Below are 57,671 nucleotides of genomic sequence, written 5' to 3'. Positions count from 1 at the left end.
CTTCAATTTGGAGCCGTTGATAGGCGACCGTCGAATCGGAATAGAATCGGCGGTAATCGAGCTGCATACCCGGATTATGGTTATATGGGGTAGACATCAATCCGCCGGAACCGCCTTGGCTGAAGCCGTCGCTTGCGGCATACGTGGGAAGCATAATTTCTTCCCAGCTGCGGTAAGTATGGCTCCAGAACACGGTTCCCCACTCTTCATTTAGCTTGTCGACGGTCCCATACTTTTCGCGGAGCCAGATCCGAAAGGCATGCAGATCGCTCTGGCAGTAGCACGGACCGCCGAATTCGTTATCGATCTGCCAAGCAACAACGTGCTCATTGTCTTTGTAATGCTCGGCCATGACCCGGGCAATGGTTGCGGAATACTTCTGATACACCGGATGATTAACGCAATAATGCCTCCGTGTACCAAAGCCTTTGGTCAGTCCATGGACATCGACGGGGTACATATCCGGATATTTGTCCATCAGCCACTTGGGAGCCGCCGCCGTCGGTGTTCCCAAAATGATCTTGATCCCTTCCCTTGCGAGCACTTCAATGGCATGGTCGAGCCATGCAAAGTCGTACCGTCCTTCCTCCGGCTCCAGTTTGGCCCAGGCGAATTCCGCCAGCCGGACAATGTTGATATTCGCTTCCCGCATCATTCGGGCATCGACGGCCCAACGTTCTTCGGGCCAATGCTCTGGGTAATAATCCACGCCGAAATACATGGGTATCTCCTCCAATATGTATCATTATTTTGCTTGAATACATCATCTTGGACCCATTATATTATTAATTATATAAGGCTTAAATCGTAAGATTTTGATAATCACGTATAACAATTATGCTAAAAGGAAGCTGAGATATGAGAATCAATTATTTTATTCCGAGCCCGCGCTTTACAAACCTCATTTGTTATCCCGAATCGTTTGGGCATTATGCAGATGAGCCGTCACACAGTGAAAACCGGACGCACGGACTCTCCACCTATAACTGGCATATCGTCCGCGGCGGTAAAGGATATATTCAAGTCGGTGAAACTATGCTGGAACTTGGCCAAGGTACCGGCTTTCTATGCGGCCCCGGTGTTCCCCAGCGGTATTATGCCGATCAAGACGAGCCTTGGGATATCCGGTGGGTTCATTTTACGGGTCCTGGTCTTCGTACGTTACTTCAAGGGAGAGGTGAACGGGAGGCATGGGTATTTTCGTGGGAGGGCGCGGACCGGCTTGACCGGCTGTGGTCGGATCTCCTGGCCACCGGCATTCACCCGCTGCAAGACGGCGAAGCGCGGTTGTCCGCGATGCTGTACGAGATGCTTGCCGAGTTCATCATGTACGTAGACGGTTCGGAAGAACGTCCTCAGCCGGGGATGCGCACCAAGCTGATGGAGACGGCGCAGTGGATTCGCACTCACAGCCATCAGCCCCTTACGCTCGAGCAAATGGCGAGCCAGGCAGAGTACAGTCCCTCCCATTTCAGCAGGCAGTTTCACGGTTTGTTCGGCAAAACGCCGATCGAATTTTTGAACGAATGCCGTATTCTTCAATCCAAATCCCTGCTGATTTCAACCGGTTGGACCGTGAAAAAGGTCGCGGAGACGGTCGGATTCGCCAGCAGTACGTACTTTATTCAGCGTTTCCGCAAAAACGAAGGCATGACGCCAGAGCAGTTTCGGGAACTTCGTGGTGTTCACGTCAAGTGATGCGCGTTATTAACAGACGCCTCAATCCTCACAGACGGTTAGAACTACGTTGCCTTTCTTGTGGCCTTGCTCAACATAGGCATGTGCATCGGCGGCTTGCTCCAGCCGGTAACGACGGTCGATAACCGCCCGGAGCTGACCCGCTTCGATCCGTTCCTTCAGAAACACCAAATCTTCCGCGTTTTCCTTCATATTTCCGCCAATCACCTTCTTGCTGCTCGTCAAGCTGGCCCACAGCCCGCGAACGATGATCACCGGGTTCACATGATAAGCCCGAAGGTAGACACCGTCTGATGCCAGAAGCTTGACGCATACACTAAAGGGGCTTTTTCCCACCGTGTCGAAAATAATATCGTAAGGCGGGCCGTCATTAGGCAGCTGCTGTTTCGTATAATCCAAAACCCGATCGGCTCCGATTGACGTCACCAGCTCTGCATTCGAAGCGCTGCATACTCCGGTGACTTCCGCTCCAAAGTGCTTTGCCAGCTGCACGGCATACGTCCCGACGCTGCCTGAAGCACCATATACGAGTACGCGCATGCCGCTTTTTATTTTCCCTTCTCTGAGAAACTGGAGCGCAGTGAGGGCGCCAACCGGAACGGCAGCCGCCTCTTCAAACGTCATATTCTCCGGCTTTAGCGCCACGCTCCCCTCCTCGGGCAGGCATTTGTATTCCGCATATGCCCCAAAGCTGTTGCCACAGGCTGCGTAGACGGCATCCCCTGGCTTGAAGCGGGTAACGCTTGATCCCGTGGATTCGACCACACCGGCCAATTCAAATCCGAGAATCCGGATGCGCTTCGGTCTCCATAATCCGTTGAACAGTCTTGCCAGAAAAGGGTCCGCCCTGCGTAATCGCCAATCTCCTGCTGCAGCGGTTGTAGCGTAGACCTTGATTAATATGTCGCCGGCTTTAGGGGCCGGCTTGGTCACTTCCTTGAGCTGAAGCACATGTGGAGGTCCGTATTGTTCATTTACGATGGCTCTCATTTTTTCTCCCCCTGTGTTGGTTTCGGACCCGTCGCTGCGCTGCTTCAAGACCCCGTTCTGACCAAACCGCATAACCCATACCTGCGAGAGCGATTCCCATTGGGACAGCCAATACCCGATCCAGCGGGTGTGGAAGCAGTGATGAAGCCAGAGTCGACACAGCGGCGCAAGCCAACAGAACAGCTGTCCAGCGCGGGAGAATCCCGGCGCGGAACGTAGCGATGCCAAGCAGCAGACCGCCGAGCACATAGAGCCCACCACCTACAGGTGCTACTCCAGGCAGGAGGCCAAGGTTGGACACGGCTGATGATCCGGCAAAAATCCCTAAGTACCCCTCCACGAAACTCGGTGCATCCGCAGCGATAACCGGTAAAACAAAAGCTTCTACAAAGGTGAAAGCCGTTGTAGCCGTCCAAAAGAGACCAAACAGAAGAAAACCGGCCAATCCGGTCCATCCGGCTGCATGGATTTGCCTTGTATAAATTCCGGTTATGCCGAGCAGTCCGAGCAGAGACATCGCGAGGGTCAAGTAATGGACGATGGCCCAAGCCTTTGTGGTAACGGATGATAGAAGTTCAGGCGGATGAATTGCCTGGATGACGATAAAAAGAATGCCCGCCAAGATGGCGGATAAACCGCTCCAACGAATGACGCGAGAAGCTGTGATGTTCATATCGTTTTCTCCTTTTTGTTTTTATTCTTGTCGACGATTAGCAAGTTCTGTTCACTCCGGTATATTTACTGGCAGCCTTTCTGTGCTTTATTGATCTGATGTCGTGGTTAGTCTCCTTTCGTGCAGCTCCGTTCCTAAATTGAAGATACAGGATCATGTGGTGAGACGGCATCACCAGATGTGGTGATTTTAAAAGGTCACGGTACATTCATTCGAAGTAAGCGGCATAAAAAAGAGCCCCGATCCTGGGCTTATTCCTTCTTCCAGGTCCGGAGCTATACGGAAATCGCTATGTCACAAGTCATCAAGCTCTTCGGCGCGCCTTACGGCTGCCCGACGGTTGTTCACCTCAAGCTTGTCATAAATGTTTTTGGTATGAGTTCGCAGCGTATTCAGCGAGACATGGAGCTCTCGCGCGATTTCAGGCCCGCTCAAATCGGTTTTAAGCAGACGCAGCACGTCCCGCTCCCGTTCGCTCAGCGGCTCTCCAACTGCCTTTTTCGCAGCCGATCCGCTTCCCTCCTTGCCAAAGGATAGCAGAAGAAGCCGCACATAGTTTGGATAGATCCCTCCATTCCATGCTGCTTCCAGCAATGCGGCCATCGGTTGGCCCTCGTCTGCAAACATCCGAACGTACCTTTCCGGCTCTGCCAGTGTCAGTGCTCGTTCCAGCGATGCAAGTGCGGAAGACATGTCACCCTGGCTGTGATGAGCAAGGGCTTGAAGGATCAAAATTTCGATCTGGCTCCCCGTCCTTCCGCTGTTTGCCGCTGCTTGGGACAGGCGTTCCAGGAAATCCAACGTTTCCTGAATAGGTGCAAGGTTACTTGGATGCCGGTGCAAAAGTACCCGGGCCAGGGTTATGTGCTCAAATTCGCGCAGATAGTGCAGGTCATCCGTTGTGGAGAGACCCTGCTCATGTACCCACTCCGCAGCCTCACTCCATCTATTCAGAGCGAGCCACACGCGTGCTTTCAAGGCCCATACCGGACGCACGTTGGGAAAAAAATCACCGACATACCGCTGCTCAGCCTCTTGAAGCAGTTCAAGCGCGCCATCCAAGTCTCCTTGCGATTGCCGAATACGCGCCATAGCTACCCGCCAGCGATACGGATATTGGGGCAGTCCCATTGGCTCACCCAACTCCTGACTTCGATGCAGATGCTGCATAGCGGCGTCCAAGTCCCCCTGCTCACGGCTTAGCTCGCTCATTCCGACGTACATGTCCGCTGTGCCCCGCGTTTCAGGAGTACCCATCTCCGCAGCAAGCAGTAATCCATTCTGAAAGATATCCATGGCCTGGCGTAGCCGCCCCAACGCTATGTTTATATCGGCCAGAGCAATGGAGCCCCCGATCGCGTCTGAGATGTTCCCTGCCCGCCGGACATTCGCCATTCCCTCACTGAACATCCGGTACGCCTCCTGAAGATCTCCGCTCGTCCATGCCGCAAGACCAAGGAGCGCGGCTGCCGCGCCGCGCCTTAAATGATCATCCGCTGGAACGAGTTCAAGTACTCTCTTCGAATATGTAATGGCGGCGGGTATATCCCCCATGGCTTGGGCATAAGCGGCGCGGTATCCGGCAATGGTGCCCGGAAGACGGCGAAATTCTTCCTCGTCTACGTAACACATATCGGTTGCTGAAGTTTCCGACGTCCTATCCAATGAGGAATTCTCCAGACACCGTTCGGCATCGCGCAGCCGTTCCTCTGCCCCTTCGACCTGGCCGACGGCAAGTAACGCCCATGCATATTCAACGCTGAGAACGGGCCTATGGCGAATGATTTCCTTGGGAAGCGCCTGAATCCACCCGAGCACTGCGGATTCCTGCCTGCTCCTGCGCATGGTTGCCCAAGCCTGCTCGATCAGATCCGCCGCTCGGGGGAAGTCTTCGGCAGCCAACGCGTGCCCTATTGCTTCAGCGTAGGAGCCGTGCCGTCCATACCACTCACTCGCACGCCGATGCAGTTCAGGAATGAGGTCAGGCTGATCCGTTCTTAAATGTATGGACAGCACTTCACCAAAGAGATGGTGATAGCGATACCACTGCCGCCTGTCATCCAGGGGAACGATAAAGAAGCTGCCCTGCTCCAGCGATTGAAGCCGAGCTGCCCCTTCGTTCTGGCCGGTAACGGCATCGCACAGCGGGCCATGCAGCCGATCCAGAATCGAGGTCTGAAGCAGGAAATTGCGGACATCGGCCGGCTGACGCTGAAGAACCTCCTCGACCAGATAGTCGACGATGTACCGGTTGTCTCCGGCGAAGGAACGGATAAAAGCGGGAATATCATTACGTCCCTGCATCGAAAGAGCCGCGAGCTGCAGCCCCGCAATCCAGCCCTCGGTACGATGTTCCAGCGCGTCAATATCCTCTGCAGACAGATGCAGCCCCATCACCTGATTAAGGAACTCGGCTGCTTCGCCTGCAGTAAAGCGCAGGTCCGTGTCGTGCAATTCGGTTAAATGGCCGCCGGCGCGAAGCCGGCTGAGGGAAAGCTGCGGGTTTTCCCGAGTCGCGATCACCAGGTGCATCTGCGGTGGTAAATGCTCGACCAGGAACGCAATGGTATAATCGATCTGCCTGTCTCCTACAGCATGATAATCGTCCAGCACAAGGACGAATTCAAACGGCATTGTTGAAATTTCATTCAGCAGCATTGTGAGCATCGATTCGGCTTCCGGTGGCGGTTGGGATTGGATTGCACGCATTACGGCTTCTCCGAAATGCTGCTCTATTGTCTGCAACGCAGCGACTAGGAGCTTTAAGCAGACGCAGACTATCCTTATCCCTTTCGTCTAAAGATACCCAAGCGACAGGCCGTTCACACCCGGCAGCCCATTCGCTGATCATTGTCGTCTTGCCAAAGCCGGCGGAAGCAGAGATTAAGGTCAACTTGCGCCCCATCCCCGCCTTCAGCCGCTCAATCAGACGCGGCCTAGCGACAAGCCTCGTTCGTGGCTGCGGGATGTATAGTTTAGTAGATAATACAGGAAGTTCCGGAATATTCATGGATATAATCCCTCGTTAAACCCATTTTTGCTCATATCAATCCGCATCCGAGATGGCTCCATTCTATGATTTATATCCATCATGATATCTTTAATCGGATGTTTCCACCACTAAAAATTAAACGGATAAACGGCTGCTTTTACCATCTTCAGTGGATGGTTCTACGGTTCTACGACGATGACCGCGGCATTCTTTCCAGCATTCGTATCACTGCCCATACTGCAAGCGTTGCAATGATTGCAACGATGGCTGATCCGCCGGCGTGCAGAAGCAGCAATGGAGCCCACAGAATGCCGAGATAACGATGCACCACGCGCATCCTCTTGTTACGAATTCTTTTTATGAAGAACCCGTAACCGGCGATCATCAATAGGATCGTGAATGCGGAAAGACCGGTAAATATTTTATGATCATCTGGCTTGGTTATCAAAAAATATAAACCGTGAGCCGTGACGATCGTTAAGGTTATCCAACCCAAAAGCTTGTGCACGCCGTACAGACATTTTCCGGTTTTACGCACCAGCACCGAAGGGGATTTCATTTTCTTTTTAAACCAGACCCAAGAGAAGCTAGCCGCACCGAGGAACACGGCGAGCGTTCCCAGGAACTTAAAAATTTCCGCGCCACCTTCAGGCCGCTCTTCTCCGTGTGAATGCACGCTCAACGCACGTTCTTCCGGGGATGTTAACAGGTGATCACCATTGCTATGAAAAGAAGAAGTATAGAAATAGTAAGCTAAGAGCAGGACGGCAGCAACAGCTGCTATGATTGCAGGGATCCAGACCTTTTTTGTTTTCATGGGCTGCACCTTTCATAGAGAATTGACTTCACTATAAAAGAACAAGATTAAAAACCGATTAGAATCCGCTGTGATGCTGACGGCAGACAAAAAAAGAAGAGCGCCGCAGCATGCCAGCACTCTCCTATCACTTAACACCTATTATTGATATTAATCGTTGATTGTTCATTCAATTTAATGATCCGGGATGAAATGCTGCCTATGATCCGTGCGGAAAACGTACTTGCGATCAGGCACACCCCGATGAATACAAATATTTGCGGTACCTGCGTGCTGATCACATTCTCCAATTGAATGAAATTCAGCAGCAGCGGTACGGAAAAGGAAGCAATATTTCCGCAGAACACCGCGGTGACCAGCAGGTAGAACGACTTATTGTCCCTAAAGTGCATCCCGGTATCGGTATCCGTGTTTTTAACCAGCAGGAAGCTGGTTACACCTCCTACGGACCCGCACAGCGTCATGGTCAGAAAATAAATCTCTCCTTCCGACAGCGCCTGAAAAAAGACAAGGCGTGCCAAATACCATAAGATCAGCAGCAATGCCACAAGACAGCCGACCTTAAACGCCGCATCGACATTGATCAGCCATAGCGGCTCCTTCGTTGGCTGGGGAGCAGCCGCCTCTTGGGAAGACGGCTGCTGAACGGCCATAGGGGCTGAATCCAGCATCGGGGATGAAGCTAAGGGAGCATGTATCGGAGTGGATGGATCATCCATTGGGGGTATCCACAATTAAACCAATGATTTTCGGAATTCCGCTCGTATCGCGTACTTCGAAACCGTCCTGGAGCTGGGTCGTCATCGAGCTGTAGTCGGAACCGGAAGCGGACGCCGACTCGAAGTTGAACGGGCCGATGCCAAACGTTGCTTTGGCGGACCATTGGGATTGCGTCGTTGTGTTGGTCCAGTCTTTGGATGAGAATCTCAAGTAAGGCGCGTATCCTAGGACGACTCCCTTGACGACAACATTCATGAGTCCAGATTCGCCCCAGAGCGGTTTACCTGCAAACATACTGCCCTGCGGCCAGTTGGTGTAATCCTTATACGTGGACAGCAGTCCTTCGAAGAACCAATCCCCCGGGTTGATATTCACGGTAATCACATCTTGATACGTGATCAGAATATCGTAAGAATAATCCTCTTTAAACTGTGTGGATCCGGAATCATTGGTGCTTCCGCCAAGCCAGAACCAGTCGATGGGAATGCCCACGTTGGCACTGAATTTCCATGAGCTGTCCCTTTCGGTCTGCTGCTGATCATTTAATGCGATTTGTACGTTTGCCTGCTCTGCGAACAGCGGACCTCCGTTCTTCGTAGCGATGCCATTTTGCTTGATAAGCCATTGCCGGACGTCTTTAAGCTCGCTCGTTTTAAACCGGGGAACGCTTGCTGTCGTATCGTTCTCCTTGATCGTCATTTGGAACTGAGCCGTTTTTTGCAGCTCATCCGCTGAATGAGGCTCGAAAGGATCGGCGAGTGCGACCGCTTCGGTCGCATCGGCCAGCTCCTGGTAGCCGGGTCCGAACTTTTTCAGCAGCAGAGCGTTCAGCTGTTCAGTCATTCCGCCAAGCAGGGCGCCATATGTCGTTTGCAGCGATTCTACCTTTGCCTTATAATCTTCGGTTCCCATTTGCTGGGTACGGAAGTTAGCCCAGGTCGGATCCGGCGGGTTGGTAAAATATACGCTGCACGCTTTTCCCGTTGAGTCGAGCTCCGCACAAACTTCGTTCAGCCAGTCCGAATAGATGCCTTGGTTGATTTTGGAAACGTCGCTGCTGAGGAGCGCGATTTTCGACCGGAGATCCTCGATTTGCGTGTCCAGCGGATCGGCCGATCCCCCGCCGGAAGACGAGCCGCCGCTTCCCGAATCGCCGCTGCCGGCAGGGACGATATCCCGGACCCATTGTTGGTAAATATCAAACAGCTTATTATTGAACGCGCCGCTCCACGTTAACCCCCAGGAAGGGATCGTATTGCCTACATTATAGGCGTCCGTCAGCGCGACGACCTCTTCGTCGCTGCCGAGATGGGAGTCCACCCGCCCGGCCGCGGCTATGAAATTTTTTGGATCGCTGCCCGGCAGATGCCCGGATATCGCCTGAACGAACAATTGCCAAAAACGTGCCTGGTCCTGTGCCACCGCATTATTGCTCATCACCATTTACGCCTCCCCAAACAGCTCAGCTAAGCCCTCAAATTCGTTTTCCTCATTGCCTTTAAATTTATCGTCAACCGGATTTGGATCCTCTTGAACATTTTCCTCGTTTTGATTGATTTCTCCGTTTTCGTTCATGTTTTCAATGCCTTGCTCCATCGCCTGAACATCGCTTGCCGGCGGCAGCTGCTCGTTATTAATGAAGTCGAGTCCCTGCTCATTGTTGAAATTTTCCGGCTGCACATTGTCGATATTGTCCACAAACGAACCGTTCTCCTCGAGCGCTTTCGGATCACTGGATTCCTTGATTTCCTCTTTGGTGCTGTCGAGCTTCTTCTCGACTTCCGGTTTATTCGGTTCGTTCGGCTTTTTGATTTTTTCTACGAATTCCGATATGGCCTTAAACCGCTTAGGTACAGAGGCGATGAAATCCACGACAAACACCGCAGCCATAAAGTAACCGAGGTATTTCATCGCTTTATCAACGACGGACAGTTGTACGGATGGCGGAGTAGGGCACGATTTCCGATTTCCGTCGTGACTGCCCGAAGAACCTTCCGGCGGCTTGCCGATCCGTCCAAATATGCTTTCCTTCTTTTCGGTGCCGTCGCTGTTGGAATACGTAATCGTACCGAAAAACTCATTGCCGACGTATGCATCTTTATCGTCTTTGGCTGCCCGGGTAACCTGGCTGAATGTCAGCTGACCCGAATGATTCACCGTAAAGTCATCCTTCGTCCAGCTGAGTATGCCGTCCTTGTAAGTGACTTTATTCAAATCTTTATCCAGCATATCGCTGCCAATCGAGATCCCGTCGAGGCTGTCGTAAATAATGACTACGGGTCCCGTATCCGTTTTGCCGTCGGATGTGGTCATCACCGTATTGCCATAAATACCTGTCCAGAACTTCATGTCTACATTCCGCATCGCCTTAAAAGAAGCGTTGACCTGCTTCGCGGTACATTTATAGCCGTGCTGAGCCAGGAACTGATCCGGCGCGGACGTATCGGTATCCGTTGCCTTTTGCATCGCATCCTGCCAGCCGGCCAGAAGCGCGGTCTTCGCCAGGATGTCCTGGACGAAACGGTCGGACTCCGCATTCGGTTCGCTTTCCTTCACATGGTCTTCGTAAAAGTCGGTACGGGTTAGCTCAAGCACATACACTGAAGTGGTTTCATACCCTTTTTGCGCCAAAAAGTTGTTGATGATTTTAAGCTTTTCCTTATATACGGTCTCTTTGTCGCTGCCGGCCGGGGGATTCTCGTCGATTTTCGATTTGATATTGGCCAAGAGCGAAGTCCACTGCTGCTTCAGCACCTGGTTGACCTGCAGGTCAGATACGAACAGCATCGCGTCCGCCTGCATTTTCAGCTTATCCGGATCCGTCGTATTTGGATCAAAAATTGAACCGGCGTCCGTTCCGTTTAAATTGGTGTTCACCGTCGTCACTTTTAAATTCCTCCTTCGATTCGGTTATGCTCTCAACGCCTCCATCATAACGGGCATTCCTTACTGTCGATAAGTGACTGAAGTGTACATTTTGTCATATGACCGGGATATGACGAAAGTAACTGTACGGGATCCTGGTTCACCGATATACTTATGGAATAAAAAAACACCGCTTCCTTTGAAGAGGAAACGGTGCTGGTGAGAACTTCATTTTCATTTAGTTTACAGCCTCCAAGGCATGCTTCAGCAGCAGGATGGCCTTGGTCCGGTCATTCGTCCCGATTTTCTCATAAATTACGCTGATGTAGTTTTTCACCGTCCCTTCGGTGATGTACAGCGTATCGGCAATTTCCCGGTTGTTCTTATGTGCCGTAATCAGCTTGGCGATCTCAAGCTCCCTCGGGGTCAGCCCATAATCGATTCCGGGCTGCCTGGGGGCTGCTGCTGTGCGCATACGGGCAGCAAACTTGGCCGCCAGCTTGGAGGGCAGCATCAGTTCGCCCCGAACCGCCTCTTTCAATGAGTGAATCAGTTTGTCGGATGAAAAGTCTTTGAGCAGGTAGCCGGACGCTCCGCTGGCAAGACCCTCAATAATATAATCTTCATTGGTAAACGTCGTTAAAATCAGAACAATCGTCTCCGGGCTCGACTCCTTAATCAGCCGGGTCGCCGTAATCCCGTTCATCACCGGCATTTCGATGTCCATCAGCACGAGCTGCGGCCTCAAGCTCTTAGTAAGCTCATAGGCGGTTTGGCCGTTGTCGGTTGTTGCTACAACCTCTATGTCGGATTCCAGATTAAGTATGGTCTCAAGGCCTTCCCGCACAAGCGTCTGATCTTCTGCGATAAGTATCGTTAATTTTGACATCATTGATCCTCCCTTCTACTTGGCAGGGTGAGCACCAATAGGCAGCCTGCACCTTCATTGGTGCCGATCCGGAAGGTTCCACCCCTTCGGCGGATCGTTTGCCGCATCATGGTCAGACCGAAACCTAGCCGATCCGATGCAAATGGCAAGCCGTTGTTCTCCAGTGTGAACCGGACCAAGCCGTCCTCTTCCACCAGCTCGAACCGAAAATGCGTACACCGGCCATGCCTGATGCCGTTTGTGATTCCTTCCTGCAGCGCATGGCGGATCAGCTTTTCCGCTTCCGGCTCAAGACGGCCATCCGTGATTTCAATGATGTGCTCCAGTGTCACCTCAGCGTATTTTTCCGAATCTTCTATGATCTGCAGCAGGGAATCCGGGAACGAGGATGCGGCCGCTGCTTCCTCGCCCAGCATATGTACCGATTTCCTCATTTCATGGAGCCCTTTGCGAACCAATTCTGATGCTAGATTCAATTTGTCGACCGATTCAGGGGCGCTCATGGATAACATTTTCAGACCGGCTTGAAGCTGAACGATGCTCGCCGTAAGAATATGCCCCACATGATCGTGGATTTCACCGGCAATCCGGTTGCGCTCGGCGAGGACCGAGACTTCGGACATCGCTCTTGCCCGCTCCTCAAGCGAATGCTCCAGCTCAATCGTTCTTGCTTCAACCTCGCGCTCCAGGGTCTGGTTCCAGCGGACCAACTGCAGATGCAATTCCAGCCTGGCCAACAGCTCCTGTTTGTCGACCGGCTTCACAAGATAATCGTTGCCGCCATGCTCAAAGCCTGCAACGAGGTCGGTCATTTGACTCCTAGCGCTGAGGAAAATCATCGGCAGCTCCCCGGAATTGTAATGCCGGCGTATCTCTTGGCCCACCTGAAGCCCCGACACAAACGGCATCATCACATCCAGCAGAGCGATGTCCGGCTTGTAGCCGTTCCTGATCCATTCCACGGCTTCTTGCCCGCTTCCCGTTGACTTAAGCGCATATTTCCCTCCGAGAAATTGCAGCAGCACCTGGACGTTGATCGGGTCGTCATCGACGATAAGCACTGAAGGCAGATGCATCTGGGCTTCCGCGGGTTCCGCGGTAGTCCGGATCATGCTCCAATCCGTATGCCGATCCTGCACCCCGGTGTCCTGTGAAGTGAGCGCCGTCCTCGGCTGAATCCGCGGCGTTTGCGGCATCGCCAGCGGAAGCGTAAAGCTGAACGTTGAGCCCTCGCCCAATTTGGACACCACTTCGATCTCGCCTTCATGCAGTTCAATCAGCTTCTTCGTAATAGACAGCCCAATACCGGTTCCGCCCTGCTGAGGACCGTTCATGGGACGGACCTGCTCAAACGATTCGAAAATGCGGGACAAGTCCGACTCCGCAATGCCGATTCCCGAATCCTTGATCTGAATTTTGGCTTGACCGTGCGACTTGCGTCCCGTGATCGTGACGGTTCCGGATTCCGTATACGCAATGGCATTGCCGATCAAGTTATGCAATATTTGCTGGAGCCTGTTCTCGTCGGCTATTACATACAGATCGTCCGGCAGCTTATTTTCCATATGGAGTCCCTTGTTTACGGCCAGAGGCTTAAGGACTTGAAGAGTCAGGTCGACGGCAAGGCGCAAATCCACCGTTACTTTGTGCAAAGTAATCTCCTGGTGTTTGAGCTTGGAGAAATCCAGGATGTCGTTCACCAGATGGGCCAGCCTTTGCCCGCTGATTTTCATGAGCCGCAGCAGCTCAATCACGGGCAGAGGGAGCTTGCCGGAGCTTCCGTCGATCAGCGAATCCGCCAGTCCGATAATCCCGTGCAGCGGTGTCCGGAGTTCATGAGATGTTTTGGCCAAAAATTCATCTTTCAGCTTATCCAGCGTTAACAAGCGCTCCGATAAGCTCTCGACCTGGGAGAAAGCACGGGAAAATTTTTTGGATATAAGCAGGGATTGCATAAAAACAAAGCTAAGTACGCCAAATTGCAGCAGTGCCGGGGTATCGAGAATGCCTTTCCGGTTCAGCGTATCATTCAGTGCGGTCACAAAGATCAAACTAAACCCGAGAATGAGCAGCAGAGACCCTTCCTGGCGCTGACGGGCGATCCGGTAAGAAGCATAAATGGCGTACAGCACGAGGCCGATCGAATAAATCTCAAAGGGCAGCAGCGAATAGTCGTAAATCCGTATATCCGTGGTAAGCACAAGCAAAGTCAAGATGAGGGTAAACATTTGGGTAACGCGTCGAACGGAACGCGACAAATATTGAGGAAACAAATAATAAATAAATGAGATCAAGAAAAATTCGCCCACGTAAACCGTTAAATAGGAGGCTTTGGCGAACCATTCCCACGAAAAACCGGGAAGGATCTCCAGAATGTATCTCGAACCGACCAGCATCGTTCGAAAGGCGATGCACATGCAGAACAACCCGAAATACAGCGGGGTCACATCTTTTCGCCTGAATCCATACAAGAACAGATGGTAGATTCCCATGACAAGCAGCGCCCCGATGACCAGGCTGTCCTGAACCAGCTCTCCTGACCTCTCCTTCTGAAGCAGCTTGGCATCTCCCAGCTCGAGAGAATTATTGATTCCTCCCTTGGGATAAGTGAAATTGGACACCTGGATCAGCAGTGTCAAGCTCCCTTCCGGGCTGGGTTTAACCGGTACGACGATGGAGGCACCATACTTTGGAGATGTGTTTTCGGGCGTCGTTCCGGGTTGTCCGGATGACGCCTCCAGTTCGTCATTCACCCACAAAGCGTAAGAAGAATACATATTCCGCAGTTTAATGGCCACATCGTCCGACGGGTGAAGCCCGCGAATCACCATACGATACGTTGCATAGCCGTCCGGCGGAAGCGGTGATCCGTTCAGCCTGTGATTCGTCCAGTAGCCGGGGACTTCCACATATCCGCTGACCTCCGGTGACGTTGTGCTCTGCAAATCCTCCGGCCACAAGAGCTGCTTCCAGTAAAATTCCCAAGTCCCGTTCAATTCGATGGATCCATCGCTTCTAAAGTCCCATCCGGAGAGCTGCATTTCGCCATTCTTCACTGTCAGCGAAGACGAAGCGGAGATTACCGCCGGATTCCAGGCTGCAGTGAAGACCAGCACAGCAAAGACGGCAGCTCTGATGCGGCGACGCCAACTCATGCACGAAACGAAGAGGCGTCCAAGTAAATTTCGTCGCCGAGTCTGGCGTCTCCAAGCAATGACAAACGATGCTTCGATGTGAAATCTCTAGGTTCGTAACTGTTAGGGGCTTTGGTGGAGGACAGCAGTTTGAGCCGGATATACGTTTCAGCTAACAATTTGCTGCAAAAAAAGTCGCGGAATGAAGAAGTTATCCCGAACTTTCCCTCTATAATTTCCCAATACATTCTTTTCTTGTCGGGAAAAACTGCACCATGCACTTCTCCAATGAAGCGATCGAGCATAGCCTGCATCTCCGGTGTACGATCAGCTTGAAGCTGACGGATTGCGAAAATCGAGTCATAATGGTTCCCGACGTCCGTAGACAGGCGGTCACGAAGCTTAACGAGCTGGGGACCGGATTTCTTGACATGCAGCCAAGTATCCTCCAGATTATCCAGTGATGTGGATTCCCACAGCAGCGCTTCACCGTCCGGCGCCCTGACCACCATCGCCACGTGCGACCATGGACAATGCTCCAGCTCTTCGATCCGCTGACTGCCTTTGGCGACGCCGTGTGCCAGCAGAATATCCCCCGTTTGCAGCTTAGGTTCAATGTCTTGATAAGTAACCGTTAACAATTTCATCCAGCCCCCCTGCCGGTATATGAAATACCTAATTTTTTCCTTCCATGTTTATAGTAAACCCAGCCTGACAATTGTCAATAACTTGATAGAACCGGGCGTTACCATTACTCCAGAAAGCTTCGCAGAGGACGTGATCACGCAGCAAAAAAGCCGCCTGCTAGAGGTGGCTTCGTTGTCTGGATTAAACTCAGGACATCTCCCGGATACGCCGCTCCGCATCACGGATTACGCGTGCCATATTCGCGGTCATCATGTTATCGGCTTGATCGAAACCGATGTATTCATAACCGTCTACCTCCGGCTTCACCTGACCGCTGTATCGGTCAATAAACGTAGAGGTACAGGCCATTACCTCTATCGGGGGGAGAGATTCCGTTGTCCATAAGAATAGATGAAGGTTTTTGGCTCGGTTATACGGGAACACGCCTAAATCCTTGATTTGATCCGGTTGAATGTTAAGGCCGCTTTCTTCCCGGACTTCCCGGCATGCGGTCTGCTCCGGTGTCTCTCCCTCCTCTGGCATACCTTTTGGCAGATCGTAAAACGTATTGCCCGTGGAATGGCAGGCGAGGAATACGGTACGGTTCGTGATGATGACTCCGACGGATGTTGCAGGCATATCAACATGTTCCTTTCCTGGCGTGGATCATTTATTTTATCTATACGATGCTTCTGTATAAGTATCTATTCTTACCGTTTCTGAGTGATTATTATCGTTTTTCAAATCCCCGCAAAGTTCATTCTCATTGAGTTCATCCAATCCGCAAGTACACCCCTTGCCCGATGCAGCCTTGCCCTGACGGCGCCTTCCGAAATTTCAAGGATTTCCGCGATTTGCTTGACCGACAGGTCCTGATAATAAAACAAATGCACAACCAGTCTTAGCGTATCGTTTAACCGGTCAACCGCCTCCTGCAGGTCGCTCGTTTGATGATCTGCGCCATGAGCAGCGATTGGGTAGTTCGTTTCGGGCAGCTCCCCCATCACAATGGTTCTTTTTCGGAGCCGCAGCACTTGATTGCATTCGTTGATCAAAATCCGGATGATCCAAGTATTGAAAAATTCGGGCTTCTTCAACGTATTTAACGACTTATATGCTTTAAGCAGCGTTTCCTGGATTGCATCCGCACAATCCTCATCACGCTTCACAATAGACTTGGCCAAGCCGTACAGCCGTGATTCCAGTTGGCGTATAAGCTTGACAAAAATATCGAGATCGCCCTCTTGAGCTTTTTTGACTTCCACTACCATATCCAGCAACTTGTTTTCTCTCCTTTTCAAGCACCATCATTAAGATGGATCGGCCATATAAAGCGTGACTTGGATTTGACACAAATGTTGTAGGCCGATAAGATAATTGTAATGTGACTCATTAGTTTTTACAAGAACTTGATGGTCATTCCCGTAACCGGACATCGCGTTTGGAAACGTATCTGAGCTAGACATGAGTAGTGATTGAGCGCCAACGAAGGAGGCGGCACGAATGAGTGTGCTGAAGGAGAAAATTTTGGAGTCGGCAATCCGGCTTTTTGCGGAAAAAGCTTACCAGGCGACTTCAATACAGGATATCGCCGACGATTGCAGCATCGCCAAAGGCTCGCTGTACAAGCATTTCAGCTCGAAAGAGGAACTGTACATCAGCATATTGGAGAAGCGCCAGCAGGACATGATCGATGCGGTCGATCGAATCCGGAAAATGCAGCTGCCGACAAAAGAAACCTACCTGGAGGAGCTTGCCTATCAGTTCGATTTTTATGTGGAGCACGGATACTATATTTCGCGTGACCATAACGAGCTGCCTCCCGTTAATAACGATAAAATCGAAAGCGTTCTGAACGGAATGAGAAGGAGCATGTTCCTGTACTATCAAGATATTCTGCTCCGCCGGTACGGGCCTGGCATCGAGGAGTGGAAGTGGGATGCCACTGCAATGCTGAGCGGTCTAATTCGAGAGTATACCTTTCACCTTTTGTTCGGTTATTTGCCTATCGACAAAAAAAAATTAGCTGTGTTCATCGCTGAGCGGATGGACGATCTAATGGAGGGGTTGGCAAAAGGGCCGGCTCCCTCCCTGCTTACCGACGAGCTCATGACGGAATATTCCCAAATCGATCTCAATGGCCTGTTTGCATCCCGCGAAGGGAGAAAAGATGCGCTGATCCAAAAAATAGCGTCGATCATTCCGGATATCGCCGTACCGAACCAGAGAAAGAATGAACTGGCGGAGGTCGCCGCCATGCTTCGGGAAGAATCCGCGAAGGACCAGCCGAGACGTTTTCTTCAGCTTGCGCTCCTTCGCGATTTAGAATCGGAAAGCGAGCTTTCATTTTATGCGAAGCAGCTACTCCCCTTGATTTAAGCTATAAATTCAATAAATCTATATAAAAAAATCCATATCTTGAAACATTTTCATATTTCACGACGTCAAGTGCATGAATACCTAAACCATTTGGATACAAGACACAGGAGGGAAAACAACAAATGAAAAAATGGAGTTCTATCACCTTATCGGCCGCCGCCCTTTCGCTGCTGCTGTCTGCTGCCCCGATCTATGCGGCACCCCAATCCATGCCTGCTGAAGCGCAAATCGAAGCATCTTCCGTAAGCTTGGATCCTGCAGTTGAAGCTCAATTGACAAAAGCTCTGAACAAACTCTCAGGCAGCACCAAGATCGAATTTACGAGCGTGGATAAGGATGCAAACGGCCAGCCCCTGTTTATTTACGGAAAACTCAGCGGTCAAATCGATGCCGAGTTTAACCAGCAGTATAATCCGGCAAAGAAACGGGTGGAATCGACCAGCATCATCTATAAATCTTCGAATACCAATGCGGTTATCGGTGCAGCCCTGGCCAATAAAACGGCTGCCTTCTTGAAAACCTATGACACGGATCACAAGTTCAAAACAGAAGCCATCTGGCGAGTTTACTCCCCTTACCAGGATAATGCTCCCCGAAATTATTGGGTTCTGTGGGGGAACAACCAGAGCCTGTACATCGATCTGGATCAAGGGAACCAAATATCGGCCAGCATGACTTATTCATTAGCCTCCGTCAAAGCACAGCTTGCCAATAAAGCGAATCAGTCCCTGAAGACGTTGGGCATCAGCCTCACCAAACCGTTCGAATATGTGCTGCGCGAAAAAACCGGGGACAAGAAATTTGTCTGGAACTTCCGGGACGATGAGGATAACAATCACGTCGTTATCGGGGCAAAAACCGGTAAGGTCTGGGAGATCCAAAATTTACTCGGCCAGGATTGGACGAACGACCAGGACTTCGCCAAATCCTTTGCCAAGCCCGTTCTCAGCAAAAACCAGGCCCTTTCCGCGATCAAGCCCAAAGCCAAGGCTGTGTTCGGGATTCAAATGAAAGGGTACTCGGTGCAGATCAAGAAGAACGAATACATCTTTACAAAGAAAGGCGCAGCCACCATTACCGGAAAGATTAATAAAAAAGGAAAGTTTTATTTCCTCCAGATGACACCGGTGAACGGGATTCGAAACTGATCTCCGGCAGGAGCCTTAGGGCTCCTTTTTTGCTGCCAGAGAACGGATGAGCCAGAACGGAACATGCTCAGGTCAAAATACCCTAACAGAGTCGTCTATCCCCCTTACCTGTTCGGCGCAATCCGCCGCGCACACTGATGACCGATCCACACGACAGGCAGCACGGTAGCAGCACCAACGGGGATGCTCCAGGTGAGGTCTGAGCCATTTACCAAGCCTGCATCCAGCAGGCGGTAAAATAAGTACATTGAATATGGCAGTGTAACCAGCACCGCGGTCACCACGCCAGGCGTATATCTCCGAAGGTATATGCTCTGCCCCACATGCGTAAATACATGGATAAGCATAATCGTATTAAAGCCTGCAAACAAAAGCATCCAACGATGCTCGGCGGCCAAGTATGTAAATGGGATAAACAAGATAAACTCGAAAAATACGGCTACGGCAAACTGGGAACCGGTAATATTGGAAAAATCTTTGAGGATCCGGCCCGCGCGGTCAGGGACGATCCGGCTGACCTGATCATAATTTCGCCTCATCCAGCCTTCCACCGTAATGATTTCTTCAAAATCGTGAATCATAAATGCAGCAAGAAACAACCAAATGAGCGAATTGATGCTTACTGCTTCGTCGATAGCTTCTAACATAACAAGCTTCTCCCCCGTTTCTGCCAAAGTCTAGCTAAATATATTATCGGGCTAGGCGGGAAAATGCTCAAGCAGCGTATCGTTCTCCAAGCCTTTGATGTGAAAGGCAATGCTAGAGCTGAATTCTATTCACTTTGGCAGGGAAAATGGAATTGGATGCATGTCTATCGTTAAAACAGCCGCCCTTTCGGGCGGCTGTTCGCGCATATTCGCTCTATTCGCTTGTATTCGCTTTTTGATCGTTTTTAAGCCTACAGTTGTGCAGCGATTTTATATGCCGTTTGCTCGCCGTTAGCGATACAATCCGGAATGCCGACGCCATAATAGGAACATCCGGCCAGATAAATGTTCGGGAACCGCTCGGCCATTTTCTGTTCAAGCTCCTTGACGATGCTGTGGTGCTTGATATGATAATTCGGCATCACATTATGCCACTTCGTGACCTCGTGGGTGACCGGCCCGCCGGTAATCCCCAGGCTCTTACGGATATCTTCCAGCGCAACGTTCAGCAGCTCTCCCTCGCTTAGCTGAACCAGTTCATCGTAGCGTGGATTGCTGCTTTTGTAAAAGAGTCTGACGAGCAGCTTACGTTCACGGGAGGTATGCTCCCATTTCCGGCTTGTCCATGTGCAGGCATTGCACGTAATGTCGCTGCCATCGGCCGTAATAAAGCCCGTTCCGTCTGCAGGCAGCTCGGCATCCGGAAGATCGAAACCGACGTAAACGCTGATCATGGAGCTGTTCTTCAGCTGGTTGAACTCCTGGTCCAATACCGGATCCGCGAGCAGCTGCTGCGCCGCATAGTGCATCGTGCCGAGCACCACATAGTCAGCATCAATCACGCGGCCGTCTGCCAGCGTCACCGCATAACGGCTTCCATCCTTGGCGACGGATTCGGCCCGTACCCCCTTCACGATCTCCGTTCCGGTCAGCTGCTGCTCTAAGGCATCAATCAACGCTGAAACACCGTTTTGGAAGGACATGAACTTTTTTTGCCCGCCGCTTTGAAATTTTGCGCGATTTTCGGACAGCCCTTTGATCAGGCTTCCGTATTCGTTTTTATAATCGATCAAGTAAGGCAGCGTTGATGCGATCGTCAAATCGCTCAGTTTGCCTGAATAAACGCCTGACAAGACGGGCGCGATCTGCTTCTCCACGAACTCCTTTCCAAGAAAAGCTTCCAGAAACGCACCGACCGAATCATTTTTTGTGAAATGCTCATTGGGGGTATACAGGTCTTTCAGGGCTTCCACCTTGCCCTCCGCGGATACCAGCTCGGTTGTGGCAAGCGATTCGATGCTGGTCGGAATCCCAAAGACGGCCTCCTTCGGTATCTGCTTCAGCCTGCCGTCCGTATAGATGTAGGAAATTCCCGTCGCATTATAGACGACCTGATCCGCCAGGTTCAGTTCCTGAATCAGCGGAGCCACATTCGTTTTCCGGGTCACGATCGAATCGGCGCCGGATTCCATCGTAAAACCACCGTCGTATACGGTCCGCATTTTTCCGCCCAGCGTCTGTTCCGCTTCAACGAGAATGATGTTCGCCGGCTCCGTCTGCCCGCTGTATTGATTTAAGGTCCGGCGCAAATAATACGCGGCCGACAACCCCGTAATCCCCCCGCCGATAATGACGACTGTTTTCAAGACGCTTCACTCCTGCTTCCAAGATGACTGCATGTTCAACCTTCCTGTAAATTATAACATAGTGCTTCGTACCCGGACTTACCCATTCGTGACGTTAATCGTACAAAAAAACCGCGGAATCCCGCGGAGATTTTCGCCTGCTTCATATTATTTATGCTTTGCTTTCTTCTTAAAACGGTCACGTTCCGTATCAATATCGCCGTCCTTTTGATTGCTCTGAACGACTCCGTAAGCGACATAACTGAGCAGCCCCATAAAGGTGCCGGTGCCCACAACGATATAAATCATCGTAAAAATTTTGCCGAGTCCCGTCTTGGGCATGAAGTCCGGATGACCTACCGTACTTAGCGTCGTGATACAGAAATATAGCGCGTCTATGACGCTTAAGTTTTCTTCCGTGGTATAAAAAATCGTGCCAGAAACAAGCAGCAGAACAATTAAGACAAAGAAAACCTGGAAATTTTTCAGTTTAAACGCATGAAACAGTCCGGTCAGCAGCCGTTTCAAGGTCAAGACAAAGGATATCATGGTTGTTCCGCCTTGTCATAGATATTGGTAAATGAGTCCGCGTTCGGGTGGTGATTCTCCCTTAATATTCCCCTTTTTCCATCCAATAAACCGTGACTTGAGCACGAACTTTGGGGTAGCGTTTTTTACTTTGGCTTAACCTAACGGAGGAGATTTTCGCGACCATGGGTCCGGAAAATCATTTATAATGAAAAAGACCTAAACAGAGAAGGCTCGTAGGAAGGGAGTTATGTTATGAAACATTTAGCTGTGTATTGCGGATCAAGTTACGGTGCGTCGCCGGCGTATCGGGAAGCGGCAGTCGAGCTGGGCAAAGAAATGGTCCGCCGCGGGTTAACCCTGGTTTATGGGGGATCCAGCGTAGGGATCATGGGCGTACTGGCCGATACGGTCATTGCCGAAGGCGGACAGACCATCGGCGTCATTCCACAGGTGCTGGTAGACCGGGAAATTTCGCATCAAGGGTTGACCGAGCTTCATGTGGTCGGCACGATGCATGACCGGAAGTTTAAAATGGCGGAGCTCGCCGACGCATTCCTCGTGCTTCCGGGTGGACCGGGCACGATGGAGGAGTTTTTCGAGGCGTTCACGTGGGCCCAGATCGGCATTCACCGCAAGCCCATTGGCATGCTGAACGTGAATCGTTATTACGATCCGATGATCTCCCTGTTTGAGCATATGGTACGGGAACAGTTCATGCAGCCGCAGTACCAATCCATGGCCATCATTGAGCCAAATGTGTCTGTATTGCTGGACATGATGAGTAAATATGAAGCCCCCGCCGTTAAAAGTTACGGCAAATAAGCCTTAACATACAGACAGCCGCAGTCCGGAGACTGCGGCTGTTGTTCAAGTGGCAACCCGGGTAATGGCAACCCCAGGCTCGATCACGCAAAATGACTAGTATCGTCTTTGGTTAAGCGGGGTATCCACTTTGCTTTGGAGATGTGCCAAGCGGACCATAATGGTCGCCGCTTCAGCCTTGGTGACCGGCTTCGCCGGGTCGAATTTGCCCCCCGCGGCGTCCATTAGTCCGAGCTTCAGCATAAGCGCAACGGCGCCTTTGTCCTGGATCGCATTCGCGTCCGATAGGGACAACGCCTGTGCATCCTGCTGGAAGAACTTGGACAGGCGGTTGTAATGCAGAGCCGTGGTCAGGCTGGTGGCCACCGCTTCACGGGTCAGCTTCTGCTCCGGATGCAGCTCCGACGATTTCTCGTCTTTCAGCCAGCCTTTATCCAAGAACAGCTGTACCGCTCCAGCGATCGGACTGTCGGCTGGAACGTCGGTAAAGATCGGTTGATACTGGCCCCCATAATAGCCTTGATCTGGGTAAACCCCTTTCGCCATCATTTGGATCCAGTCCCCCAAAGTCAGCTCCGCTTCGGGATGGAGCAAGCCATCTTCACCAGGCGACAACACGCGGTATTCGAGCAGCGTCGCCAAATCCTTGCTTGCCGCGTGGTTTGCCGCATCGCTCGGAAGCGCAGCGCTCTTGTCCTTGTTCGAAACGGGCAGCAGACTTGATGCTTCGGTTTTCCCTGTAACCCCATCGATATATCCTACGTTCCGGTCTCCGTTCAGCGTTGGAACATACGCCAATCGAACTTTCGGTTCCACGTACGTGTTATCCACTGTGTAACCGCCGCTGCTGATGTACCGCAGCTCCACGCTGAGATCGTCCAGCAGGCGCTGCTGTGCGTCTTTCGCATCAACTTTTGCTGTCAGGGTATCTAACGCTTTGATATCCTTATCCGACAGGTAGGTATCCGCATTGTAGCTTAGCAGCTTGCCGCTGCCGTCAATGGAGACGCTCACCGTCATTCCGTTAACAGGCAAGTCCTTGTAGAAACGCTGGAACACAAATTGATAAACCGTCTTTGTTGCCGTATTCAACGTTTTGGCGTCTGACAGTTTCAGAGCTTCGGCGGCATTCGGATAATGGGCCAGCACCAGCTCAATGGCTTTCGCTTGTGCCTGGGCTTCCGTCACGGACGGAGCGGTGGCTTTGGCCGGTTCGGCATCCGGATACTGGAACTCATGGTAGCTCAGCAGCTGCCCTGTGTCGGCGTCCACGTACGCGTACTTGCTGTCATCGCGGTTTAATCCGGCAGTTCTTTTGTTCCAGTTCAGGCTCCAAGCTTGCTTACCGGTGCCGCCCCAATAATTGCCGAGATTGGTTTGGATCTGGTAATCCGAGCCCGGGGCAATGCCTTGAAGCCGCTGCAGCACTTCGTCCGAGGTCAGCTGCCCGCCTTTATTCGGGGTGAACAATTTACCGGAAGCCTTTAATGCGGTATAGCTAACCGCTTGGCTTGGGCCTTCCAAATCCTTGCCAAAAATGGTATCGATCCGCTTCCCGGAATTGGCATCCATCGGCTCCAATGTCCGGTCAGGAACATAGCCAATCTTCCATTCCCGGTTGGCGGACGTATCGTACAGCGAGGTGGACGGTATGTATGCAAGCGTTACGGACAAGCCCTGCTCAAGCCTCTTCTCCGCATCTTCCTTGCTGATGGTGGCTTTGGCCGCTGGATAATCCCCCTGGTAAGTAATGCGGTTAAAGCGGACGATATTTCCGTTGCCGTCCACATCCAGGCTCACAGACTCATTGTCGGCAGGAATCCCATTGACGTCAATCGTGTATGAAAATGAATACTGAACCGGTCCGAACAACGCCTTGTTGGATGAATAGAGGTTCTGGTTTGACGGTTTCATCGTACCTGCTTTAATGGAAGGAGCCGCTTTGGGTATAAACGCCTCGGCGATTTTCTGAGCTTCCTGCTCGGAAACCGCCGGCGGGTAATAGGCTGTGTTGGAATCGTCTAACGGGTACATATATGGATAACTATAACTGAGAATATCTCCTGTAATCGCATCCACTTCGGTACTGAAGCCCATCGAGTGGTTCCCCTGTTGAATCGTCCAATTCTGCTCCCATACCTTCTTCGTGTTGGATGGGTACACGTTCTGCTCACCATAGGTTACTCCGTTCAGCTTTGCATCCTTCAATTCAGGAAACAAAGACCTAATACGCGATTCCGCTTGGGCTTTCGTAATTTTGGCGTCTGCCGGATTGAGTCCCTTCGAGGCTGCGGAGCCGCTGTCCTGGGACGCTGAAACTACCGAATCCTTCGCAACGGAAGTTCCGCTGGCTGTATCCGCTGATGCCAACAAAGGCACCTGCAGTAGACTGAGTCCAAGTGTGCCTGCAAGCACCTTTTTGGCTACAGATGTGTTTCTTAAGCTCCTCTCCTTTGCCTGATTTTTTGGCATGCCCGCGGCATGTTGTTGTTCGTCCATCCTTCTTCCTCCCTATTATACCAATATAAACCATTTTGATTATAACATGGGACGTTAGAGAATTGGCTTCCAATTTGGATTTTCCAGAAAAATTTTGTGCCGCAGCATCTTGTGCTAAGCAGAAAGACAGTTTATGCTATAATCAGTTAAACGCCGGAAGCTTAGATTTACCGTGAAGTTAGACACCGGTTTCCAGGCGAACATGAAAACGATGGAGGAATCTACAGATGAAAAGAATGAAGACGATCGATTCCGGGAAGCCGCAAAAGGTTTCCAGCGATCCGGTTCTCGGGGGGCGTAAATCCTGGAGCCGCAAACCGGTGACACAGGTAGTCAGCAATAAGAAAGCAGAACAGCGCCGATCGTGGTGCCGAAAAGGCACGGACGACGGCGCTTTTTTAATGGGAAATCAGAGAATATACATTTAGCGTATGAATCGAACCATCCGGGACGAAGCGGGATTAATAAGCCGTCCAGCCGGCGTCCGCTGTAATGACCGTACCGTTTACAAAGCTGGAATCGTCCGAGGCGAGGAACAAAGCGACCTTTGCGATTTCATCCGGCTTGCCGGTTCTTGGATTCACGCCCATGCCTGCCATCGCTTGCTGCACACCAAGCGCGTTCATATCCATACTAGGCGTATCGGACATAATGTTGGTCTCCACACCGCCCGGAGCGATCGCGTTGCAGCGAATGCCGAGCTTCGCGTACTGGTAGCCGACATTTTTGGTTAAACCGATCACGGCATGCTTGGACGCCGTATAAGCTGCCCCTGCCCGGGATCCAAACAATCCGCCGACAGATGCCGTATTGACGATGACGCCTTTTCCCTGCTTGACCATAATTGGAAGCGCTTTGCGGATCGCCCGCATCGGGCCTGTCGTATTGACGGCGAAGACACGCTCCCAAAGTTCGTCGGTCACTTCGGCCGCTGCCACCATTTTATCCATAATTCCCGCATTGTTGACCAGCACGTCCAGCGATCCGTACTGATTCACTGCGGTATCGATCATGTTCTGCACGTCTTCTTCCTTGGCAACATTCGCGATGACCCCAACTGCGGTACCGCCCTGCTGCTGAATTTCCGCAACGACTTGGTCAAGAGAGGCCTGGGAGATATCAGCGAGAACCAGTTTGGCGCCTTCCTTAGCGAATAAAAGAGCCATTTCCTTTCCCATTCCTGATCCGGCACCTGTAATAACCGTTACTTTGTCTTGTAGCTTCATGACCAACCTACCTCCAACCTTTGAATTAGACAACACATTGTCTATAATCATTATAGCGCCCGTCCAATTTGGCGATCAAACGTCAATCTGGCCGAAAATGTCTATTTTACAGCGTTTTCAATATCATCTGGAGGATATTAGACATATGAACAAACGAGTCACCTACACCCAGCACTATCTATCCGAGGCTTTAATCAGCCTTATGGCGGAAAAGGACTACGCTTCGATCACCATCCGTAACATTGTGGAAAAAGCGGGCGTGAACCGTTCGACCTTCTATCTTCATTATTACGACAAGGATGACCTGCTGAACCAAACCGCATCCGGCATTCTTACGGCGCTTCGCAGCGCGATGCGCAATCCTTCCTATACCCATGAGTCGGCCAGGAAGGATTATGAGGAATCCGGTAAACCGATTTCTTCAGCCGTTGCCTTGTTTGAGCATATCCGTCAGCATGCGGCATTCTACACCATCATGATGAATGTTAAGGATTTCCCTGTCCAGCTGGACCAGGTGATCAAGAGCGAATTGCTCGCTTTCACGACAGACGCTCTCCAGGCTTCCTTCTCCTCCGGCGGGATGATGGGGCTCATTTACTATTGGCTGAACCATCAAATGCAAGAGACAGCTGAGGAGATGGCCCTATGGCTTACGCGCGCCGCGCTGTATCCGCTGAATCGGCCGGAGGCGTAACCCGCAGGACCGACCTTTATCCCCTTCTGCACCCTTCTCAATGAATGCTAGCCGAACTTGATCACGAACCTATGAATCCAGTTTCTATAATCCATTTGCAGGGCTGCCGTGGCTCTCAAGCGTCTAATGAATATGATGTCACTGGTCAACGGCAGTGAAGTGGATCGTGAGCAGCGCCCCCCCGACTTAAGTCCAGTTTGAGACTGGTCCACGGGCCGTTTTGTTTGAACGCATGAAAGCATACACTGTTACTATAGCAGGTTCATTACATAAGCTTACCTACTTATAACATAAGCAAACTTTTTTATAGAAACGAGGCTCGCTCTCTAGCGAAGCCCAAAATTAATCTAGGTAGAAGGTGAACAATCGTGCAAAAGAAGCGTGTACTCATATTATCCGAGGGATTCGGCAGCGGTCATACCCAGGCGGGTTATGCGCTGGCTGCTGGCATGAAGGAAATTCAACCCAATGTGCATACGAAGGTGATTGAGCTTGGCTCTTTTCTGAATCCTACCGTAGCTCCATGGATCTTGTCGGCTTACCGTCTCACGGTAAGCACCAATCCGGCCCTTGTCGGCATGCTTTATCGAAAACAGCATGACAAACCGCTGAAGCGTCTGACCGCTTTGGCGCTCCATAAATTGTTCTACAATCATACGGCTGATGTGATCCGTCAGCTGAGACCCGACCTCATCGTCTGCACCCATCCGATCCCCAGCGCAATCATCGGACGGCTGAAGGCTTCCGGACTGGACGTTCCGCTCTGCACGGTCATTACCGATTACGACGCACACGGCTCCTGGATGAACCGTCAGGTGGACCAGTTTCTCGTATCGACGGAATCCGTCCGCCGGATTTTGTTGAAACGCGGGGTTCATCCAAACAGCGTGAACGTAACCGGCATCCCGGTCCATCCAACGTTTTGGACGAAGGAAGATAAAGCGGTTGTAAGGCGGAAGCTGAAGCTGAAAAACATGCCGACGGTCTTCATTATGGGCGGCGGCTGGGGATTGGTCGCAAACAAGGAGCTGTTCTACCAGCTCGCCCAGTGGAAGGACCGCGTACAGCTCGTGTTCTGTGTCGGGAATAACCAGAAGCTGCTAACCAAATTAAAGAGCTCGCCTGCATTCTCGCATCCGAATATCGTAGTGATCGGGCAGACGAAGGAAGTCAGCAAATGGATGGATGCCTCCGACCTGCTCATTACAAAGCCGGGTGGGATGACCTGCACCGAAGCGATGGCCAAAGGGCTGCCCATGCTGTTCTGTGAGTCCATTCCGGGCCAAGAGGAGAAAAACTGCGAATATTTTGTCAGCGGCGGCTACGGGGAAGTCCTGAGCCCGCTTGTCCTGGACCGGTGGCTGCATGCCATCAGCTCCGGCGGTACCGCTGCCGCACCTCACGGCTTCCGCATGAGCCCGTACCATTCCGCTCCACGCGAGGTTTACCGGCCGGAACGGTGCGCGGAGGAGCTCGTAGAACTGCTGAACGCACGCACGGCCGGCGCAAGACCGGCGGAGCTGCGACGCAGTCTCTGGGCCAGCATGTAACGCTGATCCGTGCTTACGATCATAAGAAAAACATCTATCGACGTAACTTCAAAGAAGTCAGACCGCGTTCAGCTGAAGTTTTTCTTGCGAGATCAGGAAGCAGAAGCTCCGAAACTTATACTTTTCTGATCTCTTAAGAAAAACGTCTATCGACGTACCTTCAAAGAAGACAGACCGCGTTTAGCTGAAGTTTTTCTTGCGAGATCAGGAAGCGGAAGCTCCGAAACTTATACTTTTCTGATCTCTTAAACAAAGAAGGAATGCGCTCATCAGCGCATTCCTTCTTTTTGCATTACACGTGGTGAACCAGTCCCCTGGCCCTTCCCATTCCTAACATTTTATACGGATTGATGCTTTTTCTCTTGTACATCTTCTGCCGCTGCCTGGACATGCTCCTGGTCTCTCTGAATCCGTTCCTCGACCAGCTGTACCGCCTGTTCAACCGACCCGATGGCAAGTACCGGTTCCTGGTGGAAAGTTTCGCCGTAAGCCTCGGTAGTATGCGCATATCTCGGATCGTAATAGTATTCCAGCAGCAGTCTCACGGCTGCCCCATAATTTCCTTGCTGCATGCTGAATTCGATTTCCTGGGCGATCGGCGTATGAATCCGCGACTTGATCTTTGAGAAAGCAAGCAGGCTTTCCGCAGGATACTCCCACGGACTGTAATCGTCCAAAATGTGCTTCACCCGCAGCTCAACCGGCGCTTCGAGCACGATATGCCGCCCCAGCTCTTTCTTCTGGACCAGAAATTCAGGCAGGACCACCTTTCCGATCCGCTTGCTCTCCGCCTCAAGCAGAATGTAAGGAGAATCCTGATATCGGATCAGGGACTCCACCAGCAGGGCATCGAAGGTCTTCTGGTTGCTGCTCTTCAGGCCAATCTCGCCGAAAATGGATCCGCGGTGCCCCGCCATCCCTTCAAGATCAACGACCGGGTAGCCCTTCTCCTGCAGTTCCCGGAGAATCAAGGTTTTCCCCGTACCGGTGTTGCCATGGATCACGTACACGTCCGGAGCAAAATCCATGCTCTGAAGCGTGTCGACCACCCATTTCCGGTAAGTCCGGTAGCCTCCCTCAAGCCGGTGCACATGAATGCCCATCAGGGACAGCACCGTTGCCGTCGTACGGCTCCGCATGCCGCCGCGCCAGCAGAATACCGCCTTATTCCCTTGAATTTCAGCAAATTGCTTTACGAAGGAAGGCAGCTTCGCGGACACAATCTCGAGGCCCCGCTCCTTCGCAGCCTGGGTGCTCACCTGCTTGTACAGCGTGCCGATCTCCGCCCGCTCTTCATCATTGAAGAAAGGGATGTTGATGCTTCCCGGAATCGTTGATTCCGCATACTCGGACGGGGACCGGACATCGATGACGGTGATTTCATTTTTCGCTCTCAGTTCATTAAGCTTCTCGATCTGTATATCCTGAAACATGATACAGCTCCTTACTCAATCACAATTTGCCCGCTATGTTTTGCGGTAACCTCACCTATAAGTTTCGCTTCCACGCCGGCATCCACCAGCTCCTGAAGCAGTCGCTCCGCTTCATCCGGGCCTACGGAAATGAGCAAGCCGCCGGAGGTAACCGCGTCGCATAAAATGTACCGGTCCGTCTCGTCCATCTCTTCCGGGAAAATTACATGGTCCTGCACATGCGCATAGTTATTTTTGGATCCGCCTGGAACCAGTCCCTGCTCCGCAAGCTCACGAACCCGCGGCAGGACGGGAACATCCTGCTTGCGAATCCGGATTTCCACCCCGCTGCCTTTGGCCATCTCAAGCGAGTGGCCCATTAAGCCGAACCCGGTGACATCGGTGCAGGCATGGACTTCATAGCCGTCCATAATTTCTGCCGCTTTCTTGTTCAGCGTCGACATGACTTCCGTCACCCGCCGGATTTCTTCCGGGGTGAGCTGATCTTTCTTGATCGAAGTAGTCATGATGCCCACGCCGATCGGCTTGGTCAGGATGAGCTTGTCTCCGGGCCGAGCTCCCGCGTTGCTTCTTACTTTATCAGGATGCACCAGTCCGGTGACCGATAAACCGAATTTCGGCTCTTTGTCGTCAATTGAATGTCCGCCAACGAGCGTGGCGCCCGCTTCCTTGACTTTGTCCCCCGCTCCGCGGAGAATTTCGGTCAGCACGCGTTTATCCAGCGTGGAGATTGGGAAGGCGACGATATTGAGCACCGTCAGCGGTTTTCCGCCCATCGCATAAATATCGCTTAACGCATTCGCCGCGGCGATTTGACCAAAAGAATACGGATCGTCCACGATCGGCGTGAAAAAATCAAGCGTCTGTACAAGCGCCAAATCGTCATTCAGCTTGTATACGCCGGCGTCATCGCTCGTATCGAGCCCGACCAGCAGATTCGGATCATGCGCTGCCGGCGGCAGGCCGCGAAGCACCTGGCTCAGATCGGCAGGGCCGATTTTGCAGCCGCATCCACCCTTGCTGGAATAAGATGTTAACTTAATATTCAAATCGGAATCCATAATCATGACACAACCCTTCTATATTCAACATTGGCATCAGCCTGATATTTTGTTAAACCCGCAAATTCCATCGTACACATCGCTGAAAAAAAACGCAAATGAGCCTTGCCCTGGTGCGATACAGCTTCCATTTGGACAAACCCAACAAAGAACAGCAGAATGTCATGATCAGAAGCATAAACGGGGCTTCCTTCATAACTTTCTGCTGTTTATTGCAGCCTGCTTTATCTGGATACCGGAACCGCGCTTCCAAAGTACTGCTCGAGCGTGATATCCTTCTTCGTCACGTCTTCGGCAATGTCTTTGCCGACGTAGCGGATATGCCACGGCTCGTATTTGTAGCCGGTAATCGATTCTTTTCCTTCCGGATAACGGATTATAAAGCCATATTCGTAAGCATGGTCAGCCAGCCATTTCGCTTCCTTCGTGCCGGCAAAGCAGCTCTCTGCGGCGCATTTGCCATCGGTTCCCGACACGTCAATGGTCAGACCGGTTTGATGCTCGCTGTGGCCCGGACGAGCGCTGTAGGTATCCGCCGCTTTGACGCCGTCCCGATCCACATAGTTATTATACAGCGTCGTCTGACGGGATTCGGAACGGTAGCCCGATACACCGGCCAAGTATACGCCGTCCTGCTTGGCAGCGTCAAACAGCTCTTTCAGAGCGTCTGCAGCCACTTTGCGCATTTTGCGCTTATCTATTTTTTCCGAAAACGTGAAAGGCACATCCGGATAGACGAGATCCGGCGGAACGTAACCTTCCGGCAAACGGTACGTTTTGTTGACGAGTACCGTATCGCTCGTCGGATTGGATACGACATGCTCAACGTCGTACGTATTGACAAAATCACTGCTGGAAGGCGCACCGCCAGTCTGCTCGTCCGTTCCCTTTCCAGTGTCCTGGCCTGAATTGCCGCCGGTTGCAGCGGAATCCTTGCCGTCATCCGTTTGTCCGGCATTCTGACCGGTCGTGCCGTCACCGGCGCCTCCCGTGGCATCGCTGCCGGTACCGCTCGTGCCTTCCGTATCCGATGTGCTGCCGTTATCCGATGCAGTATCTCCGTCTCCGCTGGTGCCTTCTGGATCTACGGTACCGCCATTATCGCTTTGGTCTCCGCCGCCCTGCTGGGCGAGAGCCGGAGGATTCTGTACGGTCGCCTCATCCTTGGCCGTTCCTCTGCTGTTCGCAAAATAGATCAGCGCGCCGCCGACAATGATGACCGCGACGATCAATGTTGCCCATTTTCGCATGTGTTCACCTCAAATAATACCGCGTGATTCAAGACCACGGCTTTCTATCAGTCTATAAATCTATCATACCCGGATCTATTATACGACATATTGGAGGAAGATACGACAAAAAAAGCCCCGATCTTTTCGATCAGGACTCATCCAACGCTAAAATATGTACGCTCCTTAGGGGACAGGTCTTATTCCGAACCTTTCAGCCGTTTTTGCATAAAGACAAGCTCGTGGGCCAGCCGCTCAATCCGCTCCAACACGTTCGGATCCGTAATCTCTTTATATTCGTTAAAATGATCATCATGGACGTAGACATAGCCTGGTGCCACATAAGAACGGAAAAATCCAGCGATCGGCTTCAGCTGGTTCTCAATCACCAGATAATGCTGGTACGTTCCGCCTGTGGCGACGAATCCTACGACCTTTTGCTGCAGCGCCGTGACCGGAATCAGGTCGAACAGGTTTTTCAGCACGCCGGACATCGACGCCTGATAGATCGGTGTGCCGATCAAGCAAAAATCGCTGGAAATGACTGCATCGATCACTTTTTTCGTGTCGCCAGTATATGCCGATGGATCGCGTCCGTCACAGAACTGCACATCGTAATCTTTCATATCGAGCAGCTCCGTCTCCACATCGGGATACTGCTTCTTGACTTCTTCCAGCACTTTGTTCACCACAAGAGCCGTCTTGCTGCCGATGATCGCGCCAGATATTCCAACCAGCTTCATGATGTTAACTCCTTTTCTGTTTGTAGTTTCCTTAATATTCGACTTCGCCTTCATCCGTATTGACGAAAAAGAATGCGGTCATCGCAAGCCGCTCCATCATTTGCTGGCGCAGCATTTCATTCTCAATAACCTCTTCCATGGCCTGCTGCATGCAGCCGATCCAGGCTTCCGCGCGCTTTGGCGTGATGGCAAACGGAAGATGCCTAGCCCGCATGCGGGGATGGCCCATCTGCATCGTGTATAACTGAGGTCCTCCGAAATACTGGGTCAAAAACATTTCCTGCTTCTTCATGACAGGCAATATATTCTCCGGAAACAGCGGAGCAAGCAGCGGGTGCTCCACCACTTTGGGATAAAAGGCTTCCACCAGCGCCTTCATCGTGTCTGCGCCGCCCATTTGCTCATAAAAAGACGTCGGGCGCGCTTCCCGGTTCCCCTGATCCGCCCGTTGTCCGGGATCCTGATTCATATTCGAGTCCAATGGGGAATTGAACCTCCCTTCACGGGTGTGAGCCCCTAATTAGTAAACATAAACGTATACTAATTATTATAATTGAGCGTTCCCTTTGTCAATACTTGTTCCGTAAATATTCTTTACTTTATATACATATATGTTGACTATATTACCCGTGTGAACTACAATTACTCTGATAATAGTACATACCTGTTCTGTAATGGGAAAACACGACGGGAACAGATCCGTAAAAGGGCTAGACATCGCCGGTTTTATCTACAGGAGGTCTGTACTGCTGTTTTGAGCCATACTGTAATAGGGATAGAATGGACTGAAGAAACTTACGTTTCATGCACCAGTTCAATCTATCATAGATAGAGAATGAAGGTGATCAACCATGACCAAAGAAGACCTGGTCGCTGCCCTGACCCATTTGAAAGACCATGAGCATGAGCGCCCCCTTGCTGAGCTCGGCTTGATCCGCGATATTACAATCAATAAGGATCATGCGGCTCTATCGGTGCTTCTGGATCCCGACCTGTCCGCAAGCAAAGAGAGCATCGGGGAACAGATTGTCAGCGCCTTGAAGGGAATCGGCATCGCGGACGTGCATATCCGGTTTAAAGCCATTTCAAATGAAGAAAAAAATGATATTATAGCAATTAAGCTGAATAAATCGGTACGCCGTGCACCAACGCTGATGAATTCCCCGCTCGTCGCCGCCGATTCTGGCGTGACGTTCATCGCGATCGCCAGCGGCAAAGGCGGTGTCGGCAAATCTACGGTAACCGTCAACCTGGCTGCGGCACTCGCCAAGCAGGGTAAACGCGTAGGAATCATCGACGCGGATGTCTATGGTTACAGTATTCCGGAAATGATGGGAATTCATGATCTTCCGAAGAAGCATAATAACCGAATCGTACCGGTAGAACGGCACGGAATCAAGGTTATTTCGACCGGATTTTTCGTACAAGGCAACAAGCCCGTCGTCTGGCGCGGCCCGATGCTGGGCAAGATGCTCAGCACGTTCCTGAATGAAGTGGAATGGGGTCAGCTCGATTTCATCGTGTTGGACCTTCCTCCGGGTACAGGTGATATTGCCTTGGATGTTCACAATAAAATTCCGCAGTGCTCGGAAATTTTGGTGACCACGCCCCACCCTACTGCCAATCATGTTGCTGCCAGGGCCGGTGAGATGGCGATTCAGACCAACCATCCGATCCTCGGAGTCATCGAGAACATGTCTTATTTTACCGACCCCTCCGGTCAGCGGCATGATCTGTTCGGCACAGGCGGCGGAGCTGCTCTCGCGGAGCAGCTCAACACCAAGCTGCTGGCCGAGATCCCGCTTTCTGCGCCCGGCCAGTCGGCGGACCCGGAGAAGTCCCCGGCCGTATTCGGGGATGACAGCGAGCAATGGCGTATTTTTATGAATTTGGCTCAGAGAATTATTAACCATGATATTTAATTAATTTGAAAGGGTGAAACAAATGTCTTATGTAATTACTTCGGCCTGCATAGACGAAAAAGCGGCTGATTGCGTGGATGTATGTCCTGTCGATTGTATCGAGGAAGGTCCGGATCAATATTTTATTGACTCGGATATTTGCATCGAATGCGGTGCTTGCGAAGTTGCCTGCCCGGTAGGTGCGGTATACTATGATACCGATCTTCCGGAAGAAGAAAAACATATGATCCAAAAAGCGGAAAACTTCTACAAATCCAAATAATTGACGATTTGCGATTGGTTCAGCCTGTTGATTTCCAAATCGACAGGCTGTTTATACTTTGAATTCATTTTTACAAAGAAATGTATGGCCCGGATCAGTGAATAGGCGGTGTTAACATGAATCAACAGCTGGATATTTCAACCAGGGACAAAATACTGCAGATGCTGAAAACCAAAGGCGAACTCAGTGCAAAAGAAATTACGGAGTTTATTGGTATCACCAGCATGGCGGTCAGACGCCATATCAACACGCTAGAAAAAGAAGGCTTGATCGAATCCAAGACGATTCGGCAGCCGATGGGAAGGCCTTCCGCGATCTATCGTCTGACAGAGCAGGCTGAAGATTTTTTTCCCAACAAGTATCATTCGCTTACGCTGGATCTTCTCGGGGAACTCGAGCAGGATGCAGGGACGGAAATGGTGAACCACCTCTTTGACCGTCGGGGCGAATCGCTGCTGAAAAACCATGCCGGTAAAATGGAAGGCAAGGACTTTGCCGAAAAGGTCGAACAGCTGGCCGAAATTCAAAACGAAAACGGCTATATGGTTGAGCTTCAAAAAAACAATGAAGATGAATATACCTTATTCGAGCATAATTGTCCGATATCGCAAATTGCGAAAAAATACAATCATGCATGCGCCTGCGAGCTGAAGCTGTTCGAATCGCTGCTCGGGGCCGAGGTATCCCGCGACGAGTGTCTCGCCATGGGCGACCGAAAATGTGTCTATAAAATCCGCAAAGCCCACCGATGATCCGCAAGGTCTGCCACAAACCTCTCATTTGGGATGAGATCGCTGTGTGTGGATAAGCTTGCGGATCTTTTTTGTGCGATCGGAATGATAAGTTTTTTATTTCAGCCCCGCAATTTCACATACCCCCGGTTCATTCTTCATACCTTGAATTGTGCCATCCTGTTATTCAGGTCCTTTCTTTCGTCTCTTCCGGATTTGACACAAAGGGGGTGATCATATTCCTCTAATCGTTAGAGCAACTTTCAATGCTACGGGAGCGATCACGTTTACCGGGAATACCCTCGGGCTCAGCCGATCGGACACGACGGGCGTTCCGGGAACGCTCGACAGTATTGGCGCGTTTGCGACGACCAACACCAGCTCGGTTTTTGGAAGCTATCCGGCAGGAACGACGAACGCTTTTCAGAGCAACAGCTCTTCGGCTGTATTATCCCTTCCCACTGGAAGTACGGTGTTATATGCCGAACTGATCTGGGGCGGATCTTACATTATTTCAGGCAGCGTTAATCTCAGCAGCTCAATTAACAATCCCGTTACGTTTATTACGCCGGCAGGAACGAACAGCGTTACTCCCGATCCGGCAACCGCCAATTCCATAGATTTCGGAAACGGAATGACGGCGTACGTCCGGTCCGCGAATGTTACATCGCTGGTTCAGCAAGGAGGTGCAGGTACTTATACGACCGGCGGCGTTGTGGGAACCATCGTCATCGCTAACGATCCTACAGGTAATCACGCCGGATGGACGCTGGGCGTCATTTACCAGAATCCCTCCCTTCCCTTCCGGAACATGTCGATCCGTGCGGGCGCCGTCCTGGTTCAGGCTAACTCCGACCCGGTTACGACGACCCTGACGGGGTTTGCTACCCCGGTTTCGGGCGCGCTGGGGGGCAGAGCGCTGTTCAGCGCCCAGGAAGGCGATGCCAACCGGACCGGAGATCAGGCGTTGTTCGGCCCGACATCTAACACGGCTTCCGCCTTGTCGGGCCCCAACAACTTTGCCAACAACTTTTTCGCATCCCAGATTAACAACGATGCCGGCCAATTGAATACGACCGGGACGTTCGGGACCCGCAATCAGACCAACGGAGCGCCCGGAAGCAACATCATTGGGGGCCGTCAGGGCTGGGATATCACGAATGTCGACGTCTCCTCCCGGCTTGTCAACAACCAGTCTTCAGCGGTACTGATCCTCACGACCTCGGGAGATGCCTATGCGGTAAATGCGAATGCGATCCAAGTGGACATCAACGCGCCGGCCATCACTGCAGCCAAGAGCACCAGCACGACGACTGCCGTTGTCGGCGATGTCATCACGTATACGGTAACGGTAAGCAATACAGGTACCGCTAATGCCAACAGCGTTGTCCTTTCGGATACACTGCCGGCGGGACTGAGCTTCGTCAGCGGCAGTGTAACAGTTGGGGGCATACCCCGCCCGACCTACGATATTGTTGCAGGAGCACCGCTAGGAACGTTAAACTTTGGCACTTCAGCAACGGTCACTTATCGGGCAACGGTAACGGCACAACCATCCTCCAATCAGTTAGTCAACACTGCGAACGCCTCCTTCTCCTTCCAAAGCGTTGCCGGCGGGTCGACGATTACCGGCGTAATCCCATCGAATGGGGTCACTGTTACCGTCGTATCGCCGGCCCTTACGCTGACCAAAAGCTCCAACCGGACCAATGCGACGGTAGGCTCCACCGTTACATACACCATTTTGGTGGCCAATTCCGGAAATATCGCCGCAAATGTCACGCTCACCGACAACATCCCGACAGGCAGTTCTTTCGTTACCGGCACGTTCACGGTTAACGGAACGGTCATTGCAGGGGCAAATCCGGCGGCAGGCGTTGCGATTGGCAGTATTGGTGCGGGATCATCTGCGACGGTAACGTTTCGGGTACAGGTGAACTCTCTGCCCTCTCCACCGCAGTTTGTCGACCAGGCCGTTGCTGCATATACGTTCACGCCTTCAGCGGGAAGAACGATATCGGGTTCTGCATCGTCGAACACGCTCACACTCCCGGTAACCCTGCCGAATATTACGGTTACGAAGAGCGCTAATTTCTCGGATATTGCTGTAGGAGAGACGCTGACCTATACGTCTGCAGTAGCCAATAACGGGACAGAAGCCGTAACGAATGCCGTATTTACCGATGCCATCCCTTCCGGTGCCGCCTTCGTACCCGGCAGTGTAACCGTCGGCGGCGCAGCGGTGACATCAGCTAATCCCGCCAGCGGCGTATCCCTGGGAACTCTGGCAGCAGGAAGCTCCGTTACGGTAACTTTTCAGATTGCCGTTCAATCTGTCCCCGCATCCGGGGCCTTGTCGAACCAGTCGACCGTAGCGTACAGCTCAGGTGCCTTTCAAGGGACAGCGGTGTCGAACACGATGACGACCCCCGTCTATCAGCCGGTCATCACGATTGCCAAAAGCGCCTCAACCTCAAGCGCCACGGTTGGCGACACGATTACGTACACGCTTTTGGTCCGGAACAGCGGGAACCGGGCAGCCCAGGTTACACTGACCGATAACATTCCTTCAGGAACCAGCTTCGTAGTGAACTCGGTTACGGTTGGAGGAGCAGCAGTGCCAGGGGCCACTCCAACCGGAGGCATAAACGCAGGGACCGTAGGAGCAGGGGGCTCCGTTACCGTCACTTTCCAGGTCGTGCTGAACTCGCTCCCTTCTCCACCGTCGCTGGCCAATACGGCAGCAGCCAGTTATAACTACCAGCTGCCAAGCGGGCGCAGCCTGTCGGGATCGGCAACCTCCAACACGCTGACGATTCCGGCCTCGGCGCCAAACGTGACGGTGGTCAAGAGCGCCAACACGTCGGCAGCAACCGTATCGGACGTTATAACCTACACCATTACAGCGACCAATAACGGAATCGGGCCTGTGAGCAATGTCATCGTATCGGACCCGATACCAGAGGGGACATCGTTGATCAGCGGGAGCGTGACGGTAGGCGGAACTCCGGTTCCCGGCGGAAATCCCGCGAGTGGCGTGTCCGTCGGATCTTTGGGTGCAGGGGCCTCTGCCGTCGTAACGTTCCAAGTCCGCGTCAATTCCCTGACAGGCACAGGGCAGCTGAGTAACCGGGCCAGCGTCGCTTTTACGTCCGGCACCTTTGGCGGTACCTCCCTGTCCAACACGCTGGTTATCCCCGTCTTCTTGGCGGTCATCAACATCGTGAAATCGGCCAGTACGCTAAACGCCACGGTCGGAGACACGTTTTCCTACCAGTTTCAAGTAAGTAATACCGGCAACACGGCTGCTGCCGTCACGCTGACCGATAACATTCCGCCTGGCTCCGTATTTATTGAAAACAGCGTGCTCATTAATGGCAATCCCGTTCCAGGCGTTAGTCCCGTGACCGGAATCCCTCTGGGTTCTCTCGCGGCAAGCACTGCGGTAACGGTCAGCTTTGTTGTTACGATTACTTCCTTGCCCGCTTCGAGACAGCTTACGGATCAGGCGGCGGCATCCTATACCTATACATTACCGGGCGGCAGGCAAGTTACGGGATCTGCAGCGTCCAATACAGTAACGATTCCTGTAGCGCTTCCGAACGTTAGCGTTGTCAAAACAGCCTCGAGGCCGAATGTTGTCGTTGGGGACGTCCTGACTTTTTCAAGCACGGTCACGAATAACGGAACGTCCAATGTCAGCAACGTCAATCTGATCGACAACGTCCCTTCAAACGCTTCGTTTATTCCTCAAAGCGTAATTGTTAACGGTTCTTCGCGCCCGTCAGCAGTTCCGTCCGAGGGCATTTCAATCGGTACCCTGACCCCTGGTTCTGCGGCTACCGTAACTTTTGAGGTGAGGATAACCATGCCGATTCCATCGCAAATCAACAACCAGTCAACCGTAAGCTTTACATCTGGCACGTTCTCAGGAACCGCGTCTTCGAACATTACGACGACGCCTGTCATACAACCGCAAATCGCTGTGACCAAAAGTGCCAATACGAACAATGCCACCGTCGGTGATTCCGTTACGTACACGGTAACGGTCAGTAATAGCGGCAATCTCGGAGCAGCCGTTACGCTGACGGATACGATTCCGTCTTCGACTACGTTTACTCCCAACAGCGTCATCGTAAACGGCTTTCCAATACCGGGCGCATCCCCGGCAGCCGGCATCGATCTAGGGACTCTCGCGCCCGGAGCAAGCACAGTTGTGACGTTTGTGGTGGTGATCAACTCGCTGCCGAGCCCGCAATTCATCACGAACCAGGCGACGGCCAATTTTACGTATACGCCGCCTGACGGCAGGACGCTGAGTGGCTCCGCATTATCCAACACCGTTACGATTCCCGTTTCCGCGCCGAACGTGAGTGTGGTCAAAACGACGGCCACGACTTCGACGACCGTTGGGGATACCATCGTCTACTCTGTGGCGGTCATCAATCAAGGAATCGAAACGGTCAACAACGTCCAGTTTACCGACAGTATTCCGGCGGGCGCGTCATTTGTGACCGGCAGTGTAACGATTAACGGCACGCCTGTCCCAACAGCGAATCCGTCCGCAGGCATTTCGCTCGGACCACTAGATCCCGGCGCCACTACCACGGTAAATTTCAGCATCACCGTAAATTCCGTTCCCGTCAGCGGGATCATAAGCAATCAGGCAACTGTCACGTTTACGTCAGGGAGTTTCTCGGGACTTGCCAACTCCAACAGCGTGACCACTCCGGTATTCAACGCCGTGCCAACTGTGGCCAAGACGGCAAGTACCGCCAATGCCACTGTAGGCGATACCGTCACGTATACGTTCTCGATCGGAAACACAGGGAATTATCCTGTTCAGATCACGTTAACGGACAACATTCCGTCAGGGACCATTTTCGTCGCAAACAGCGTTCTGGTTAACGGGGCACCGATTCCAGGGGCAAGTCCTAGCACGGGTATACCTGTCGGCGTCGTCAATCCGGGACAGGCGGCGACAGCCGTATTTTCGGTGAATATCACTTCGCTGCCATCCCCGCAGCAGATTGTAAACCAAGGCGCCGTCTCAGGCACTTTTATTCTTCCGGACGGCCGTTCCTTTACCCGGACAGCCGTATCCAATATACTGACCATCCCGGTATCCGCTCCCAACGTTACGGTCGTCAAAAGCACGCCGTCAACCGCGCTGACGGTCGGCGATACAGCGACTTACACGACAACGATCACAAACAACGGTATTGAAACGGTCAGCAGTGTCTTGTTCACCGACCCGATTCCGCCAGGTGCCGCCTTAGTGCCCGGTTCCGTCACGGTCGACGGTGCACCCCGGCCTGCGGCCAATCCGGCCACAGGTATCATCATCGGCACGATTGCTACGGGGGCCACGGTTACTGTGTCTTTTAACATCACGGTGACCTCCCTTCCAACGCCTGCTCAGCTCGCGAATACGTCTTCGGTCAGCTTTACGTCGGGCACCTTCTCTGGGGTCACCTTCTCGAATACCGTTACCACTCCGGTATTTCAGCCGATCTTCACCGCGCAAAAGACAGCCAACACGACCAATGCAACCGTCGGTGATACGGTCGTATTTACCGTTAGCATGAACAATGCAGGCAATTTCGGCGCGGCCGTCACCTTAACGGACACACTTCCTGCCGGAACGACTTTTGTGCCAAACAGCGTAATTCTCAACGGCCAGCCGATGCCGGGAGCCGATCCGGCCGCGGGAATTCCCCTTGGTGTTATCGTGACAGGTGCCGTCGTCACGTTCTCGGCAGTTATTGATGCGGTACCGCCAACCCAGCAACTGACCAACCAAGCGACCGCAGCCTTTACCTTCACGCTTCCGGACTCCCGGGTCATCAATGGCTCCTTTGCCTCCAATACGCTGTCGATTCCGGTATCTGCGCCAAACGTCGCCGTCGTCAAAGCTTCCGGTGCTGCTGAAGCTTCGGTGGGCACGGTGGTTCCTTATACCATCACTGTAACCAACAATGGAATTGAAAATGTCACCAATGCAGTCTTCTCGGATATGATCGCCGCAGGGAGCCAGTTTGTAACGGGCAGCGTAACGGTTAACGGAACTGCCCAGCCCTCGGCCAATCCGGCGGCTGGCATTCAGCTGGGTACGATCGCCCCTGGTGCAGTAGTAACCGTGACGTTTAACGTAACCGTCCTGTCCATCCCTGACGACGGCAACCTGACCAACCAATCGTCCGTAACGTTCAACTCTGGCGCATTCACCGGCACCGCGTTCTCCAACGTTACGTCCGTCCCTGTCTATCAGGCAATGATCAGTGCCAACAAAACGGCCAATACGACGAACGCCACGGTTGGAGATACGATCGTCTACACGGTAACGCTGACGAATACAGGCAACATTGCGGCGGCAGGAACATTAACCGACCCTGTTCCGAATGGAGCTGTTTTTGTCCCTAACAGTATTCAGGTAAACGGCGTGCCGCTGCCAGGTGCGGACCCGTCAACCGGATTCTCCGTCGGCACAATCAATCCTGGCCAAACCGTCCAAGTGACCGTTACCATGGAAGTGACGGTCGATACTCTGCCAAACCCGCAGCAGCTCGTGAACCAGGCAACCGTAAACTTCTCTTTTACGCGTCCGGACGGGGTGGTCGTTACCGGAACTTCCCTATCCAACGTGCTCACGATTCCGGTCTCGTCGCCTGACGTTTCCGTCGTCAAAAGCACACCGTCCGTTGACGCGGTCGTCGGAGACATCATTACGTACTCTATTGCCGTTACAAATAACGGAATCGAAGCCGTCAACAACGTTGTGCTTGTTGACCCGGTACCAACAGGTTCGGCGTTTGTACCAGGCAGTGTTACGGTCGCCGGAACGCCTAGACCGACCGCCAATCCGAATACAGGCATCACAGTCGGCATCATCGGGGCTGGAGACACCGTGATCGTGACGTTCCAGGTACAGGTGACGACCCTATGAAGTCCGGGCTGACATCTGATTTTATTTTAAAAAATCAAACCATGGTCCGCTTTAGCGTTGGTGGAGCCGAGTCGGTAGCCTACTCCAATACCGTCGATACCCCATGGATCGGCCCGCTGCTGAAGTTCAGCAAGTTTGTCCAAAATAGCGTCGTTTCGCTGAACCAAATGGTGACCTACAGCTTTTCAATACGCAATGATGGCAATCGCGAAGCCGGCTTGATATTGTACGATCCGCTGCCAGCCGGTTTGTCGTTTATTCCGAATAGTGTCTTGAAGAACGGCGCCCCCGTCCCGGGGGCTCAACCCGGTTCAGGTATCGATCTCGGCATGCTGGGGCCTGATGCTTCGGTGTATGTTGTGTTTCAGGCGATCGTGGTGGCGATCCCCCCATCGCTGCAAATCACCAATGAAGGACGTGCTGAATACTCGTTCCAATCCCTCGGGGGAAGAACGGTACGCGGCTCCATCGCCTCCAACCCGGTGACGCTGACCGTGCTACCTTCCTCCGTATCGCTAATCGCCGACGTCAGCACCTTCCAAACGTTTATCGGGGATATACTGTTCTACGAACTTCTGGTGACAAATCAAGGGAGTGTACCGCTACCCCAAGCGGTGATCTTTATTACGCTCCCACCGGGATTAACATTTGTACAGGGCAGTGTCGTCATCAATGGCGTCCTGTACCCGGACGTGCAGCCCGAAAATGGAATTCCGATCGGGACAATCGCTCCCGGCGCTTCCATCCGCATCAGGGTTAGCTTAAGAGTCGGGAAGGTGGACAACGATTCCGTGGTCATCCAAAGCTGCTTGAAGTATTACATTGATGGGATGGAGTATAAGGCCATGGCCAATGAGCTTCAAGTGATCGTGATCGACCCTGAAGTCAGTCTCAGCAAGAAGTCAAACAGAAACCGGGCAACCATCGGCTGTATGATCGGTTACGAATGTACGGTGCAAAATACGAGCAGCCAAGCGGTAGATGCAACGCTGCAGGATGCGTTTCCCGAAGGATTATCCCTCGTTCCGGGCAGCGTCCGGCTAAATGGTCAAAACTTGGAAGGGTCACCATTGATGGATGGGCTTTTCCTGGGGACCCTTTCTCCGGGGCAGCAAGTAATCATCACTTATGAAGCGAGCGTTGACCCGTTTATACCGTCTGCAGGCCCGTTACGCGTACCAAACGAAGCAACCGTATCTTACGCCTTCCACCTGCCCGACGGCCGGATCGTCCGCCAGCGTACCTCACCCGAGACGGCCATGGTTGAGCTGCTTGCCCCCAGCCTGACCGCAACGGCTCATGCCGCCCATTACGTACTTGAGCCAGGGGATGAACTGCTGATTACCGTCAAACTGTATAACAGTGGAAGCTTAGGAGCGTCCGTGGTTCTCATCGGCTGGATGCAGGATCCCATTCTTTTTCAGGCAGGCACCGTGATCGTAAACGGCAAAGCGGTTAATCCTCCCCAGGATGTCCTGTTGGGCTCCGTGGACCCTGGCGGTTCACTGACGTTCAGGTATACAGCCAAGGTTCCCGATCCGGTGGACGGACAGCTTGAAGAAATAAACGGCTATTTTCTGTTCCGGACCCTGGCGGAAGTCGACGGATGCGTCTATGAACGGGAATGGGTATCCGAGACGCTCAGCATTGCCGTCAACACAGAAGATGAATAAAAGCAAAAAACAGCGAATGCCGATCTTATCGATCGCATTCGCTGTTTTGTCATTCGTTCATTTTTCGAGGAGTGGTTCATACATTGCCAAGTGGCTGATTATCCCCGGAACTGCTTCAAAAATTGCACCGCTTTAGAAATGTCCGCCTCCGGATCCTCCCCGACCTCGCGCTCAATGGTCAAGTATCCTTGATAGCCGATATCTTTCAGCGCCTGCAAATAGCTCTGCCAGTTTACGCTGCCTTCGCCCAGCGGCACTTCGCGGAAATACTGCCCTTCCCCAGGAACAAATGTATTGTTCTCGTTGGCCGGCGGCTCGAAGCCAAGTGTTTCGTAGATGTAATAGGCAGGTACTTCTTTTAAACGAATACCGTCTTTGGCGTGGGTATGTACGATGTAATCCTTCAGGTTATGCACCCCTTCAGCCGGATCGTCGCCGGTCACCATGACCATGTTTGCCGGGTCGAAGTTGACGGATACGCCTTTCGAGCCAAGTCCGTCGAGGAAATCCTTCAGTCGTGCGGAAGGCTCAGGGCCCGTTTCGATCGCAAAGAAAGCGTTCATGCTGGTGGCATAAGAAGCCAGTTCCTCGCATGCATCGTGCATCGTTTGGTAGATTTCGCTGTTTTTGTCCTCCGGTACAAGTCCGATATGCGTCGTTACTACGCTGGTTCCGAGTTCTACCGCCAGATCGAGAATCCGCTTGGACTTCTCGATTTTCTCCGCGTTGACCGTCTTATCTTGGAAACCGTATCCGCCGAGGTCGCCCACGAGCGCCGAAATTTCCAGTCCCAGGGACTCGATATAGCTCTTCAGTTCCTTGCGCTGCGCCGCAGACAGGTTAGCCGGATCCATTTCACCGCTCACGGCATAGATCTGCACGCCGTCCGCTCCTACCTTCTTCGCCTTGGCCAGTCCTTCCCGGACCCCGACCCGGAAGCTGTCGACAATAACGCCGATTTTATTGTTCATTCCAGTCACCTCTCCCTTGTTTATGCTGAATCATTTAAAAGATTGGCTGCTTTGATTCCCGGCCTATACCTCGTTCCAGAAGCGTTTGACGTTCTGCAGGCCGATTTTTGTCCCCTGAAAGCTGTCTTCCATTCCTTCAAACTCGATCGAGAAATACCCGTCAAATCCGGATTCCTTGATGATCCGAATCGATTCGCGCAGGTTGATGTCTCCGTGCCCCGCAATGGCGCCTCTCAGGAAATTTCCGCTGGCCGTGCGGAACCATCCGTCACCCGGATTAAGGGCGGCTGGCCGCAAATAAAAGTCCTTGATGTGCACCATGGAAGCATAAGGAATGTTGTTCTTGACGGCGGCCACCGGATCTTCGTCCGCGCACATAAAATTGCCAACGTCCAGCGTCGTCCGGAAGTTCGGCCGGTCCACGGCTTGAACCAGCGTCTGTACCCGGTCGCTTGCCTGGATATAATAGCCGTGGTTTTCCACGCTTGTCGTAATGCCATACTGCGCCGCATAATCGGCGATTTCGCGGCATGCCTCCGCCAGACGTCCAACCTCCTGGTTGAACTGTTTGATGGACGTGTCTTGGCGGCTGGCTACGTCATGACGCATCAGCTTCACGCCAAGGCGTGCGGCGATGTCCACTTCTCCTTTGACGCGCTCGATTTCCTTACGGTAAGCCTCCTCGGTGTCCACAGCGAAGTTAGCGCCGATCGCATAGTTGGATACGTCAATCCCGACTTCCTTCGCCTTGGCCACGATCTGATCCACGAGCTCCGGATTCCCGGTCAAGGTGTATCCAATCGGAACGATTTCCACGTGTTCTCCGCCCATCTCGGCGATTTTCTCAATCGCGCCCAGAACCGTGATTTCACCCGATTGAATCGGACGGTACAGGCTGTATGTGCTTACTCCGATTTTCATAGCTGAATTTCGACTCCTTTCTCAGAGGATTCGTAAATGCCGTTCAGAATCTTCATCATTTCCACGCCGTCGTCGACCGTGGCGATCGGCTCCGTGCCGTTTTTAATATTTTCGATAAAATGATTGATTTCGTTCTGGAACGCGGCAGCAAAGTTAAAGCCTTTATGGTCCACCTGCGGCTCGATGTTCAGGATCGTATCGTTTTTCTCTGTGACGATGACCAGAGCCGGATCAATTTCGAAGCCGCCGTTCGTACCAAATAGCTTGATCGCCGCTTCATCCTGCTTCGCATGCAGGGAAAAGCTTACGTCCACGAGCAGCGACGCTCCGTTCTCAAAACGGATCAAGGCGTTCGCCATATCTTCTACGGTGTTTTTGCTGGCGTCATAGTCGGCCGCTTTGTAAAAAGAATAGTTCTTCACATGACTGCGGTTGCCCAGCTTATGGTATACGTTGCCGGACACCGATTTCACTTTCGGCTTGCCCATCATATACCAGCACAGGTCAATTGCGTGCACGCCGATGTCGATCAGCGGTCCGCCGCCGGAGCGCTCCTTGTCGGCGAACCAGCCGCCCGGATTGCCTACACGGCGCAGGAGCGAGGCTTTGGCGTAGTACAGCTCACCGATTTCGCCGCTCTCCATAAAGCTCTGCAGCACTGCGACGTTCGGGTCAAAGCGGCGCACATAGCCTACTTGGAACACCTTTCCGCCAGCATGCGCGGCTTCCTGGATCTGAAGCGCTTCCTCAACCGTTCTGCACAGCGGCTTTTCCACCAGGACATGCTTGCCCGCTTTGGCGGCCGCAATGCTGATTTCGGCATGCTGGTTGTTCCACGTACAGATGCTCACGGCATCGATGTCCGGGTCAGCCAGCAGTTCATGATAGTCGGTATATGTTTTCTGAGCTCCGTATTTCTGGGCAGCGGCCTTGGCTCTTTCCCCGTTCAAATCGCAGATCGCCACGATCTCCGCCTCCGGGTTGTTTTGATACGAGTTCAAATGGGACTCCGAAATGGACCCTGCTCCGATTACAGCTACTCTTACTTTATCCATGCGTTTTCAACTCTCCTTTTGGTTCTCGCATTTGGCTTCCAAATGTAGATTGAACCCGTGCAGCCCTTCCTGCGCGTGAATGTCACCCATAAAAAGGCAAGCACGATCAGGCCATTAAGGTGTAAAAAAATTAGTTCAACCTATATATATTGAATTATAATAAGAACAGGCGGAACTGCCATGAAGAGCTATGCTAATAATTTATCTTATTGTGCGATTTTGAGGTGACTTGGATGGATAGACCCCTTGCTCTGCTGGAGCCGATGGATATGCCCGACCGTTTTTTTCCGATGAAGATCCATTATTGTACCGCCAAGGAATACGGGAAAACGCTGTTTACCCACCATTGGCACAATCATATGGAGTTTCTGTATTTTACCAAAGGCTCCGCGCTCATCGAGCTGAACTCGGTTCCTTATGAAGTTCAAGCGGGTGAGATGGTGGTCGTGAACAGCAACGACCTGCATTACGGGGTATGCCTGTCCGATGATTTGGTCTATTATGCGATGATCGTCGATATCAAGCTGCTGCAGAGCCAGACACCGGACGCTGTCGAAACGAAGTTTATTACGCCGATAACGCAGAACCAGATCATGTTCGCAAGCAAAATTTCCGGCGATCCGGAAATTACCGAGTGCGCCACGTCCCTGATCCGGGAAATGGACGAACGGGAACTCGGGTATGAGCTCTCGATCAAATCCTATCTGTACCGTCTGCTCGCCATACTGCTGCGCCGCTACGGCAAAGATACGCTTTCTCCGGAAGAGAGCCTGTACAGGCTGAAAAATTTGGAGCGGTTTACCCCTATTTTTCAATATATTGAGGAGCATTACCAAGAAGAACTGTCCGTCGATCTGCTGGCCGGGCTGGCCGGCCTCAGCCGTTTTCATTTCAGCCGCCTGTTCAAGGAGCTTACGGCGCGGACGGTAACCGAATACGTCAACTCGCTTAGGATCAACAAATCCGAATACCTGCTGCGCAACTCCAGAATGAACATTTCGGAGATTGCCCTGTCTTCCGGCTTCAAGGACATCTATTATTTCAGCCGGGCCTTCAAAAAATACAAGCATGTATCCCCCTCGGAACTCCGAAAGAGCTTCAGCGTATAGGAAGCACTGGCTTCATGAATGGTTCCTGTGTTCGGATAAAACAGGTAAACGTGCGTCAAATCTGGGAATTTCGTCCGAAAAAATATCGACAAATAGGTCCGGCTAAGTGATAATAGACATGTTAAGCAGAATATATAAACATAAAGCGTTCTGCCAAATGCAGGAGGAGGAAATCACAGTTGGATCCACATTCACCAGACCCGTATCAACATTTTCAGCCGCAGCCGCCAATGACGCCGCCCAAGACGAATGGCAAAGCCATTGCCTCAATGGTGCTCGGCATCCTAAGCGTAATGATTTTGTACATAGGATTTATCCTGGGGATTCTGGCGATCATCTTTGCCGCCCTTTCTTTTAAGGAACTCAAACGGGGGTATGAACAAGGAAAAGGCATGGCGATTGCCGGGCTCGTGTGCGGAATTATCGGCGTGCTCCTATGGGGCCTGATTCTGCTCTTCGTCGTGCTCGCGGTCGCGTTCTTCGGATCGGATATCGACTCGTCCACTTTATATGACGTTATGTCTACCGTACCAAGAGTGAAAACGGCATAACTCCCGTCCAAACGGGTACACAAAAAGGAATGAGGCATCCCGTAGCCCATTCCTTTTTCTGTTTTAAAAATTTTATGCGTTTTTCTGCGCTGTTTGGCGTTCCATGTCAGAGCGCAGCGTTGCTCGGCCGCCTGATTTATGTCAATCCCTTCGTCTCCGCGACCGCATTGGCGGACATGATTTTTAATTTGCGGATCATGTCATCGGTCTCCTCGGAGCTCAGGCCGCTCGAAATGATCTCCGTCCACGCCTTCAGCTTCGACCTGATAAACTTCCGCTTCTCCAGCCCTTTCTCGGTCAGGGTCACCAAATATGCCCGGCTGTCCTGAGGATCCCGGATCCGCTTGACATAACCGAGCGCCTCCAGCCTGCTGATGGCCCGTGCTGTCGCCGCTTTGTTGATAAACAGGTTGGCCGACAGCTTCTCCTGCGATACCCCGTCCTCGATATACAAGTTGACCAGGAAAATGTACTCCGACGAATTAATGTCATGCTCCTTCAATTCCCGGTTCAAATAGATTTGAAACTGGCGGTGCAGCACCGATATCCACCTGGAAACACTGCCTGTCTCCTCCATTACTCTTCACCTCGAAATAATTGTTTACTAATCAACTACATATGCTGAAGTATACCTGGATTTATCGGCTTGGTCAATGAAACCAAGGAGCCATATAAAAAGCCTGGAACTTCAGCAAGTTCCAGGCTCCAGCCTGTAGGGCCTATTCTGTGATGATGCCGTATACCAAGGTTGGCGCTTCGGCATGATCGGAGATTCGGATATTTTCGTAAATTTTGCCGATGACGTCGTCCACGTTTTCGCGGTTCGCATGGATCGTGACGAGCGACTCACCCTTCTTCACGGAATCTCCGATCTTTTTGTTCAGCATCAGGCCGACGGCCAGATCGATCTCGGATTCCTTGGTCGCGCGGCCGGCACCCAGCCACATGGCCGCCGTACCGATCTCGTCGGCGACGATTTCGGCGACTACGCCGTCTTCCTTCGCCGGTACTTCGATCTGGTATTTGGCCTGCGGGAGATTCTCCGGATGGTCGACGACATCCGGGTTGCCGCCCTGGTTCTTGATGAACTCTTTGAATTTCTCCAGCGCTTTGCCGTTCTTGATGACTTCTTTCAGCTTCTCTTCGGCTTCTTCCAGGGAGCTGGCTTTGTTCGCCAGGAACACCATTTGGCGGCCCAGGGCGAGGCAGAGCTCTTCGAGATCCTTCGGTCCTTTGCCTTGCAGCGTATCAATGGCTTCCTTTACTTCCAGCGCATTGCCGATCGCGAGGCCGAGCGGCTGGCTCATGTCGGAGATGACGGCCATCGTTTTGCGGCCGACGTTGTTGCCGATGCTGACCATGGCGTGAGCCAGTTCCTTGGCATCGTCCACCGTTTTCATGAAAGCGCCGGCGCCCGTCTTAACGTCGAGCACGATGGCGTCTGAGCCTGCGGCTATTTTTTTGCTCATGATCGAAGAAGCGATCAGCGGGATCGAGTTGACTGTGCCGGTCACGTCGCGCAGTGCATACAGCTTCTTGTCGGCCGGCGTCAGGTTGCCGGTCTGCCCGATGACGGCGATTTTGTCCTGATTCACCAGGCGAACAAATTCTTCGCGGTCGATCTCCACGTGGAAGCCTTCAATTGCCTCCAGCTTGTCGATCGTACCGCCGGTATGGCCCAGACCGCGGCCCGACATTTTGGCCACCGGAATGTCCAGCGCTGCTACGAGCGGTGCCAGCACCAGCGTCGTCGTATCGCCCACACCGCCGGTGGAGTGCTTGTCGACCTTGACGCCTTCGATGGCGGACAGGTCAATCGTGTCGCCGGAATTCACCATAGCCATGGTGAGATCGGCGCGCTCGCGCTGCGTCATGTTCTGAAAAAATACAGCCATGGCCCACGCGCTCATTTGGTAATCGGGGATATCCCCTTTGGTATATCCATCAATAATGAAATTAATTTCTTCCGTGGACAGCTCGCCGCCGTCCCGTTTTTTCTCAATCAAGTCAACCATTCTCATCGGATGTCTGCCTCGCTTTCCATGGGATTGTTAGTCTGTGAATGGGATGAAAGAATGCTGCCTTTACAGTCCGATCGCCGTTTCCAAAGCCACTTCCATCATGTCGTTAAACGTAGTTTGGCGCTCCTCGGCACTCGTTTCTTCACCGGTCAGAAGGTGGTCGCTAACGGTCAGCAGGGTCAATGCATTGACGCCAAACTTGGCTGCCAGCGTGTACAGGGCTGTCGTTTCCATTTCAACGGCCAGAACGCCGTGCTCCATCAGCTTCTCAACGATGGATTTATCGTCACGGTAGAAGATATCGGAGCTGAATACGTTGCCCACATGCAGCTTCAGACCTTTTTCAATCCCTTTATCGTACGCGGATTTCAGCAGGTTAAAGCTTGCGATCGGCGAAAAATCGTATCCACCGAATTGGTGGCGGTTGGCGCCTGAATCGGTGCAGGAAGCCTGCGCAAGGATGACGTCACGCACATGAACATGCTCCTGCATGCTGCCGCATGTGCCGACGCGCATCAAATTTTTAACACCGTACTCGCGGATCAGTTCATTGACGTATATGCTGATCGACGGAATCCCCATCCCGGTTCCCTGCACGGAAATACGCTGCCCCTTGTACGTGCCTGTAAAACCGAGCATGCCTCTCACTTCGTTGTAGCATTGCACATCCTGCAAATACGTTTCCGCGATGAATTTGGCCCGCAGCGGATCCCCCGGTAAAAGGATCGTTTCTGCGATTTCTCCTGCCTTGGCTCCAATATGAGTGCTCATTTCTTTTCCTCCCCATAGGTCATGGATTCATGTATATTGTAAAATCGTGCTACTTCAGGTCTCCCAGGAAGCTGGTGCCGTATTTCGGCATCGCGACGCCAAAGTTCTCGGCCACGGTCGCACCGATATCAGCAAACGTCTTCCGCAGCGCAAGCTCACTGCCTCCATTTGCGAAGCGTGGTGAATATACCAGCAGCGGTACGTATTCACGCGTATGATCGGTGCCGCGGTATGTCGGATCGTTGCCGTGGTCTGCTGTGATGATCAGAAGGTCGTCATCCGACATCTTGGCAAACATTTCCGGCAGACGCGCATCGTACTCTTCCAAGGCTTGCCCGTATCCTTGCGGATCGCGGCGGTGGCCGTACAGCGCATCAAAGTCCACCAGGTTCAGGAAGCTGAGTCCTGTAAAGTCATCATCCATAACACCGATGATCTTGTCCATGCCGTCCATGTTAGATGTGGTGCGGATCGCCTTGGTCACGCCTTCCCCGTCATAAATGTCGGATATTTTGCCGATCGCGATCACGTCGAAATTCGCATCCTTCAGCTCGTTCATCACGGTGCGATCAAACGGCTTCAACGCATAGTCATGACGGTTCGCGGTACGCTTGAAGGATCCAGGCTGGCCCACGAACGGACGGGCAATAATCCGGCCCAGCATGTACGGATCGTCCAGCGTAATTTCCCGGCAGAATTCGCAAATTTCATAGAGTTCTTTCAACGGCACGATCTCTTCGTGAGCCGCGATTTGAAGCACGGAATCCGCCGAGGTGTAGATGATGAGCGCTCCCGTCTTCATATGTTCTTCCCCGAGCTCGTCGATAATTTCAGTACCGCTCGCCGGCTTGTTGCCGATGACTTTGCGGCCTGTCTTCTCTTCGATACGCTGAATCAACTCGTCCGGAAAGCCATCGGGGAACACCCGGAACGGCGTATCGATGTACAGCCCCATGATCTCCCAGTGGCCGGTCATCGTGTCTTTCCCTGCGGATTTTTCCTGCATTTTTGTATAATACGCCAGCGGCTTGTCCGCTTTGGCAATCCCTTCGATTTCGCGGATATTGGACAGGCCGAGCTTGCCCATATTCGGCATGTTCAAGCCGCCGCGCTCACGGGCGATATGCCCGAAGGTATCGACGTCAAAATCGTCGAACTGGGCAGCATCCGGCGCTTCGCCGATCCCCACGGAGTCCATAACAATCAGGTGGATACGTTTAAAGTTTGGCATAAGTTTCTATCACTCCTTCATCCTTGAGTATACATGACGCAAGTCTTTTATAGAAACAGTCCGGCGATGATCGCGGACAAGACGCTGACCAGCGTCGCCCCGTACAGCAGCTTCAAGCCGAAACGCGCGACGACGTTACCCTGCTTCTCATGCAGGCCTTTGACCGCACCAGCGATAATGCCGATGGATGAGAAGTTCGCAAAGGAAACGAGGAACACGGATACGATGCCTGTCGTGCGTGCGGACAATGCGGTATGCTTGCCGAGTTCCAGCATGGCAACAAACTCGTTGGACACCATTTTGGTGGCCATAATGCTTCCCGCTTCCACCGCTTCCTTCCATGGAACGCCCATAACAAAGGCAAATGGTGCAAAGATGTAGCCCAGCAGTTCCTGGAACGAAATGCCGAAGATGCCGTCAAATATGCCATTGATCAGGGCGATCAAGGCGACGAAGCCGATCAGCATCGCAGCAACCGTAATGGCGACTTTGAAGCCGTCCATAATGTATTCGCCCAGCATCTCGAAGAAGGACTGCTTCTCTTCATCCTGAACGACAAGTTCATCTTCTTCCTTGGTCACCTTATATGGGTTCAAAATCGAAGCGATAATAAACCCGCCGAACAGGTTCAGCACCAGCGCGGTGACCACGTATTTCGGATCGATCATCGTCATATAGGCGCCTACGATCGACATCGAAACGGTGGACATGGCCGAGGCGCAGAGCGTGTACAGCCGGTGCTTCGGCAGCAGGCCGATCTGCTTTTTCACGGAAATGAACACTTCGGATTGGCCCAGGATCGCGGAAGCGACCGCGTTATACGATTCCAGCTTGCCCATCCCGTTCACTTTGCTCAGCACGAGGCCGATGTACCGGATAATAAACGGCAGGATGCGAAAATACTGCAGGATGCCGATCAGTGCCGATATGAAAATGATCGGCAGCAGCACGCCGAGGAAGAATGGCGCCTGTCCTTCGTTGGCGATACCGCCGAACACGAAGTTGACCCCTTCTCCGGCATAGACCAGCAGCTTTTCAAAAATACCGGAAAAGCCTTTGATCAGCACGGTGCCGAGGACGGTGTTGAGCAGAACGTACCCCAGAATAATCTGGAGAATGATCATGATCACCAGCGGGCGGTAGCGGATCTTCCGCTTGTCGTTGCTGGCCACGAAAGACAGGGCGAAAACAACAAGTAACCCTAGTACCGCAATCAAATATTTCATAGCTGTCTCCCCAGTTGAAATTTTTTATGAAACCAAATCTATTAAGCGCTTACAGGCTTGGTATTAATAGAAACGGAAGCTTCCCGCCCGGTTTGCCATATTCCGATGTGAACCGCTTCCGTTCATTTCATGCACACTTTACTTCAGCGCGAGATTCTTCTCTTCCTTATTAATAGGAAGCCGAGGATTGGCCGCCCTCCATAATCTTGACGCCGGAGCTGGCACCGATACGGCTTGCGCCCGCTTCGATCATTTTGTTCATGTCCTCGAGGCTGCGTACGCCGCCGGATGCTTTGACACCGATGTTCGGGCCTACCGTTTGGCGCATCAAGCGAACGTCTTCCGGCGTAGCACCGCCCGTGGAGAAGCCCGTCGAAGTTTTTACGAAATCGGCTCCCGCCTTAACCGCCAAGCGGCTTGCGCGTTCCTTCTCTTCGTCCGTCAGCAGGCAGGTTTCAATAATGACTTTGACCAGAGCCTTGCCGGCAGCCGCATCTACCACCGCTTTGATGTCGGCTTCCACGAGATCGTCCTCGCCGTCCTTCAGCGCGCCGATATTGATAACCATGTCGACTTCCGTGGCGCCGCCAGCGATCGCGTCCTTCGCTTCAAATGCTTTGACGGCCGAAGTCGTGGCTCCCAGAGGAAAACCGATGACCGTACAAACCTTCACTTTGGAATCCTTCAGCTGTTCTGCAGCGAATTTGACCCAGGTCGGATTTACGCACACCGATGCGAATTCATACTTCTTCGCCTCGTCAATCAGCTTACTGATCTCGGCCCGGGTGGCATCTGCCTTAAGCAGGGTATGATCGATCATTCCCGCCAAATTTGTCATTCTGATCCACTCCTTGTTTCATGATGAGTTATTCTTTTATTTATCCAATTCCCTGGAATTGAAAAGCTTTTCTTTCAAGCTGCACGACTATCATAACACCGGCCTGAACATATGTAAATAGATCGTGAAATTATGTTCACAAATCGTTCTGCCCACTCCCGTAATGTGCGCAAAAAAAATCCGCCCTATGTAATCCGGACGGAAATCAAAAAAAGCAATCGATATGAAATGAATGATTTTCTAAGAGATCAGAGCCTGCGCTGTAAACTGATCCGTGATCAAAATGTTCGCGTAATTGCCCGCGAGGGCCGCTTGAATGGCCTCCACCTTGCGTTCTCCACCGGCTACCAGAATGGACTTTTCCTTCTTTTGAAGCTCGTGAAGGTCGATTCCGACTGTACGGTTATTGATTTCTTCGCTGCAGATCTGGCCCGTCTCATCAAAAAAACGTGAACAGATGTCTCCGGCGCCGGACTTCTTCAGCAGCTCCTGCTCCTGCTCGTTAAAATACCCCAGCCGGAAAAGCAGCGCGTCTTCCTTCACCGTACCGACCGTGAACACGGCAATGTTCGCCTGTTTGCCAAGCTCGATGATCCGGCTGATATGCCGGTCTTCCTCCACGATCTGCTTCAGCTCGATGTTGTCGAAGATGACCGGCAGCGGCAAGTATCTCGCTACCGTCTGGAACGCCTCCGCAAACAGATTCACCGTCTCCGCCGCATAGGTGTTGACGTGGGAATGGCTGACACCGCCCTTCAGCTGCACGACTTCGACGCCTTTTACCTGCTTGGGCGCAAGCTGAAGCGCGACAGCATGCATGGTGGTCCCCCAAGTGACCCCGATAATATCCTTGTCCTGGACGATCTCGTGGAGGAATTCGGCTGCCTTTTTACTGATATGCTTCTTGATTTCCTCGTATTGATTTAACGGGGAATAACAGACCTGTACCGTATCCAAGCCGTATTTGCGCTTCAGCTTCCGGCCCAGTACGTTTAAATCTTCGCCAGGGTCGACAATTTCGATCCGCACGTATCCTTGTTCCTTGGCATGCTGAAGCAATCTCGATACCGTCGGCCTGGAAACGCCAAGCCGCTCGGCGATATCCTGCTGGCTGTAATCGGACTGGTAATACAGTCTGGCTGCCTCAATTGCTAATCTTTGTCTTTCAATGTCCATCGTCTTCAGCTCACTTGTCCCGCTCTCGCATGATTTGGCTTGCACTGATCCTATTATACCTCTTGTTCCCGAAAGCCCAAACCCTTTTGTCGATTGAACGGTTTTTCTGGTATCCATTTTTAACCCTAAGGTTTATTTAAGCCGCTTAACATGCTATAATTCAGTTCGCATTAGTAACGCGCAATGTCACAGTTTATTTTGGGATTCACTTCCCGTTTACATACTCTTGAAACGACAGGAGCTGGTTTGGCATGGCCCTACTTTGTTTAGAAAGCGAGTGTACCATGAACACATACTCCCCTTATTATACATTTGACCGGAAGGACTGGAAGGCGGCACAAGAGGACTCGAAGCTTCCGCTGACGGAAGAGGAATTTGAACGCCTCAAAGGCTTGAACGAGAAAATTTCGCTGCGGGAAGTGCGCGACATTTATCTTCCGCTGACCCGCCTCATCCATTTGTATGTAAGTGCTTTCCAGCAGCTTCAAGAAAAGATGAACACATTCACCGGCATCCGAGCGCCCAAATCGCCTTATATCATCGGAATCGCCGGCAGCGTAGCCGTAGGCAAAAGCACGACCGCACGCCTGCTGCAAACGCTGCTGTCCAGATGGCAGGAGCATCCGCGCGTGGATCTGGTCACGACGGACGGCTTTCTGTACCCGAACCGCGTTCTTGAGGAAAAAGGGATCATGAACAAAAAGGGATTTCCGGAGAGCTACGACATCAAAAAACTGATGCAGTTTATCAGCAGCGTCAAATCCGGACAGCCTGCGCTGAAGGCCCCGGTCTATTCGCACCTGGCCTATGATATTCTGGCGGACGAGGAGCAGCTGATCGACCAGCCGGATATCCTCATACTGGAAGGGATTAACGTCCTTCAGGTCAATACGGAGGCGCCGGTCTTTATCAGCGACTTCTTTGATTTCTCGATCTACATCGACGCCGAGGAGCAGGATATCCGCAGCTGGTATATCGAGCGTTACCAACTGCTGCGCGATACCGCCTTCCAAGATCCAAGGTCCTACTTTCACAAATTTGCCAGTCTCTCCGAAGAGGAAGCCGTGCAGAACGCGTCGGAAATCTGGAGAACGATCAATCTGAAAAATTTAATGGAGAACATTCTGCCTACGAAGGCTCGTGCCAAGCTGATCTTAAAAAAAGGGCCGGATCATCAGATCCAGCAGGTGTTACTCCGTAAATAACCAGCGGCGAAGCTGATGCGGCAGCCACCAATTGACATGCCCCATCAGCTTCATTAACGCTGGAACGAGC

General features: G+C 52.2%; 49 protein-coding genes (2 of these 49 cut by a window edge). 15 read left to right on the top strand and 34 right to left on the bottom strand.

Annotation, left to right across the window (positions count from 1 at the left end; translation table 11 throughout):
* Positions 1-721: the 5' portion of a beta-galactosidase gene (locus K2F33_RS20900; protein WP_263878440.1), read on the bottom strand. Its footprint begins 1,298 nt before the window's first position; 721 of the gene's 2,019 nt are visible here — the first part of the coding sequence; its start codon is at positions 719-721; the stop codon falls past the left edge of the window.
* A 137-nt stretch (positions 722-858) separates the two neighbouring features.
* On the opposite strand from K2F33_RS20900, the gene K2F33_RS20895 reads away from it, so the two are divergent.
* Positions 859-1,698, top strand: a complete 840-nt coding sequence (locus K2F33_RS20895) for a helix-turn-helix transcriptional regulator (RefSeq protein WP_089547737.1) — start codon at positions 859-861, stop codon at positions 1,696-1,698.
* Between the two features lie 21 nt (positions 1,699-1,719).
* On the opposite strand, the gene K2F33_RS20890 is transcribed toward K2F33_RS20895, so the two are convergent.
* The 12 genes from K2F33_RS20890 to K2F33_RS20835 form a co-directional block, all read right to left on the bottom strand.
* Entirely contained in the window at positions 1,720-2,688 is a 969-nt protein-coding gene (locus K2F33_RS20890; protein WP_263878439.1) for an NAD(P)-dependent alcohol dehydrogenase, read from the bottom strand.
* On the bottom strand, positions 2,669-3,361 hold the full coding sequence (locus tag K2F33_RS20885; RefSeq protein WP_263878438.1) for a hypothetical protein: 693 nt from the start codon (positions 3,359-3,361) through the stop codon (positions 2,669-2,671). Before K2F33_RS20885 ends, K2F33_RS20890 begins: the two co-directional genes overlap by 20 nt.
* Positions 3,362-3,655: 294 nt before the next feature.
* Positions 3,656-6,070: a winged helix-turn-helix domain-containing protein gene (locus K2F33_RS20880; protein WP_263878437.1), complete on the bottom strand. Its 2,415-nt coding sequence runs from the start codon at positions 6,068-6,070 to the stop codon at positions 3,656-3,658.
* A 470-nt stretch (positions 6,071-6,540) separates the two neighbouring features.
* A complete protein-coding gene (locus K2F33_RS20875; protein WP_076164401.1) occupies positions 6,541-7,170 on the bottom strand; it encodes a hypothetical protein in 630 nt (209 codons plus the stop codon).
* A 131-nt stretch (positions 7,171-7,301) separates the two neighbouring features.
* Positions 7,302-7,823: a YEATS-associated helix-containing protein gene (locus tag K2F33_RS20870; RefSeq protein ID WP_076164399.1), complete on the bottom strand. Its 522-nt coding sequence runs from the start codon at positions 7,821-7,823 to the stop codon at positions 7,302-7,304.
* 58 nt (positions 7,824-7,881) lie between these two features.
* Positions 7,882-9,327 carry a hypothetical protein gene (locus K2F33_RS20865; protein WP_144025312.1) on the bottom strand — a complete coding sequence of 482 codons (1,446 nt, stop codon included), beginning with the start codon at positions 9,325-9,327 and terminating at the stop codon, positions 7,882-7,884.
* A 6-nt stretch (positions 9,328-9,333) separates the two neighbouring features.
* Complete coding sequence (locus K2F33_RS20860) at positions 9,334-10,776, bottom strand: hypothetical protein (protein ID WP_076164394.1); 1,443 nt, start codon at positions 10,774-10,776, stop codon at positions 9,334-9,336.
* A 217-nt stretch (positions 10,777-10,993) separates the two neighbouring features.
* A complete protein-coding gene (locus K2F33_RS20855; RefSeq protein WP_076164392.1) occupies positions 10,994-11,644 on the bottom strand; it encodes a response regulator transcription factor in 651 nt (216 codons plus the stop codon).
* On the bottom strand, positions 11,644-14,799 hold the full coding sequence (locus K2F33_RS20850; protein WP_244169116.1) for an ATP-binding protein: 3,156 nt from the start codon (positions 14,797-14,799) through the stop codon (positions 11,644-11,646). Before K2F33_RS20850 ends, K2F33_RS20855 begins: the two co-directional genes overlap by 1 nt.
* Positions 14,796-15,425 (bottom strand): C40 family peptidase, encoded by a 630-nt coding sequence (locus K2F33_RS20845; protein ID WP_076164390.1) that lies wholly within the window; start codon positions 15,423-15,425, stop codon positions 14,796-14,798. The genes K2F33_RS20850 and K2F33_RS20845 overlap by 4 nt, the downstream gene beginning before the upstream one ends.
* Positions 15,426-15,612: 187 nt before the next feature.
* Positions 15,613-16,044, bottom strand: a complete 432-nt coding sequence (locus K2F33_RS20840) for an NUDIX domain-containing protein (protein ID WP_089547744.1) — start codon at positions 16,042-16,044, stop codon at positions 15,613-15,615.
* A 101-nt stretch (positions 16,045-16,145) separates the two neighbouring features.
* Complete coding sequence (locus K2F33_RS20835) at positions 16,146-16,676, bottom strand: sigma-70 family RNA polymerase sigma factor (RefSeq protein ID WP_089550263.1); 531 nt, start codon at positions 16,674-16,676, stop codon at positions 16,146-16,148.
* Positions 16,677-16,908: 232 nt separating this feature from the next.
* Between K2F33_RS20835 and K2F33_RS20830 the strand changes: the two genes are divergently transcribed.
* Positions 16,909-17,784 carry a TetR/AcrR family transcriptional regulator gene (locus K2F33_RS20830; RefSeq protein ID WP_263878436.1) on the top strand — a complete coding sequence of 292 codons (876 nt, stop codon included), beginning with the start codon at positions 16,909-16,911 and terminating at the stop codon, positions 17,782-17,784.
* A 122-nt stretch (positions 17,785-17,906) separates the two neighbouring features.
* Positions 17,907-18,932: a hypothetical protein gene (locus tag K2F33_RS20825; protein ID WP_089547746.1), complete on the top strand. Its 1,026-nt coding sequence runs from the start codon at positions 17,907-17,909 to the stop codon at positions 18,930-18,932.
* 104 nt (positions 18,933-19,036) lie between these two features.
* Here the strand turns inward: K2F33_RS20825 and K2F33_RS20820 are convergent, their stop codons facing one another.
* The 3 genes from K2F33_RS20820 to K2F33_RS20810 all read right to left on the bottom strand — a co-directional run bounded on the left by K2F33_RS20820 (position 19,037) and on the right by K2F33_RS20810 (position 21,753).
* The gene (locus K2F33_RS20820) at positions 19,037-19,579 is read right to left on the bottom strand and encodes an HXXEE domain-containing protein (RefSeq protein ID WP_263878435.1); all 543 of its coding nucleotides are present in this window, start codon (positions 19,577-19,579) and stop codon (positions 19,037-19,039) included.
* 251 nt (positions 19,580-19,830) lie between these two features.
* Entirely contained in the window at positions 19,831-21,225 is a 1,395-nt protein-coding gene (locus K2F33_RS20815) for a protoporphyrinogen oxidase (protein WP_263878434.1), read from the bottom strand.
* A gap of 147 nt (positions 21,226-21,372) precedes the next feature.
* On the bottom strand, positions 21,373-21,753 hold the full coding sequence (locus K2F33_RS20810; protein WP_076164377.1) for a potassium channel family protein: 381 nt from the start codon (positions 21,751-21,753) through the stop codon (positions 21,373-21,375).
* Positions 21,754-21,987: 234 nt separating this feature from the next.
* Here K2F33_RS20810 and K2F33_RS20805 point away from each other — a divergent pair, with 234 nt between their 5' ends.
* Entirely contained in the window at positions 21,988-22,557 is a 570-nt protein-coding gene (locus K2F33_RS20805) for an LOG family protein (protein WP_076164374.1), read from the top strand.
* A 96-nt stretch (positions 22,558-22,653) separates the two neighbouring features.
* Here K2F33_RS20805 and K2F33_RS20800 read toward each other — a convergent pair whose 3' ends face one another.
* Complete coding sequence (locus K2F33_RS20800; protein ID WP_263878433.1) at positions 22,654-25,056, bottom strand: YcdB/YcdC domain-containing protein; 2,403 nt, start codon at positions 25,054-25,056, stop codon at positions 22,654-22,656.
* A gap of 227 nt (positions 25,057-25,283) precedes the next feature.
* Here K2F33_RS20800 and K2F33_RS20795 point away from each other — a divergent pair, with 227 nt between their 5' ends.
* Positions 25,284-25,484 (top strand): hypothetical protein, encoded by a 201-nt coding sequence (locus tag K2F33_RS20795; RefSeq protein WP_089547751.1) that lies wholly within the window; start codon positions 25,284-25,286, stop codon positions 25,482-25,484.
* A 33-nt stretch (positions 25,485-25,517) separates the two neighbouring features.
* Here the strand turns inward: K2F33_RS20795 and K2F33_RS20790 are convergent, their stop codons facing one another.
* Positions 25,518-26,282 (bottom strand): SDR family oxidoreductase, encoded by a 765-nt coding sequence (locus tag K2F33_RS20790; RefSeq protein WP_076164369.1) that lies wholly within the window; start codon positions 26,280-26,282, stop codon positions 25,518-25,520.
* A gap of 145 nt (positions 26,283-26,427) precedes the next feature.
* Here K2F33_RS20790 and K2F33_RS20785 point away from each other — a divergent pair, with 145 nt between their 5' ends.
* Entirely contained in the window at positions 26,428-26,976 is a 549-nt protein-coding gene (locus tag K2F33_RS20785) for a TetR/AcrR family transcriptional regulator (RefSeq protein ID WP_163875822.1), read from the top strand.
* 368 nt (positions 26,977-27,344) lie between these two features.
* On the top strand, positions 27,345-28,526 hold the full coding sequence (locus K2F33_RS20780; protein ID WP_212984138.1) for an MGDG synthase family glycosyltransferase: 1,182 nt from the start codon (positions 27,345-27,347) through the stop codon (positions 28,524-28,526).
* 338 nt (positions 28,527-28,864) lie between these two features.
* Here K2F33_RS20780 and mnmH read toward each other — a convergent pair whose 3' ends face one another.
* The 5 genes from mnmH to K2F33_RS20755 all read right to left on the bottom strand — a co-directional run bounded on the left by mnmH (position 28,865) and on the right by K2F33_RS20755 (position 33,389).
* A complete protein-coding gene (gene mnmH / locus K2F33_RS20775) occupies positions 28,865-29,959 on the bottom strand; it encodes a tRNA 2-selenouridine(34) synthase MnmH (RefSeq protein ID WP_263878431.1) in 1,095 nt (364 codons plus the stop codon).
* 11 nt (positions 29,960-29,970) lie between these two features.
* Positions 29,971-31,026 carry a selenide, water dikinase SelD gene (gene selD / locus K2F33_RS20770; protein WP_263878430.1) on the bottom strand — a complete coding sequence of 352 codons (1,056 nt, stop codon included), beginning with the start codon at positions 31,024-31,026 and terminating at the stop codon, positions 29,971-29,973.
* 218 nt (positions 31,027-31,244) lie between these two features.
* Entirely contained in the window at positions 31,245-32,270 is a 1,026-nt protein-coding gene (locus K2F33_RS20765; protein WP_263878429.1) for a M15 family metallopeptidase, read from the bottom strand.
* A 179-nt stretch (positions 32,271-32,449) separates the two neighbouring features.
* A complete protein-coding gene (locus K2F33_RS20760) occupies positions 32,450-32,992 on the bottom strand; it encodes an NADPH-dependent FMN reductase (RefSeq protein WP_089547757.1) in 543 nt (180 codons plus the stop codon).
* Positions 32,993-33,023: 31 nt separating this feature from the next.
* Complete coding sequence (locus K2F33_RS20755) at positions 33,024-33,389, bottom strand: globin domain-containing protein (RefSeq protein ID WP_412974006.1); 366 nt, start codon at positions 33,387-33,389, stop codon at positions 33,024-33,026.
* Positions 33,390-33,843: 454 nt separating this feature from the next.
* Here K2F33_RS20755 and K2F33_RS20745 point away from each other — a divergent pair, with 454 nt between their 5' ends.
* From K2F33_RS20745 to K2F33_RS20725, 5 genes are all read left to right on the top strand, one after another.
* On the top strand, positions 33,844-34,914 hold the full coding sequence (locus K2F33_RS20745; protein WP_089547758.1) for an Mrp/NBP35 family ATP-binding protein: 1,071 nt from the start codon (positions 33,844-33,846) through the stop codon (positions 34,912-34,914).
* Between the two features lie 22 nt (positions 34,915-34,936).
* A complete protein-coding gene (locus tag K2F33_RS20740) occupies positions 34,937-35,176 on the top strand; it encodes a ferredoxin family protein (protein WP_076171713.1) in 240 nt (79 codons plus the stop codon).
* Positions 35,177-35,292: 116 nt separating this feature from the next.
* Positions 35,293-35,928: a helix-turn-helix transcriptional regulator gene (locus K2F33_RS20735; protein WP_105442372.1), complete on the top strand. Its 636-nt coding sequence runs from the start codon at positions 35,293-35,295 to the stop codon at positions 35,926-35,928.
* 451 nt (positions 35,929-36,379) lie between these two features.
* Positions 36,380-42,853, top strand: coding sequence for a DUF7507 domain-containing protein (locus K2F33_RS20730; protein WP_263878428.1), 6,474 nt, complete (start codon positions 36,380-36,382; stop codon positions 42,851-42,853).
* Positions 42,850-44,526 carry a DUF11 domain-containing protein gene (locus K2F33_RS20725; RefSeq protein ID WP_263878427.1) on the top strand — a complete coding sequence of 559 codons (1,677 nt, stop codon included), beginning with the start codon at positions 42,850-42,852 and terminating at the stop codon, positions 44,524-44,526. Before K2F33_RS20730 ends, K2F33_RS20725 begins: the two co-directional genes overlap by 4 nt.
* Before the next feature lie 98 nt (positions 44,527-44,624).
* On the opposite strand, the gene K2F33_RS20720 is transcribed toward K2F33_RS20725, so the two are convergent.
* From K2F33_RS20720 to K2F33_RS20710, 3 genes are all read right to left on the bottom strand, one after another.
* Positions 44,625-45,497 (bottom strand): sugar phosphate isomerase/epimerase family protein, encoded by an 873-nt coding sequence (locus K2F33_RS20720; protein ID WP_089547762.1) that lies wholly within the window; start codon positions 45,495-45,497, stop codon positions 44,625-44,627.
* 63 nt (positions 45,498-45,560) lie between these two features.
* Positions 45,561-46,418 carry a sugar phosphate isomerase/epimerase family protein gene (locus K2F33_RS20715; RefSeq protein WP_263878426.1) on the bottom strand — a complete coding sequence of 286 codons (858 nt, stop codon included), beginning with the start codon at positions 46,416-46,418 and terminating at the stop codon, positions 45,561-45,563.
* Positions 46,415-47,473 (bottom strand): Gfo/Idh/MocA family protein, encoded by a 1,059-nt coding sequence (locus K2F33_RS20710; protein WP_116230020.1) that lies wholly within the window; start codon positions 47,471-47,473, stop codon positions 46,415-46,417. Before K2F33_RS20710 ends, K2F33_RS20715 begins: the two co-directional genes overlap by 4 nt.
* 233 nt (positions 47,474-47,706) lie before the next feature.
* Here K2F33_RS20710 and K2F33_RS20705 point away from each other — a divergent pair, with 233 nt between their 5' ends.
* The gene (locus K2F33_RS20705; RefSeq protein ID WP_263878425.1) at positions 47,707-48,582 is read left to right on the top strand and encodes an AraC family transcriptional regulator; all 876 of its coding nucleotides are present in this window, start codon (positions 47,707-47,709) and stop codon (positions 48,580-48,582) included.
* A gap of 230 nt (positions 48,583-48,812) precedes the next feature.
* Positions 48,813-49,133, top strand: coding sequence for a DUF4190 domain-containing protein (locus tag K2F33_RS20700; RefSeq protein ID WP_076171824.1), 321 nt, complete (start codon positions 48,813-48,815; stop codon positions 49,131-49,133).
* 136 nt (positions 49,134-49,269) lie between these two features.
* Here the strand turns inward: K2F33_RS20700 and K2F33_RS20695 are convergent, their stop codons facing one another.
* From K2F33_RS20695 to K2F33_RS20665, 7 genes are all read right to left on the bottom strand, one after another.
* Positions 49,270-49,710, bottom strand: coding sequence for a MarR family winged helix-turn-helix transcriptional regulator (locus K2F33_RS20695; protein ID WP_089547763.1), 441 nt, complete (start codon positions 49,708-49,710; stop codon positions 49,270-49,272).
* A gap of 142 nt (positions 49,711-49,852) precedes the next feature.
* A complete protein-coding gene (locus K2F33_RS20690) occupies positions 49,853-51,154 on the bottom strand; it encodes a pyrimidine-nucleoside phosphorylase (RefSeq protein WP_089547764.1) in 1,302 nt (433 codons plus the stop codon).
* A gap of 63 nt (positions 51,155-51,217) precedes the next feature.
* Entirely contained in the window at positions 51,218-51,925 is a 708-nt protein-coding gene (gene deoD / locus K2F33_RS20685) for a purine-nucleoside phosphorylase (protein WP_076171689.1), read from the bottom strand.
* 49 nt (positions 51,926-51,974) lie between these two features.
* Positions 51,975-53,156 (bottom strand): phosphopentomutase, encoded by a 1,182-nt coding sequence (gene deoB, locus K2F33_RS20680; RefSeq protein WP_263878424.1) that lies wholly within the window; start codon positions 53,154-53,156, stop codon positions 51,975-51,977.
* A 47-nt stretch (positions 53,157-53,203) separates the two neighbouring features.
* Entirely contained in the window at positions 53,204-54,382 is a 1,179-nt protein-coding gene (locus K2F33_RS20675; RefSeq protein WP_076171683.1) for a NupC/NupG family nucleoside CNT transporter, read from the bottom strand.
* Positions 54,383-54,551: 169 nt separating this feature from the next.
* Positions 54,552-55,220 (bottom strand): deoxyribose-phosphate aldolase, encoded by a 669-nt coding sequence (gene deoC / locus K2F33_RS20670; protein ID WP_145024503.1) that lies wholly within the window; start codon positions 55,218-55,220, stop codon positions 54,552-54,554.
* A gap of 240 nt (positions 55,221-55,460) precedes the next feature.
* Positions 55,461-56,396, bottom strand: coding sequence for a DNA-binding transcriptional repressor DeoR (locus tag K2F33_RS20665; RefSeq protein WP_263882407.1), 936 nt, complete (start codon positions 56,394-56,396; stop codon positions 55,461-55,463).
* Positions 56,397-56,680: 284 nt separating this feature from the next.
* Here K2F33_RS20665 and coaA point away from each other — a divergent pair, with 284 nt between their 5' ends.
* Positions 56,681-57,601: a type I pantothenate kinase gene (coaA, locus tag K2F33_RS20660; RefSeq protein ID WP_076171678.1), complete on the top strand. Its 921-nt coding sequence runs from the start codon at positions 56,681-56,683 to the stop codon at positions 57,599-57,601.
* Here coaA and K2F33_RS20655 read toward each other — a convergent pair.
* Positions 57,587-57,671 carry the end of an MMPL family transporter gene (locus K2F33_RS20655; protein ID WP_263878423.1) on the bottom strand. The gene runs 2,099 nt beyond the window's last position, so 85 of the gene's 2,184 nt are visible here — the last part of the coding sequence; its start codon lies beyond the right edge, outside the window; its stop codon occupies positions 57,587-57,589. The two genes, coaA and K2F33_RS20655, sit on opposite strands and share 15 nt — an antisense overlap.

Source organism: Paenibacillus sp. PSB04 (genome assembly GCF_025809195.1).
Lineage (GTDB): Bacteria > Bacillota > Bacilli > Paenibacillales > Paenibacillaceae > Paenibacillus_AQ > Paenibacillus_AQ favisporus.
The sequence above is the reverse complement of the archived record's forward strand: the minus strand, read 5'-3'. Positions and strand labels throughout refer to the sequence as shown.

Excerpts from the sequence above, each read along its gene's own strand:
- K2F33_RS20895 (WP_089547737.1), top strand. The coding sequence starts at position 859 with ATGAGAATCAATTATTTTATTCCGAGCCCGCGCTTTACAAACCTCATT.
- K2F33_RS20890 (WP_263878439.1), bottom strand. The coding sequence starts at position 2,688 with ATGAGAGCCATCGTAAATGAACAATACGGACCTCCACATGTGCTTCAG.
- K2F33_RS20885 (WP_263878438.1), bottom strand. The coding sequence starts at position 3,361 with ATGAACATCACAGCTTCTCGCGTCATTCGTTGGAGCGGTTTATCCGCC.
- K2F33_RS20880 (WP_263878437.1), bottom strand. The coding sequence starts at position 6,070 with ATGCGTGCAATCCAATCCCAACCGCCACCGGAAGCCGAATCGATGCTC.
- K2F33_RS20875 (WP_076164401.1), bottom strand. The coding sequence starts at position 7,170 with ATGAAAACAAAAAAGGTCTGGATCCCTGCAATCATAGCAGCTGTTGCT.
- K2F33_RS20870 (WP_076164399.1), bottom strand. The coding sequence starts at position 7,823 with ATGGCCGTTCAGCAGCCGTCTTCCCAAGAGGCGGCTGCTCCCCAGCCA.
- K2F33_RS20865 (WP_144025312.1), bottom strand. The coding sequence starts at position 9,327 with ATGAGCAATAATGCGGTGGCACAGGACCAGGCACGTTTTTGGCAATTG.
- K2F33_RS20855 (WP_076164392.1), bottom strand. The coding sequence starts at position 11,644 with ATGTCAAAATTAACGATACTTATCGCAGAAGATCAGACGCTTGTGCGG.
- K2F33_RS20850 (WP_244169116.1), bottom strand. The coding sequence starts at position 14,799 with ATGAGTTGGCGTCGCCGCATCAGAGCTGCCGTCTTTGCTGTGCTGGTC.
- K2F33_RS20845 (WP_076164390.1), bottom strand. The coding sequence starts at position 15,425 with ATGAAATTGTTAACGGTTACTTATCAAGACATTGAACCTAAGCTGCAA.
- K2F33_RS20840 (WP_089547744.1), bottom strand. The coding sequence starts at position 16,044 with ATGCCTGCAACATCCGTCGGAGTCATCATCACGAACCGTACCGTATTC.
- K2F33_RS20835 (WP_089550263.1), bottom strand. The coding sequence starts at position 16,676 with ATGGTAGTGGAAGTCAAAAAAGCTCAAGAGGGCGATCTCGATATTTTT.
- K2F33_RS20830 (WP_263878436.1), top strand. The coding sequence starts at position 16,909 with ATGAGTGTGCTGAAGGAGAAAATTTTGGAGTCGGCAATCCGGCTTTTT.
- K2F33_RS20825 (WP_089547746.1), top strand. The coding sequence starts at position 17,907 with ATGAAAAAATGGAGTTCTATCACCTTATCGGCCGCCGCCCTTTCGCTG.
- K2F33_RS20820 (WP_263878435.1), bottom strand. The coding sequence starts at position 19,579 with ATGTTAGAAGCTATCGACGAAGCAGTAAGCATCAATTCGCTCATTTGG.
- K2F33_RS20810 (WP_076164377.1), bottom strand. The coding sequence starts at position 21,753 with ATGATATCCTTTGTCTTGACCTTGAAACGGCTGCTGACCGGACTGTTT.
- K2F33_RS20805 (WP_076164374.1), top strand. The coding sequence starts at position 21,988 with ATGAAACATTTAGCTGTGTATTGCGGATCAAGTTACGGTGCGTCGCCG.
- K2F33_RS20800 (WP_263878433.1), bottom strand. The coding sequence starts at position 25,056 with ATGGACGAACAACAACATGCCGCGGGCATGCCAAAAAATCAGGCAAAG.
- K2F33_RS20795 (WP_089547751.1), top strand. The coding sequence starts at position 25,284 with ATGAAAAGAATGAAGACGATCGATTCCGGGAAGCCGCAAAAGGTTTCC.
- K2F33_RS20790 (WP_076164369.1), bottom strand. The coding sequence starts at position 26,282 with ATGAAGCTACAAGACAAAGTAACGGTTATTACAGGTGCCGGATCAGGA.
- K2F33_RS20785 (WP_163875822.1), top strand. The coding sequence starts at position 26,428 with ATGAACAAACGAGTCACCTACACCCAGCACTATCTATCCGAGGCTTTA.
- mnmH (WP_263878431.1), bottom strand. The coding sequence starts at position 29,959 with ATGTTTCAGGATATACAGATCGAGAAGCTTAATGAACTGAGAGCGAAA.
- selD (WP_263878430.1), bottom strand. The coding sequence starts at position 31,026 with ATGATTATGGATTCCGATTTGAATATTAAGTTAACATCTTATTCCAGC.
- K2F33_RS20765 (WP_263878429.1), bottom strand. The coding sequence starts at position 32,270 with ATGCGAAAATGGGCAACATTGATCGTCGCGGTCATCATTGTCGGCGGC.
- K2F33_RS20760 (WP_089547757.1), bottom strand. The coding sequence starts at position 32,992 with ATGAAGCTGGTTGGAATATCTGGCGCGATCATCGGCAGCAAGACGGCT.
- K2F33_RS20755 (WP_412974006.1), bottom strand. The coding sequence starts at position 33,389 with ATGGGCGGCGCAGACACGATGAAGGCGCTGGTGGAAGCCTTTTATCCC.
- K2F33_RS20745 (WP_089547758.1), top strand. The coding sequence starts at position 33,844 with ATGACCAAAGAAGACCTGGTCGCTGCCCTGACCCATTTGAAAGACCAT.
- K2F33_RS20740 (WP_076171713.1), top strand. The coding sequence starts at position 34,937 with ATGTCTTATGTAATTACTTCGGCCTGCATAGACGAAAAAGCGGCTGAT.
- K2F33_RS20735 (WP_105442372.1), top strand. The coding sequence starts at position 35,293 with ATGAATCAACAGCTGGATATTTCAACCAGGGACAAAATACTGCAGATG.
- K2F33_RS20725 (WP_263878427.1), top strand. The coding sequence starts at position 42,850 with ATGAAGTCCGGGCTGACATCTGATTTTATTTTAAAAAATCAAACCATG.
- K2F33_RS20720 (WP_089547762.1), bottom strand. The coding sequence starts at position 45,497 with ATGAACAATAAAATCGGCGTTATTGTCGACAGCTTCCGGGTCGGGGTC.
- K2F33_RS20715 (WP_263878426.1), bottom strand. The coding sequence starts at position 46,418 with ATGAAAATCGGAGTAAGCACATACAGCCTGTACCGTCCGATTCAATCG.
- K2F33_RS20710 (WP_116230020.1), bottom strand. The coding sequence starts at position 47,473 with ATGGATAAAGTAAGAGTAGCTGTAATCGGAGCAGGGTCCATTTCGGAG.
- K2F33_RS20705 (WP_263878425.1), top strand. The coding sequence starts at position 47,707 with ATGGATAGACCCCTTGCTCTGCTGGAGCCGATGGATATGCCCGACCGT.
- K2F33_RS20700 (WP_076171824.1), top strand. The coding sequence starts at position 48,813 with ATGACGCCGCCCAAGACGAATGGCAAAGCCATTGCCTCAATGGTGCTC.
- K2F33_RS20695 (WP_089547763.1), bottom strand. The coding sequence starts at position 49,710 with ATGGAGGAGACAGGCAGTGTTTCCAGGTGGATATCGGTGCTGCACCGC.
- K2F33_RS20690 (WP_089547764.1), bottom strand. The coding sequence starts at position 51,154 with ATGAGAATGGTTGACTTGATTGAGAAAAAACGGGACGGCGGCGAGCTG.
- deoD (WP_076171689.1), bottom strand. The coding sequence starts at position 51,925 with ATGAGCACTCATATTGGAGCCAAGGCAGGAGAAATCGCAGAAACGATC.
- deoB (WP_263878424.1), bottom strand. The coding sequence starts at position 53,156 with ATGCCAAACTTTAAACGTATCCACCTGATTGTTATGGACTCCGTGGGG.
- K2F33_RS20675 (WP_076171683.1), bottom strand. The coding sequence starts at position 54,382 with ATGAAATATTTGATTGCGGTACTAGGGTTACTTGTTGTTTTCGCCCTG.
- deoC (WP_145024503.1), bottom strand. The coding sequence starts at position 55,220 with ATGACAAATTTGGCGGGAATGATCGATCATACCCTGCTTAAGGCAGAT.
- K2F33_RS20665 (WP_263882407.1), bottom strand. The coding sequence starts at position 56,396 with ATGGACATTGAAAGACAAAGATTAGCAATTGAGGCAGCCAGACTGTAT.
- coaA (WP_076171678.1), top strand. The coding sequence starts at position 56,681 with ATGAACACATACTCCCCTTATTATACATTTGACCGGAAGGACTGGAAG.